The organism is Brumimicrobium oceani (genome assembly GCF_003143775.1).
Taxonomy (GTDB): domain Bacteria; phylum Bacteroidota; class Bacteroidia; order Flavobacteriales_D; family Crocinitomicaceae; genus Brumimicrobium; species Brumimicrobium oceani.
This window is the reverse complement of record NZ_QFRJ01000019.1, coordinates 1-46,012: the sequence shown is the minus strand read 5'-3', so window position 1 is coordinate 46,012 and position 46,012 is coordinate 1. Positions and strand designations below refer to the sequence as shown.

The following is a 46,012-nucleotide window of genomic DNA, read 5'->3' as shown; positions in this document are numbered from 1 at the left end:
TAAAAAAGCATGGTCATAGAGCTAAATCGGTTTTCAAATATGGATTAGAATATATATCAAGCTTCCTTTTGAACCCTGAAAAGAAAGGATTTAGCAAGGTTTTATTGAAAATTGTCATGTAGTGTAAAAAAAAATGGAAAGCTCAAAATATTGTTGATCAGTGTGCATGCGAAAAGTGTAATGGAGCTTAATGTAAGAGCGATGAGCATATGGGTGACCAACATAAGTATGTTCAGCTCACGGCCGATTATTGCAAGGGCGATTAGTATATCGCCCCCACACTAACTCCTGACTCAGCTGTATTGTCAACTAGATGAGCTTCTCAGGCCTTATTTGAACAAGGTATATGCAATTGAGAAATTAGTTTTTCCAATCGGTTGATTCGTTTAAAATAAGACGCGTATTAACATCTCTTACAGGTTTGTTTTTGTTTGAGTTCCTTAATTTTCCTTCGTCTTTGTATGAATTGGTCTATTATTTGTTTCAGGACTTTTGCTTTGCCTGGTGAAATAGAAAAAATAAAATATAAACATCATCGGAATAGAAGCATTTTATTATATTTGAAATCCCGAGAAAAAACTTTGCTAAACTTTAGAGAATGAAAAAAACAATATTGCTTGCGTTATCAACTATTTTACTTTTCGGTGCAGGAAATGCACTTGCCCAAGATAAGGAGGAGAAAGAGTTGAACTGCTTCGAAAAATATGAAGAGGCTTTTAAAGAACGTGGTTCTTACACAATTTCAGATAATATTTATCGTAACGTAATGATTTCTTTCTTCGAAGGAGAGGAAGTATTTTGTGTGCGTGGTAAGGTGCGTGTAGAAAATGGATATGTTAGTGCTATCTTCTATTACTATGACGACAATACAGAAGAATTGTATGACAAGAAGTTTAGTAACCTGAGCAACGAGCCACCTTCTGTAGTGAATGGAATTTCAGAAATGATTATGAACGCCGATCGAGAAACACTAAGAGTCGTATTCATAGATAAACTAAAACCAAAGAGAAAGAAATTGCAAAAAATGTCAATTCCAGATGATATTTAAAATAGTCTAAAAGACTATTCAAGAAGTATAAATGTAAAAAAAAGACTGCCACTCGGTAGTCTTTTTTTTTCATCTAAATTTTAGATAGTACTGTGTGAAGATTTGAAAATATGCTCTTGTGATTGATTAATAAAGCTGTACGTATACGACTTTCTTTGTTTCGAAAAATTCTTCGGTAAAATATTCTGGAATATTATAATATTCGTGAAAAGTCTGTACAGTACTCATTTCCTCAGTCAAATCACCTCCCTTGAGGTAAAGGATTCCGTTAGGAAGCGCATTCTTATGTTTTTTATCGATCTTTTTTCTCACCCATGAAATGAAGGCTGGCATTTTGGTTACCGCTCTACTCACAATAAAGTCATATTTCTCTTGAAGCTCCTCTGCGCGCTTATGGCTAAACCGAACATTTTCTAACGCTAATGCTTCAACAACAGCCTCAACAACTTTAATCTTTTTTCCGATAGAGTCGACCAAGTGAAACTGGCACTCAGGAAACATTATCGCTAATGGAATCCCAGGAAATCCACCTCCTGTGCCTACATCCAAAATTTTTGTTCCAGGGTTAAATCGAATTACTTTTGCAATGGCCAAAGAGTGTAAAACATGGCGCTCATAAAATTGATCCATATCTTTTCGGCTAATCACATTGATTTGTTGATTCCATTCCTCGTAAAGTGGTCCTAATTTCTCAAATTTAGCGATTTGATCCTCGGTTAATTTTGGGAAGTATTTTTTAATCGTTTCCATAGTGCAAAAATAGCATAATCACGCATTCTTGTTAAATCAAATATCAATTAAATATTCGTGATTCTTCGCGCTGAGAAAATATACTCCGGAAAGTTGTTTTTTTACATTCCATTTGCAATTTAGGGACGAACGATATGCAAATCATTCCCTCATTGCAACTTCGATTAATATTTTCCCGAAACACGAAATCCTCGAATTTTTCAATCTTTAAATCATATTAAATCCTTTAATCCAATTTCTGAATTAGAAAGTTCTCTATCAAGGCACGCACAGTTTATAAATCCAAGGCGTTGACTCTTGTCAATGCGCTGCTCTGAGCCTGTCGAGATGAGACTTCTTTATAAACTTTGTGTAACGCAGATAGTGGACTTTATAAACAGAAATTAGATTGTATCTTTGGTCTTCTTCATGACATTCGCTAAAAACTCCCTAGCTCTAAATAATTGAGCTTTTACGGTTCCCAAGGGCAGGTCTAGTTCCTCAGCGATTTCATCATAACTTAACTCCTCAAAATATCTCTTGATGATAAGTTCTTTGTATCTCGGCTTTAACTTGTCTACAACATCCCGCATGGCTTTTACCTTTTGTTGCTTAATGAATGTTTCTTCAGGGTCTAAAAAACCACCATCTATCTGCATGCCTACAGATTCTCCGTTTTCATTTGTAAAAGCATGATCCATTGAGGTGAGTGAGATTCTTTTTTTACGAATATGGTCAATACAGTTATTTGAAGCTATTTTAAACAGCCATGTGCTAAACGCATAGTTCGGAGTGTATTGTTCAATCCGGTTAAATGCTTTTCCAAATGCCTCTATGGTTAAATCTTCGGCGTCGTCCGTGTTTTTAATCATTTTTAGAAGCATGTAGTAAACAGGTTCACGATAGCGATTCATTAATTCTGCAAAAGCAGCTTGGTCACCGTCTTTTGCACGATTAACTATGAGTAAATCCTTTTTTCCCTTTTCTGATAAGTTATTTCCTACTTCCATCTTGACCCTGTTGATTTTGCCGAGGTATAATACAATACCGGAGAGGAAACTGCATAAATTAGATCCCACAAAAGTATGCTCCAGATAAATCCTGATTGTTCTAGTTTTTTCATTGCTAAACCGAAAATAATCCATTTAGAAATTAAAACAAAAGCAACTATTCCTATTGAAATCCATGTAATTCCTCCAATAGCCAACAAAGTAAATAAAGATATTGTTAGTAAGATGAGTGACAAGGGATATATTCCTAACAATAGTTTTTTGAAAAGTGAATAGCGCCCAGTTGTACCATAGTGTCTAGATTTTTGAAGGTATAAATCAGACCATTTTTCTTTTCCATCCGAGTAGCAGAAGCCGAGTGGAGACAAGGAAATACCATAATTTTTGTTTTTTGCGACTTCTTGAACGAATAAATCATCATCCCCAGAGGAAATAGAATAGTGAGATTTAAATCCACTATTGCTTAAGAAAAGATCTTTTGTGTATGCTAAATTTCTGCCTACACCCATATATGGAATGCCAGCTTTCGCGAAGGATAGATAATTTAAAGCAATGATCGCAGTATCTAGTCGAATAAATCGATTTAACAGTCCTGAAGTTTTGTTGTGTGGACCGTATCCCAAAACCATCTCTTTTTTTTGCGAGAATTGGTTTGCCATAGTCCTTAACCATAATTTTGAGGATGGTTTGCAATCTGCATCTGTTAACAATAAGTGATTGTATTTAGCACCTTTTATTCCAAGGGTTAAAGGAAGCTTTTTTCCCATCGCTAAATGGTGATTACGTTCTAAGTGGATGACCTTCAGGTGAGAATATTTTTCTTGGAATGCTTTTAAGATGTAAAATGTATTATCTGTAGATTGGTGATTCACGACAATTACCTCAAATTCGCCGTAGTCCTGCTCTAAGATGAAAGGAAGGAGTTCGAAGAGATTGTCTTCCTCGTTTCGCGCACAAATAATGATGCTCACAGGAGGAAGATTGTTTTCATCAGTACTTTTTTCTTGGTGAAAAGCAATTCTACTGTAAAAGAAAAATATCCAAAAAAGCTGAATAAAAGCCATTGCCCATAATATAATGGATAAAGTGCTTTGTAGCGGATCAGAAAAATCAGGAATAGAATCCATTTCTTATAGTTTTTTGCAAATATGGCACACTTGTTTAAATACCGTTATCTTTGTGCTTTTATTTTTCAACATTTTTATGCACTTCGAATTATTACATCAAGATAAAAGCTCTCAAGCTAGGGCTGGGAAATTAGTTACAGATCACGGAGAAATTGAAACTCCGATTTTTATGCCTGTGGGTACAGTCGGCTCTGTAAAAGGGGTACATCAGCAAGAAATCGAAAATGAGATTAAAGCTCAAATAATTTTGGGAAATACCTATCATTTGTTTTTGCGTCCTGGTACCGAAGTACTTGAAGCGGCTGGAGGTCTTCATAAATTTATGAACTACAATCGACCGATTCTTACAGATAGTGGAGGATACCAAGTGTACTCCATGTCAGGTTCTCGTAAAATTACCGAAGAGGGTGTAAAGTTCCAATCACATGTTGATGGTTCATATCACTTTTTTACGCCGGAAAGAGCTATCGATATTCAACGTTCTATAGGAGCTGATATTATTATGGCTTTCGATGAATGTACTCCTTATCCATGCGATTACCAATATGCGAAGCGTTCAATGAAAATGACACACCGCTGGCTGGATAGATGTTTTACTCAAATGAACAATACGGAACCTAAATACGGTTATGAACAAGCTTTGTTTCCTATCGTACAAGGAAGCGTTTATACCGACTTAAGACAGGAGTCGGCCAAATATATCGCAGATACAGATTCTTTGGGGAATGCAATTGGCGGACTTTCCGTGGGAGAGCCAGCTGAAGAGTTGTATGCAATGACGGAAGTCGTTACCGAAATTCTTCCCAAAGAAAAGCCACGTTATTTAATGGGAGTAGGAACACCAGTGAACTTATTGGAATGTGTTGCGCTCGGAATTGATATGTTTGATTGTGTTATGCCAACGCGTAATGCTCGTCACGGAATGTTATTTACGAGTGAGGGTGTGATTAATATCAAGAATAAAAAATGGGAGAAAGACTTTACGCCATTAGATCCAAATGGAACTTCTTCTGTTGATCATTTTTATACAAAAGCTTACTTGAGACATTTGCTAAAAACGAAAGAAAGTTTGGGAATGCAAATTGCTTCAATTCACAATTTAGCGTTTTATTTAGCGTTGATGAAAGAAGCGAGAGCGAGAATTGTTGATGGAACTTTTACAGAATGGAAAAATAAAATGGTTGTTAAGTTAGACCAAAGATTGTAAGTACTTATGCTCAAAATACTAGACCGATATATCATAAAAAAATATTTGATTACTTTCTTCTTTATGTTGGGAGTAATTATGATTTTGGCAATGGTTTTCGATGTGGCTGAGCGTGTAAGTGAGTTTATTGAAAAGGATGCGCCCTTAAGGGCAATTATATTCGATTATTACCTCAATTTTATTGTCTATTTCGGTAATTTGTTCTCTCCGCTTATCGTGTTTGTGGCTGTAATTTGGTTTACCGCAAAAATGGCCCAAAACAGCGAAATTATTCCTATGTTAAATAGTGGGAGACCGTTCAGGAGAATCCTTCGGCCTTACATGATCGGCGCAACAATTCTAATGCTTATTTCCTTGGCGCTAAATCACATTGTCCTTCCAGAATCAAATAAAGTGCGTCTTCAATTTGAGGAAGACTATTATCGAAATGTAAGAACCGTTCTAGATTATTTTGCTGAATTTCCGGGTAAAAAAGTGGTGTATTTCGATTCTTATCGCTCAGATAAAGATCGTGCGCTTGGATTTGTAATGGAGAACCGAAACGAAAAAAACGAATTGGTCTCTATATTAAAAGCCAATCAAGTTTTTAACCCGGACAGTACGGACGTTTGGAGATTGCAAGACTATCATATCAGATATATCGGTAACCCACATGATGAAATAATTTATCCTGCGAATAGCGGAGAGCACTTAGATACTATTTTGCCTTTTAAGTTGAGTGAAATGGCACAACGAAGCACTGTAGTTCAAACTATGGGCTATAATGAGTTGAAGGATTTTATTGCCCTCGAAAAAGAAAAAGGTTCTGCTGATATAGCCTATTATGAAATTGAGTTTTATCAACGCACATCTTTTCCTTTTGCAACCTATGTTTTAACTTTGATTGGATTGTCTGTTTCCTCAAGAAAATCTAGAGGAGGAATAGGTGTGAATATTGCAGTAGGATTACTTCTGGCTTTTATTTATATTTTCGCGATGAAAGTGACCTCCGTAGCCGCAGAAAATGTAGGTTTCCCAAGCATCGTAGCGGTATGGATTCCAAATATAATCTTTGCAATTTTAGGGATTGTCCTTTACCGACTCGCACCGAAATAATTACGAATTTAAATATGCTACCGCAAGTCTTCGACTTGTGGTCATATTCTTCAATTCGTAATTCGTAATTTTCTCCAATCTCTAACGCGTTAAACATTAATAATTAAACAATAATCATTAATTACTCCGCTACAACCTCAGTAACTTCAGGTATGTGTTGTTTCAAAATTTGTTCAATCCCACCTTTCAAGGTGTTAGTAGAAGAAGGACAACCAGAGCAAGCTCCTTTTAATACCACAGTAACAACACCTTCGTTGAAGTTCCTAAACTCAATAGCTCCTCCATCACCTTCTACAGCGGGTCTAACGTATTGGTCTAGCAAATCTTTTATGGCGTCATCAAATTGAGATGGTGTATAATTCGTTGTATCTATCGTCTTGTCTTCTGCTGCTGGTGCGGGCCTTTCTTCAGGTATTTTCGTAACTACGATTTTCCCGTCAGCAATATAATTCCTAATGTAATCACGTAATTCTGTTAAAACATAATCCCAGGCAAGGGTGTCGTCCTTGGTAATAGATACAAAATTGTTGGCAAAATAAACACCCTTCACAAAAGGAAAGGTGAAAAGTTCATCTGCCAATGGAGAAAAACCTTTTGTTTCTTGCTGACTTTTAAATTCTGCCGTTCTTGAAGGATCAATAAGGTAGTTGTTGGCAACGAATTTCATTGTATTTGGATTCGGTGTCATTTCAGCATATATGGTAACCGGTATTTTTGACATAATTCTTATTTTATAGTGCAAAGTTAACAAGGAATAAGTGAATAATGTTTGTTTAACTCAAATTTTCCTAATCCGCGATAAAGCCAAATGCTTCAATTGTGCTTTGCTTTTTTTGTAGGTTTAATATTCCACTGTTTTCTACTTTTGCTTTGTTCCCCGCAGAAAGTGTTGAATGCCTATAGCTTAAAACTAAAATAATCAAAGCTAGGATGTTTTGTGTATTTGTTATTTCCTGGTTATTTATTTTCTAATGAATCTCAATTTCATTATTTTTGTCCTGTGAAACAGAAAAAACACATATTCCTTTTACTCTTAATGGCTATATTTTTTATTAGCACAACTGGAGTAACTGTCTACAAGCATTACTGTAGTCACGGTGGAATGTTTTATGGTGTTTATGCCGATGTAGCGCATGCTTGTGATCACAAAGAGGATAAGCAGTCTGCGAAAAACCATGATTGTTGTGCCACTTCAAGCGAGACCGGCTTAACGATTCAAGAAGATTGTTGTACTAGTGATGTTAAGATGTATCAAATTGATATCGATTTAGCAACCAACGACGTTAAGTTCAATTTTCTAACTGATTTTTCTTTCAATCTCTCCAATTCAGCTTTATTTTCGATTCCTGAATTCATAGAGATTTCAACCTCAAACAAAGCTCCCCCTGTCCTTTCTACTCTAGAAAGACTCTCCCTTTTTCAGATATATTTGATTTAGAATTAATCCTTTGTGTGTTCAGGCTTTTTAGGAAGCACTGTCATAAAGTATTCGATTAGAAATAAATCAAATTATATTAGAAATGAAAAACAATTTAATTTTATTAGTAATTCTATTGAGTGGATTCGCTTACGGTCAAAAAGTGAGTATCCAGGGAACAATTAGTAGTTACATAGATTCTAAAAGTACCGAGCCCTTATTTGGCGCAGAAGTATTTTTGAAAAATGCAAAAGAAGGCGATATTTCCGATGAAAAAGGAAGGTTTTCTATAAAAGCAAATGCGAATATAGCAGATACTCTGATCATTAGAGCATCTGGATATTATTCAGATACTGCTTATATTAATAGCAATGAAACCGTAAATTTAAGAATTACACTTTACCCAGAATTCGTAACGGAAGAAGTGGTAATTAAAGCAAAAAGAGACAACTCTAGTATCCTTCGTTTGGACCCACGTAATGTGGAGAACCTTACACAAGGAGAATTGCGTAAAGCCGCATGTTGTAATCTCTCCGAATCTTTTGAAACCAATGCAACAGTGGATGTGAGTTTGGCAGACGGTGTTTCAGGCTCTAAAAGGATTCAAATGATGGGGTTGAACGGAAGGTATACTCAACTTCAGTTTGAAAATATTCCTTTCATGCACAACCTAGACCAAGCCTTTGGTTTGGCTTCAGTGCCAGGGACATGGATTTCATCCATTCAAATTACTAAAGGTGCTGGAACAGTAACCAATGGGTATGAATCCATGGCAGGTTTGATCAATTTAGAATATCACAAGCCAGACAATGTAGAGCGACTTTTTATTAATGGTTACGGAAGTATTCAAGGTCGTGCAGAATTAAATTTACACGGTGGAAAAGAAATCAATGATAAATGGAGTAGTGCATGGTTTGTTCATGGAGCTTCATTAAAAGCAGAGAATGATCGTAATAAAGACGGTTTCAGGGATATGCCACTTGGGGATAACTTGATCCTCATGAATCGCTGGAAATACAATACTGAATTATTTAGAGGTCAAATCGGTGCCAAAGTGAGCCACACCGATCAGCAAGGTGGTCAAATTGGCTACAATAGATACGAAAACCAAGCCAATCAAAGTCTGTATGGGGTGGGAATAAGAAATACGAACGTTGAGGTTTTTGGTAAAACAGGCTTCTTGTTTAAGGAAGATTTGTTTAGTTCCATTGGTGTAGTTTACTACATGAAATACAATGAGTTGAATACTGTTTTTGGAAATAGGTCTTTGGATGCTACCGAAAAAAGAGGATATGTGAATGCGATGCATGAAACAATTCTAGGGAACACAAACCATAAATTGAAGTCTGGTTTAAGCTTTGTTTACGATGATTTAGAACAAACAATGGAGGATAAACTTCCTAATGATACAACAATCAGAGATTTTAATAGAACTGAAATAGTTCCAGGAGTGTTCACAGAATACACTTTCACAGGTTCAAGATCCATTGTAGTTTTGGGCGCAAGAGCCGATTATCACAATTTATACGACTGGCAATTTACGCCACGTGCAAATTATAAGTTTGATTTAACAGAGCACATGGACATTCGTTTAACCGCAGGTAGAGGTTTCCGTGTTTCAAACTATGTTACCGATAACTTGTCCTTAATGGCGACGAACCTACCTTGGTACGTGGATAATGATATAGCGCCAGAAGTTTCATGGAATTTCGGAGCAAGTTGGTTGTGGGATTTCAAATTGTTTAACAGAAAAGCGACATGGACAGCCGATGTGTATCACACAACATTTGAAAACCAATTGGTAGTGGATAGAGATGAGTCCGCTGATTACATAAGGATGGGAAATCTAAATGGTACTTCTTATTCCAACGTATTTCAGACTGACTTCAAATTTGAGCCCGTGAAGCGTTTCGAGATTAAAGCGGCGTATAAATTCTTGGATGTGAAGGCTACAACAGGTGGGGAACTGGCCTCTGTTTTAATGGTCCCTACTCATAGAGGGTTTATCAACTTCGCTTATGAATCTAGAAATAATAGGTGGTCGTATGATTTAACGCTTTCAGTTTTCGGATCTCAACGTCTACCTGAAGTGATGCGTCCAGATGGAACTTTTACTACAGACAATACAAGTGAGGTTGTGCCAATGATGTCGGGACAGATTACCCACCGATTCAAAAAGTTTGAAGTGTACTTGGGAGGAGAAAATCTTTTAGATTATAGACTAGAGAATCCAATTATAGATTCAGAAAATCCTTTCAGCGAAAGATTCGACGCAACAAGAGCTTACTCCTCAATTTTCGGAGTAAATGTCTACGCAGGTTTTAGATTCGACATAGGGAAATAATTAAAAATAAATAAAAGCTCGAGAGGGGTGATTTAAAAATTTTAAAAAAGAAATATGAAAAATACATTAATGATAATCGTTGCAGCAATAAGTTTGTTAACGAGTTGTGCCACATCGAAAAGTAGTGAAACGACAAAGCCAACAGCATACATTCAAACCAACGCACAGTGTGGAGATTGTAAAGAGAGGATAGAAGGAGTTTTGAATTTCGAAAAAGGAATCATCTATTCAAATATGGATTTGGATACAAAAATTGTTGAGGTGAAATATAATGCGAATAAAACATCTTTAGAGAAGATAAGGAATACAATTGCAGCAATCGGTTATAATGCCGATGATGTAAAAGCGGTGAAGTCAGCACAGTCAGCTTTACCGGGTTGTTGTCAGCCTGGCGGACATGACTAAATGCCATATGAAGCTTTTGAAAAGGCGATGACAGCTTGTGTCGAAATTAATAGAATTAAAGCTTTATATAAGGTATGGTAATAAAAAGCATATTGTGGTTATATTTAAACAGAGGAATTTGTTCCTCGGTTTAGATAAAAGTAATTAACAATCAAATTTTAAATTGTGGAAAAAAATAGTCTATTAAGCGTCGAGTACGAAATAAATAAACTATCTTTGCGCCCAAATTGAATAACTTAAAGGTTAGAATAATGTCAGAAATCAAAGGACAAGTTTTACAGGTAATCGGTCCTGTAGTTGACGTAAGCTTCGAGAAAGGTGTAGAATTACCAAATATTTTCGATGCATTGTATGTGCCGAGAGCGGATGGTACAAGAGTCGTTTTAGAAGTGCAGTCTCACGTAGGAGAAAATGCTGTAAGAACTGTATCTATGGATACAACTGACGGATTTACACGTGGTATGGAGGTGCTCTCTACAGGAGACTCAATTCAGATGCCAATTGGAGATCAAGTAAAAGGACGTTTGTTTAACGTTGTTGGGAATGCTATTGATGGTTTGCCAGAAACAGACCGTGAGGCTGGAATGTCAATTCACAGAGAAGCGCCAAAATTTGAGAATTTATCAACTTCTTCAGAAGTTTTGTTTACAGGTATTAAAGTGATCGACTTAGTTGAGCCTTACTCTAAGGGAGGTAAGATTGGTCTTTTCGGTGGTGCTGGTGTAGGTAAAACGGTATTGATTCAAGAGTTGATTAATAATATAGCCAAAGCTTACGAAGGACTTTCAGTATTCGCAGGAGTTGGTGAACGTACGCGTGAAGGAAATGACTTGCTTCGTGAGATGTTGGAGTCAGGAATTATTTGCTACGGTGAAGAGTTCATGAAGTCAATGGAAGAAGGGAAGTGGGACTTGTCAAAAGTTGATCACAACGAATTGAAAGAGTCCAAAGCAGCCTTCGTTTATGGTCAGATGAATGAGCCTCCAGGTGCACGTGCTCGTGTAGCTTTGTCAGGTCTTACTTTAGCTGAGTACTTCAGAGATGGAGAAGGAGATGGCGCAGGAAAAGATATTCTTTTCTTCGTTGATAATATATTTAGATTTACACAAGCAGGTTCTGAGGTGTCTGCACTACTTGGACGTATGCCATCAGCAGTAGGTTACCAACCAACGTTGGCTACAGAGATGGGGGCGATGCAAGAGCGTATTACTTCTACTAAGAACGGTTCTATTACTTCGGTTCAGGCTGTTTACGTTCCTGCAGATGATTTAACTGACCCCGCTCCGGCAAATACATTTGCTCACTTGGATGCAACAACAGTATTGTCAAGAAAGATTGCTGAACAAGGTATTTATCCAGCGGTAGATCCGTTAGATTCTACTTCTCGTATTCTTTCTGCTGCTATTTTAGGAAATGATCACTATAACTGTGCACGTAGAGTTCAATCTACTTTGCAACGTTATAAAGAACTTCAAGATATTATCGCAATTCTTGGTATGGATGAGCTTTCTGAGGAAGATAAGTTGGTTGTACACAGAGCGCGTCGTACTCAGCGTTTCTTATCTCAACCATTCCACGTAGCTGAGCAGTTTACTGGTTTAAAAGGAGTATTGGTTGATATTCAAGATACAATTAAAGGATTCAATATGATTCTTGATGGTGATCTTGATAAGTATCCAGAGGCTGCTTTTAACTTAAAAGGAGATATTAATGATGTAATTGAAGCAGGTGAAAAAATGCTTGCTGAAGTTTAAAACGATATAACTATGTGGTTAGAAGTTATTACTCCAGAGAAAAAAATGTTTGAAGGCGAGGTAGATGCCGTTCGTTTCCCAGGAATCGATGGTTCATTCCAAGTTTTGAAAGGACACGCGCCAATTATATCTTCACTTACGGAGGGTAAAATCAAAGTAGATTTGTCAAACCATGAAACAGATTTTGATGAGTTTTCAGGTTCTTTTGAACCAGATTCATCTAACTCTCGAGTGATCAGAATGACAATTAATGGAGGGGTAATGGAGATGCAAAATGATAAAATTATTGTTCTTGCAGACTAAACTTATAATAAATTAAGAAAAAGGGAGTTGTATAAAGCAATTCCCTTTTCTTGTTATAATACACTTAGAAGCTTTGCTAGAATAGGGTAGTAACAGGAGGTTAAATTTTTGGTCTCTGTTAAACAACGTTAAGGTTGTCTTGATTTTTGTTTAAAAATCGTTTTTGTTATTGTAAATTCGTCGTCTATAAAAAATATGAGTCTATTAACTAAAATAAACCTCGAGAAATGTCCAGAGCACATTGCCATTATTATGGATGGTAATGGACGTTGGGCGAAACAACAAGGTGAAGTAAGATTATTTGGGCATTCTATTGGTGTGGAAGCTGTAAGGGAAGTTTTAAAAGCTTGCGTTGATCTTGGTGTGAGACACCTTACACTATATGCTTTTTCTACCGAGAATTGGAACCGACCAAAAGAAGAGGTGGATGGACTCATGAATTTAATGGTGGAAACTATTTCTAATGAAGTGGCGGAGCTTGATGCAAATAATATTAGATTAAGAAGTATTGGTGATAAGTCAAGGCTTCCTGATGCTTGCAGAAATGAGCTGAATAGTGCTATGGACGCAACAATAACAAATAATTCTTTGGACTTAATTCTTGCATTGAACTATAGTGCACGTTGGGAAATGGTGGATGCAGCAAAAAGATTAGCGCAAAAAGTAGAAGCCGGCTTAATGAAATCCGAGGATATCGACGAAAAGGCTTTCTCCAGTGAAATGTGCATCAATGATATTCCTGATCCTGAATTATTAATAAGAACCTCAGGAGAATGTAGGATTAGCAATTTTATGTTATGGCAAATTGCCTATTCTGAATTGTATTTTACGGATACTTTATGGCCAGATTTTAAGAGAGAAGATCTCTTTAAAGCGGTTTTAGATTATCAAAATAGAGAACGACGTTTTGGTCAAGTATCTGAACAACTGAAAAAATAATATGAGACACTTCACGATCGTATTTTTATCAATTCTCTTGTCCACGTTTACGTTTGGGCAGTTTATTGATTATGAAACTCCGAAAACTTACGAAATTGGACCTATTTCTGTAAACGGTGCGGATAATTTCGATCACCAAGCCATTAAACTGATTGCGGGTCTGAAACAAGGTTCAAAAATTGTAATTCCCGGAGAAGAAATAACTAAAGCGATCCGAAACTTGTGGGATGAAGGTCTTTTCTCTGATGTGAAAATCAAGCTAGAAAAAACAGTAGGTGAAATTGCTTATATTTCTATAAATCTACAGCCAAGACCAAAACTTTCTCGTTTCAAATTTGAGGGCGCTAAAAAGAAAGATGCCGACAATATTAGAGAAGAAATTAATTTGTTTTCGGGTAAAAGTATAACCGAAAACCTAATTTTTAACACAAGGGCTAAAGTCGCTGGCTATTATAGAGAGAAAGGATTTTACAATGTGGAAGTAGATATTCAACGAGTGAACGACTCTTTGATGAATAATTCCGAAATCTTTATTATTCAAATCGATAGAGGTGAACCTGTTCGTATTGCTGAAATTAATTTCTACGGCGCTGAGTCAGTTAGTGAAACAAAGTTGCGTCGTAAAATGAAGGACACGAAACAAAAAGCATTTTGGCGTTTTTTCAAAAGATCTAAATTTACAGTTTCAGCTTTCGAAAGAGATAAAGAATTAATGCTGCAGGAATTTAAGGAAATAGGTCTTCGTGACGCAAAAATTGTGAAAGATTCCGTTTACAGAAAAGATGAAAGAAATTTAATTGTAGATATTGAAATAGAGGAGGGGGAAGAATATTATTTCGGAAATATTACCTGGGTTGGAAATGCCAAATATACTTCAGGGTATCTGGATACAATTTTAGGAATTAAGTATGGCGACCTGTATAATAAGACTTTGTTAGATACGCGCCTTTTCCAAAGTATGGATGGGAGAGATATCACTTCTTTATATATGGATAAAGGACATTTATTTTTCCAGGCAACACCAGTTGAAGTAAATGTAGAAAATCATCATATCGATTACGAAATTCGATTGATTGAAGGGAAAGAAGCCAGAATTAAGGATATTATTATAAAAGGTAATTTTAAAACTAACGATTATGTTATTCGTCGTGAGATAAGAACCAAACCAGGAGACTTATTTAATAGGAATGACATCATCCGTACTCAGAGAGAATTGGCACAGTTGGGATATTTCGATGAACAGGCCTTTGAAATTAACCCGCTACCAAACCCTGCAGATGGAACTGTTGATATTGAATATATTGTAACTGAAAAATCATCAGATCAAATTGAATTATCTGGAGGTTATGGGGCCGGTAGAATTATTGGAACCTTGGGATTAACTTTTAATAATTTCTCTATTCAAAACTTATTTAAAAAAGAAGCTTGGCAACCACTGCCTACGGGAGATGGTCAAACACTCTCACTCAGGGCGCAAACAAATGGTAGACAATACCAATCTTATAACTTTGCATTTACAGAGCCTTGGTTAGGTGGTAGAAAACCAAACGCTTTCTCTACTTGGGTGAATCATTCTAAATATGGTTCGTACCTAGAAGAAACTAATTCAAGCTATTATAATGTTTCTATCACAGGATTAGGTGTTGGACTGCAGAGAAGAAAGAAAATTCCAGATGATTATTTTAGTGCATATTATGAATTGTCTTATAGTTACTATGATGTAACGAATTACGATGCTTTTTCTTTTGGTGATGGATATTCAAATGATATTGCTTTAAAATATATTCTATCAAGAAATTCTGTTGATGCACCAATTTATCCGAGAAGCGGTTCGCGTTTAACTTTTACCGCAAAAGGAACTTTGCCTTATTCACAATTTGATGGTGTTTCGGACTACAGCACAATTTCTACACAAGAGAGAATAAAGTTTGCGGAATATTATAAGTTGAAGTTTACAGGTGAATGGTATCTACCTTTAAGCCCAGATAGAAAACTAATCTTAATGCCTAAAATTGGCTTTGGTTTCTTAGGAAGTTATTCAGATGCAAAGGGACTATCGCCTTTTGAAAGATTTTATCTTGGAGGAAACGCATTAACTGGAGTTGGAAGAATGGATGGTCGTGAAATTATATCTCTTCGTGGTTATGAGGATTCAGATCTCTCATCAAGAGTGGGGGATCCTTTAATTTCTCGTTTTACTTTGGAATTAAGATATCCAATTTCATTAAATCCCTCTGCTACATTCTTTGTGCTTGCATTTGCGGAAGCTGGAAATACATATCAAGGATTTGATAGCTTTAACCCTTTCAACGTCAAAAGGAGTTTGGGTGGTGGTGTAAGAATTTTCCTACCAATGTTTGGAATGTTAGGTTTCGATTATGGTTGGGGCTTCGATGCGCTTGATCCACATAGTAAAGGAGCTGCATCGGCAAACGATATTCTGCGTTCAAACGGAAACCCAATTGGAGCGTTCCAATTTATTATTGGAGCTAATTTAGGAGATTTATAATATTTATTAAAAAAAATAGTTATACGTCTTTAATTATGAATTGGATACAAAGAATTTAAAAATCAGAACTACAATGAAAAATTTAATTTTAATTCTCGCCCTTATTTTTGGTACGTCATTTGCTTCGTACAGCCAGAAATATGCATACATAGATTCAGACTTCATTCTAGAAAGTATGCCTGAATACAATGAGGCAAAAGATCAGTTAGATAATTATGCTACGAAATGGCAAAAAGAAATTGATGAAAGATATAAACAAATTAAAAAGAGAAAGGAAGAATTTTTAAGAGTAGAAGCGATATTGCCCGAGGAAGAACGAGAGAAAAGGTTGGAGGAAATTGAAACGATGGAATCTGAGGCTTTAGAAATGCAACAATTAAGGTTTGGAGTAAGTGGAGATTTATTCGCTAAACGAAAAGAATTAATCGAACCAATTCAGGATAGAGTATTTGAAGCCTTGGGAAAAGTTGCGAGTAACAGAAATTTCTCCTTCGTTTTTGATAAAGCAAACCAATCAAATCTTATCTTTGCCGATCCTAAATTCGATATCAGTAAAATGGTACTGAGAGAAATGGGAATTAATGCACGATAATTATAAATCAGAATATAAACTACAAATAGAATCATGAAAAAATTAATGCTAATACTAGTAATGGCGGTTACAACTTTAGGTGCTGCTTACGGTCAATCTTCAATGGCGCATGTAAATACTCAAAAAGTACTTGACACAATGCCATCGCGTAAAAATGCAATGACAGAGTTAGAAAACTTTGAAAGAAGAGCGGTTAAAGAATTGCAAGAAACACAGCAGAAATTGCAAGGTGATTACACTAAACTTCAACAAGAAAAAGCTTCAATGAGCCCAACGGCATACAAATTCGAAGAAGAACGTTTGATGAAAAAGTCACAAGAGTTTCAAACACGTCAACAAGAATTGGATGAGCAAATTCAAATTTTAAGTCAAGAATTAAATGCGCCAATCCTAAAAACAGTTCAAGATGCGGTAGCCAAAGTAAGCAAAACTGAAAAAGTGGATTACGTAATTGACGAATCTTCTTTATTATACAGTGGAGGGAGAGACATAACTATGCTTGTAATTAAGGAAGTTCTTCGCGTAGAAAGAGAAGCAGCTGCAAAAGCAACAGATCCAAAATAAAATTTCAAAATAATTTTTCAAAAAGCCGTTATGAATTCATAACGGCTTTTTGCGTACATTTGATTATGAATAAATCAAGTCCTATTGGTTTCTTTGATTCTGGTTATGGCGGCTTAACCGTTCTGAAAGAAGTACAAAAACAATTACCAAACTATGATTTCCTTTATTTAGGAGATAACGCCAGGGCTCCCTACGGTACGCGCACAGCTAATGTTGTTTATCAATATACCTGGGAGGCTGTAAAAACTTTGTTTGCACAGGGTTGCGATCTTGTGGTGTTGGCATGTAATACGGCTTCTGCCAAGGCCTTGAGAAGGATTCAACAAGAAAAATTACCGGATTATCCAGGGAAAAGAGTACTGGGAGTTATTAGACCAAGTGCTGAAGTGGTGGGTAGCTATAGCAAATCGAACAATATTGTGGTAATTGGTACAGAGGGAACTATTTCATCTAATACTTATGTTGATGAATTTAGTACTTTTAGCCCTCAAACCTTTGTGAATCAGTATGCCTGTCCATTGTGGGTCCCGCTCATAGAGAATAAACAATTTAACACCATTGAAGGAGAGGCTTTTATTAAGAATGATTTACAAAAAATAATTACAAACTTCCCTAAGGCTGATGTCCTTCTTTTAGGCTGCACTCACTATCCAATTTTACAGTCATTCATCGAGAATCACATTCCTAAAAGCATCCTTGTGATTAGCCAGGGAGAGATTGTCGCCGATTCATTACTCTTGTATTTGTCTCGCCATGAATGGTTGGATAAGAAGCTTTCAAAAAATAAATTCACACGGTATTTAACCACTGAAGATCCTGAGGTTTTTGAAGTGTTGGCTTCTTCTATCCTTGGAATCGAAGTAAATGTAGAACACATTAATATAGAATAATGGCTTTAATAAAAGAATGTCGAGGTTTTACGCCTCAATTTGAAGAAAATTGTTGGTTTGCAGAAAATGCAACAATTGTTGGAGATGTTAAAATGGGTAAGGGTTGCTCAGTTTGGTTTTCGGCAGTGATTCGCGGAGATGTGAATAGCATTGAGATGGGAGAAAATTGTAATATTCAAGACGGTGCAGTGATTCATTGCACTTATGAAAAATCGAAAACCATATTGGGAAATAACGTTTCCGTTGGACACAATGCAATTGTTCATGGATGTCAAGTAGGAAACAACGTGCTCATTGGAATGGGGGCAATTGTAATGGATAATGCACTTGTGAATGATAATGTTTTAATTGCAGCGGGTTCTGTAATACTTGCGAATACAGTTTTAGAGTCTAATTCTATATACGCAGGTGTGCCAGCAAAAAAGATTAAAACTTTGTCAGAAGAAACATTTAAAGGAGAGGTGAAACGAATAGCAAGTAATTATGGAATGTATGCAAGTTGGTTTTCTGAAAAGGAAATATAGACATGTATATTAACCAAAGACTTTATAGTTTAACAAATATTTTCTTTTCAAGAAGAGTTTACCTTTGTAAATGACAAATGTGTAAATCTTGATATATTTTTTCACAGATGTTAAATTTTCTAAATGAAATTTTTCTATATTTACACTTTTTCGAATAAAATGAGTAAGAATAAATAACAATAACTTATGATACGTAGATTCTACTTTTTGTTTTTAAGCATCGTTTTGACGGTAGGAACTGTTTTTGGACAGGCCGGAAATGGAACGATAAAGGGGTCCGTTATAGATAGCGAATCCAATGAGCCAATTCCTTTTGTGAAAGTCGTACTATACCAGGGTGGTATTATCAAAGGGGGAACTGAATCAGATTTTGATGGTGATTTCCAATTTCCATCAATTTCATCAGGTACTTATGATGTTGAGTTTCGTTCGCAAGAATATCAAGCGATGAAAATCGAGAATGTTGCAGTTTCGGCTGAGAGAATTACATTCTTAGATAAAACGAAATTATCAAAGCCTGAAGATGTGCAGGAAATGGACGAGGTCCAAATTATTGCCTATAAGGTTCCATTGATTAATAAGGATGGTGGAGCGCAAGGTTCTACTGTAACGCGAGAAGATATTTCTAAGCTTCCAGTACGTTCTGCCTCTGGGGTAGCGTCTACTGTGGGTGGTGTAAATGCATCCGAGGGTTCAGGAGAAATTAGTGTTAGGGGTTCTCGTGAGGGGGCTTCTTACTATTATATAGATGGTATTAAAGTACGTGGTTCTTCAAATCTTCCAAAATCGGCACTTGAAGAAGTACAAGTTATTACGGGAGGTGTTCCTGCTAACTATGGAGATGCTACTGGTGGTATTATTTCGGTAACAACAAGGGGTCCATCGGCAGAATACTTCGGAAGTATTGAAGCAGTTACATCTGGTTTTTACTTTAAAGGTGAAGACGAGTTAGGATATGATGGAAAAGTTGTTGGTTTAGATCAATTCGGATATAACCTTGTAGAAGGTATGATTTCTGGTCCACTTTGGATGAAGAAAGATTCTATGGGTAAAAAGACTGAGCCTATTTTAGGTTTCTTGCTTTCTGCAACTTTCAATGATCAAATTGACACGCGTCCAGTTGCCGGAGGTTCATACAGAATTACTAAAGAAGCAAGACAGTCATTGTTGGATAATCCATTAAGACCTTCTGCGGATGGTACAGGTTATTTCAATAATTCAGACTTTTTAAGAGAAGGTGACTTTGAAAAGACAGACTACAGAATGAATGCACGTCGTCAGATTGTTACTGCTGCAGGTAAAATTGATGTGAATACAGGGCCAACAGTGAATTTAACTTTTGGTGGATCTATGAACTACAGTGGTGGTAAAAGGTATAACTACAAACAATCACTTTACAACTTCGAAAACTTCGGTAACCTTGATGAGTTTGACTGGAGGGTTTATGGGCGTTTAACACAAAGATTTAGAAATGATACTGAAGGTTCTAGTTCTAAGGTTAAAAGTTTCTACTATAACTTAATGGTAGATTACTCTAAGACAAATAGAGAACTGTATGATGAAAGACACGAATACAACCTGTTTAATTATGGTCACGTAGGATATTTTAATTCTACTTTTAGACCTACATACGCATTTAACGATGGAACTATCGAACCAGATAGTTTAATTCACAATGGTTTTGAGTCAGTTATTGTTGACTTTACACCTTCTGATCTTAACCCATCTTTGTCTGCAATTACAAGTCAGTACTATGCGCTTAATCCAGACCCAGAGGATAGTTACCAAAATATTGAGCAAATTAACCAAGGTGGTGGTTTAAGAAACGGAGATGATCCAAACGAAGTTTACGGAATTTGGAATAATTTAGGTACTCCTTACAATAGTTTCTTCAAAGGTGAAGAAGAGCAACTGCGTATTACAGGTTCTGCATCAATTGTTATTGGTGGACACAACATCTCTCTAGGTGTTGAGTATGAACAACGTTGGGACCGTGGTTGGGGATCAGGTAACTACTTCTATGGAACAAGAGGTGGTGATGGACCAATGGGTATTTGGAAAATCGCTCGTTTGTATATGAATGATCACATTAAAGAGCTTGACGAAAGTAAACCAAATTACGATTTCTACGGTACTTATCCTCGTGTTACTTACGAACGTTTGAATACAGGTTACGCTGCAAACCAAGGTAATGGAGCTTATGGTGGTGCGGAGTTTGGTGATGACCAGTTTTTCTTTGACTATAACTTTAGAAAAGCAATTGGTTTTGACCCAGCGGGTAACGACCTTGTAAATATCGATAGCTACGATCCATCTATTTTTAGTTTAGATATGTTCTCTCCAGATGAGTTATTTAATTCAGGAAACAACTTAGTATCTTATTATGGATACGATCACACAGGAGAGAGAGTTTCTGGTGCTACAGACATTAATAAATATTTTAATGAGACGGATGAGAATGGTAACTACAAAAGATTTATTGGTGCATTCCAACCTACTTATGTTTCAGGTTACATCATGGATAAGTTTTCTTTTGATGACATCGTATTCAACGTAGGTGTTCGTGTGGATGTTTTTGATGCAAATCAGCCAGTACTTAAAGATCCTTACTTATTTTACAATGCGCGCTCTTCTGCAGAAGCAAAATCTTTGAAAGAACAAGATCCTAATACATATGCATGGGTAAATATTCCTGAAAGTATTGGAGATGATTATGTAGTTTATGTAAACGACGTGAAAAATCCAACTCAAATAAATGGATTTAGAAATGGAGAAACTTGGTACAACCAAGATGGTACAGTTACGCAAGATCCTTCAACTTTAGTTGGTTCTTCAGGAATTGCACCTTGGTTATTGAAGCCAGAGCAAGAATCTATTTCTGCTGATGCCTTTGAAGACTATAAAGTGGCAATCAATGTTATGCCACGTATTGCATTCTCTTTCCCAATTTCGGATGAAGCGAACTTCTTTGCCAACTACGATATCTTAACAAGTAGACCTTCAACTGGATTGCGTTTTGATCCAATCGATTATCAATATGTTACAGCAAGAAGTATTGTAATTAACAATGCTAATCTTCGCCCAGACAAAACAATTGATTACTCATTCGGTTTCCAACAAGTATTGACACGTACTTCTTCTTTAAAAGTGAGTGCATTCTACCGTGAGTTGAGAGATCAAATTCAAGTAAGAAATGTTTTTGAAGCATATCCAGCAACATATAAAACTTATGGTAACCGTGACTTCGGTACCGTTAAAGGTTTGACGTTAGAATATGACCTAAGAAGAACAGGTAACTTAAGAATGACAGCAAACTATACACTTCAGTTTGCCGAAGGAACAGGATCTGATCCAGAGTCTGCACTGTCTTTTGTTAACTCAAATCAACCAGATTTACGAGTTGTTTATCCTTTCTCTTATGATCAAAGACATGCATTTGCATTTACAGTGGATTACCGTTATGGTTCTGGTAAAGATTATAATGGTCCAGTAATTAAAGATGTAAACGTGTTAGAAAATACAGGATTAAACATTATTACTTTAATCAACTCTGGTACACCTTACTCAGGTCAAAAGAACATTACACCAGCAGCTATTGGAGCAGGTACTCCTCAGTTGACAGGTGGATTAAATGGATCGCGTAAACCATGGACTTACCGTTTAGATCTTCAGTTAGATAGAACGATTGATCTTGAATTTGGAAAAGAAAATGAGAAGAAAAAACGTGCTTATTTAAATGTTTATGTTCGTGTTACCAACCTTCTTAATCAATTTAACGTACTAGGAGTATACAGAGCAACTGGTGTTGTTGATGACGATGGTTATTTAGCTGCTGCAGGATCGCAAGCTACGATTCAAAATCAGTTAGATGAGCAGTCTTACAGAGACTTATACAGTATGTACATGAATAACCCATACAACATAAGTCAACCAAGAACAATAAGATTAGGTGTTAAATTTGATTTTTAATAGATAAAAAACAGTAAGATTATGAGATTATTATTAATAGTATTGATCGGGTTTGGTTTCACTTTTGGAACAAGCGCCGCAATTAATCCAACTGCTGGTTCTGGTACTTCGAAGCCCTTGGGCGGAAACCAGGATTACAATAAGGCAAATTGTCCGCCTTCAGATGGTAAACTTTTTATGGACTTTAATGATGTTTATGCATTAGTAGAGGTTGGAGGATCTCTTTGGCAAAACCGTCAAACTGGAGCTGCTTCATACGAGGTGCCTTTAGGTGGTGATAACCATGTTTTGTTCTCTGGTTCTATTTGGATGGGAGGAGTCGATGTTAACGGTCAGTTGAAATTAGCAGCGGTTTTATTCCGTTCTGAAGGAAATGACTTTTGGGGTGGACCTCTATCAGTTATTCCATCTTCAGGAGATTATGATCCATCTCAACCAGTAGGAGATAATGCAGTAAGACCTTATGGTTTGGCTACAATTGATCCTGAAACATGTAAAGAATACGATAAGTTTTTCCCTATCGAGAAAGCAGAGGTAATTAACTTTACACTTACTTTTGAGTGTGACCAAGATCCTAACTGTAATGACGAGTTTCCATTGTCTAATACTTCTATACAACGTATTAACAATTGGCCTGCTCACGGTGATGATATAAACAAAAAGCAAGACTACTATTTAGCACCATTTTATGATTACCCTTCTCAAGGAGGTGCTGGTGATGGTACATATGATCCTACTCAGGGTGATGTTCCTTGGTTTGACGATATTCTTGGTAGAGATGACGTGAAATGTGGATTCGATAGACGAGTTACTTTGTTCGGTGATAAAACGAACTGGTGGGTTTTTAACGATAGAGGTAATATCCACACAGAAACTGGAGGTGACCCAATCGGGATGGAAATTCGTGCACAAGCTTTCTCTTTCGCAACAAATGACGAAGTGAATAGAATGACTTTTTACAACTACGAAATGATTAACCGTAGTTCTACAACACTAGAAGATACTTATTTTACTCAATATGCAGATTCAGATGTTGGATTTGCTGAAGATGATTACGTAGGTTGTGATGTTTCTAGAGGTTTAGGATACGCTTATAATGGTGACAATTTTGATGAAGGTCAAGGAGGAGCTCCAGGTTATGGTGAAAATCCTCCAGCTGTAGGTATTGATTTCTTTGAAGGTCCTTACCAAGATGCGGACGGAGTAGATAATGTTGGTCCTCGTATGGAAGAACAACCAGATGGTTCTTTCTTGTACGTTGTTCCTTCAGTTAATGAAGCAATTGCCGGTAAAGGTATTGTGTATGAAGGAATAGGTATTGGTTATTCTGATGGAATCGTGGACAATGAGCGTTTCGGAATGCGTAGATTTAATTACTTCAATAGAGGTGATTTAGGAACTCCTTCTACGGATGACCCTACTAGCCCAAGTAACTTTTATACTTACATGACAGGTTTCTGGAAAGATAACTCAGAATTCGTTTATGGTGGTACTGGTTACCAGGGTACGCAAGGGGCTACATCTGTTCCTGCAGCTTATTGTTATCCTGATGATACAGATCCTTTGCACTTCGGTACAGATGGACAGGACATGGGATGGAATTGGTCAGAAATTAACGTGGATGGTAACAATAATTCAAACCCAATGGGAGATAGACGTTTCTTGCAGTCAGCAGGTCCGTTTACTTTAACTCCTGGTGCTGTAAATAACTTAACAGTAGGTGTTGTTTATGGTCGTGCATTTGAAGGAAATGGTTTTGCTTCTGTAGAGGTGTTACGTAAAAATGATACTAAAGCACAGGCTTTATTTGATAACTGTTTCGAAATATTAGATCCACCGACTGCTCCAATTTTGGACATCGTTGAATTAGAAAACGAATTGGTATTGATGTTAGACAATCCTTTTGGAAATAACGTTGACGAATCTTATGCTGAGGAAGATAATATCAATATTGTAGATCCAGTGGATGGAACTCAAATTGATAAGGTTTACCGATTTGAAGGTTACCAAATTTTCCAAATGGTAGATGGTGAAGCAGGTGTTTCTGATATCGGTTTAACAGACAAAGCAAGATTAGTGGCTCAGTCTGATATAAAAAATGATGTTTCGCGTTTGATTAACTTTGAATTTAATGAGCAGCTAGGTTTCGCTCAACCAAATATTATGGTTGATGGTGAGAATTCTGGTATTCGTCATTCTTATCAAATTACTGAGGACAGGTTTACTGGTGAAGCTTTAGTTAACCACAAAACTTACTACTATATCGCTATTGCTTATGCACATAACGAGTATAAGCCTTACGATCCTGCAGATGCTAGTTTAATCGATGGACAAAAAATTCCATACATTAGTTCTCGTTTATCTGCTGATGGTTCTGCAATTAAGGCAGTTCCAGCAATTCCACACTCTCCAAAACCAAGATTTGACGGTACTGTTGTAAGTTTACCTTACGGTTCTTCTCCAGAAATCACAACGTTGGATGGTCAAGGAAATGGAAACAGAGTAATTGATTTAACTCAGGCTACGGAAGACTTTATCGTTAAGAACGGTTCAGTGGATACTCCAACTTACCAAAGAGGTAGAGGTCCAATTGACGTAAAAGTAATTGATCCTTTGAATTTGGTTGATGGGTACTTTACGCTTGCTTTTGATAACTATACAAGTATCGATACTGCAAGTTGGACGATTAATAGATATTCATCTAAAGGTGGTTCTTTGATTGAGTCCGTTACTTCTGACAGAACAATTCAATCTAAAAACGAACAGCTTATTCCTGAATGGGGGCTTTCAGTTTCGATATTCCAAGACTTGTACCCATGTGCAAAAGGAACACCAAACTGTAACTTTAGAGAGAGAATCGCTATGCCGATTGAGACTACATTAGAATTTGCGGATAGTTCAAAAAGATGGTTGTCCGGTATTTCTGATATTGACGGATATGATCCTAGAAACTGGATCTCATCTGGAGATTATGCAGCACCTACAACAGACTGTAATCCTGCAGCTGGTTTAAACAACCCATGTTGTTATGCAGATTTCTTAGGTATTGATCCAAATAAAGTTTTTGCAAGAATTCTTGATGGAACTGTAACTTTAGGTCAAGTGGCTAGAAGAAACGATTGCGGATTCATGACTATAGGTGTTCCGAATTCTGGTGGTATTACAACTGCAGCATTTAGTTCTATTGAGAAGATTAAAATGCCTTCTGTATATCAAACGAGTGTTGATGTTGTGTTAACAAGCGATAAATCAAAGTGGACACGTTGTCCAGTAATTGAGCTAGGTACGGATGCTAATTTGAACATCAATGGTGGTAAGGCTGGTTTATTACGTCAAAGCCCATCAATTGATAAAAATGGTAATCAACTTGGTGATGCTGGATATAATGCTGCGGAAGCAGATCCTGATGGAACAACTCCTGTAGGTATGGGATGGTTCCCTGGGTATGCTATCGACATTGAAACTGGTCGTAGATTGAATATGGCTTATGGTGAGAACTCATTCTTAGTAGGTGAAAATGGTGCAGACATGGTTTGGAATCCAACTAAGAACCTTACAAACTCTACTGGAAGTCCATTGTTTGGTGGTCAGCATGTTGTTTATGTATTTGGAAACGAGGATCAAGCTATCCCATCGTATGACAAAGGGAACTTTATTTATGAAAAACTTGAAGAAGAGACTGTATCTGCATATAGAGAAGTGTACGGAGGGTTGTCATGGGTAATGAATCCATTATTAGCTACAAACAGCGAATTGCTTTCTACTGACGCTAGATTGAGAATAAGAATCAATAAGCAGTATGCAGACTACGTACAGTCTGGAGCTTTCGGTGGTAAACCAACTTATGAGTGGTCAATGGATGAGTTTAGAACAATTAAGAATGATGAAGCTACTTTAGCGAGTGTTTTAGATATGATTAACGTTGTTCCAAACCCTTATTATGCATACTCTGAGTATGAAAGAGGAAGATTAGATACACGTGTTAAGATTACGAATTTGCCAGAGCGTTGTAAAGTTAGAATCTACAACACTTCAGGTAAATTGATTAGAGCTTATGATAAAGATTCTCCGATTACGTCAATAGATTGGGATCTTAAAAACAGCGATAATATTTCAGTTGCAGGTGGAGTTTATTTAATTCATGTTGATGTGGAAGGTGTCGGAGAAAGAGTAGTTAAGTTCTTCGGTGGTTTACGTCAAACGGATTTAGAGAATTTATAAGCAACGGACACTTAACTTTAGTAAACTATGAATATGTTAAAAAAGATAATAAATGGATCAATGATTGTGGGAGCTCTAGCTATGAGCTTCCCAACATTGGCCGGAAACGAAGATAGAATTGGTTCTGCTGGTGCTAGTGAGATGTTAGTAAACCCTTGGGCCCGTTCAACTGCCTTTGGTACTGCAGGTATTGCATCTACCGATGGTTTAGAAGCTCAATTTTCGAACATCGCTGGTTTGGCTTTTACCGATAAAACTCAAATTAAATTTAATTATACCAATTGGTTAGGTGACGCAGGTATTTCTTTGAATTCTGCTGGTATTGCTCAACGTGTTGGATCGCAAACTGTAGTCGCACTTTCTATTCAAGCTTTTGGTTATGGTGATATCGATATTACAACGGTAGATTTGCCAGAAGGTGGGATTGGACAGTTTAGTCCACGAAAGAATATCATTAATATTGGTTTTGCCAGAGAATTTTCTAATTCCATCTATGCTGGATTAAATGTGAAAGTGATGAATGAAAACATCGCTAACTTGAAGGCTTCTGGAGTTGCTTTTGACGCGGGAATCCGATATGTGACTGGGGAACAAGACCAAATTAAATTTGGTATTACATTAAAGAATGTTGGTACACCGATGAAGTTCGAAGGTGATGGTTTATCTAAGGAGATTTTCTATCAAGATGCGGGTGGTGTGGCTACAATGGTACAGCGTTCGGCGTCGTTTGAAATGCCTTCTTTATTAGCAATGGGTTTCTCCTATGATTTCATCTTTGATGAAACTAGCAAGTTAACTGCTGCTGCGGCATTTCATGCAAATTCATTCACGAATGACCAATTCAATATCGGTTTAGATTACGGTATGTCTTTCAAAAAAGCTGCATTTAATGTTAGAGCAGGTTTTGTTGGAGAAAAAGCTATTTTTGATCGTGAGGAATCTACTAGTAGTCTAACTGGCTTAACTGCTGGGGTATCTGTAGACGCCTTGTTAGGTGACAAAGGTATTCCTTTAGGATTTGAGTATGCAATGCGTACATCAAACCCATTTGGAATTATTAATACTTTTGGTTTGACGTTAAGTTTGAAATAATATAAACTTTACTTATATTTGTTGAAACGAGAGAGTCTTATGGCTCTCTTGTTTTTTGTTTACTAATATTTTATTATGACAAAAATTAATTATTATACTGAAGAAGGACTTAAGAAGTTGAAAGATCAGTTACAAGATATGGAACGCGTTCAGCGTCCAATTATATCTGCGCAAATAGGTGAAGCTATCGATAAGGGTGACCTATCTGAGAATGCAGAGTATGATGCCGCAAAAGAGGCTCAGGGTATTTTAGAAATGAAGATAGCCAAGCTGCAAGCGGTGATAATGAATGCCCGTATAATCGATGAAACAAATATCGATACAACGCGTGCTCTGATTTTATCTAACGTTAGAATTAAAAATCTTTCTAATAATGCGGAAGTTACCTACACTCTGGTGGCTGAAAATGAATCTGACTTAAAGGAAAAGAAGATTTCCGTAGATTCGCCGATTGGGAAAGGCTTATTGGGCAAGTCGGTTGGTGATATTGCAGATATTGAAACTCCTAGAGGGATTCTTCAATTTGAAATCTTAGAAATCACAAGATAATGAGTTCCATTTTTACAAAAATAATCAGTGGTGAGATTCCAAGCTATAAGGTAGCAGAAGACGAAAAGTTCTTGGCTTTTTTGGATATACAACCAATTTCAAAAGGTCATGTACTGGTTATTCCTAAACAAGAAATAGATTATATATTTAGTATTAATGATGATCTATTGGGCGAGTTGATGGCTTTTGCCAAATCTGTGGCGAATAAGATGGATAGTGTTTTTGATTGCAAGAGAATTGGTATGACTGTGATTGGGCTTGAAGTTCCACATGCACACATCCATTTAATTCCGATCAACGGAATTGCGGATATGGATTTTGGGCAAGCTAAATTAAGTTTTCCACCTGATGAAATGGAGGCAATCGCCAATATGATCCGAGAAGCATAACGTTTGTTTTTTTAGAACTAGTTGTCTAGATTATAAAAAGAATGGCTTTAACTGAAGCCAGAATGTCAAAGGTTTTGGATTCAGTTATTTTTTCTTAGCCTCAGGACTTTTATTACGTTCTGGATTTTGATTTATGAAAGCTTCCCAATTGGAAGCTTTTGTTTTGTTATGTTCACCTATACCCTTTGAGTAATAATGACAAATAGCAGCAGCCAATCCATCTGTTGCGTCCAGTTGTTTCGGAATTTCCCTAAGGCCTAGTAGACTTTGTATCATAATGGCCACCTGCTCTTTACTTGCTGATCCTTTTCCTGTAATGGCTTGCTTTATTCTCCTGGGTGCATATTCTTCAAACGGAACATTAAGGTTTAAGGATGCTGCTATACAAACTCCTTGTGCTCTTCCTAATTTTAGCATGGACTGAACGTTCTTCCCAAAAAAAGGAGCCTCAATCGCCATTTCATCAGGCTTATATTCTTTAATTAAAGCATCAACGCGTTCAAAAATTCTTTTTAGTTTATCTGGGTGTGTGGCTAATTTCGAAAGGTGAATCACACCATAGGTGACAAGTGACATTTTCTTGTTCTTGATGTGAATAATTCCATATCCCATTATCGTAGTTCCGGGATCAATTCCAAGAATTATTTTATCTTCAACCATTATAATTTTTAAGTGTGATTAAAAACATAAAGGTACAAAAGACTTTGGTCTGGTCATTAAAACTCTTGCTGTTTATCGGTGTATTGTTGTTTTTTGCATTTCAAATAAAAAGTGTTGAATTTAGTCAGTTTTATGCGCTTAACTTTGTTCATCCAATTAGCTTGGTGTTTGTGTTTGTTTTGCTTCCCGTAAATTGGGGCTTAGAGCTGCTCAAATGGAGAAGGATTTTACAAGTAAATGACATAAGGTTTAATCTTAAAAAATTGCTTATTTCTTTGTTTTCGGGAATAGCTACTGGTCTGATTACACCCAATAGAATCGGTAATTTCATCGGACGGATGGTCTTTTTTAAAGGCAAAGTACGTGGCCAAATAATTTTAGGGACACTTTTCAGTAATTACGCTCAGTTTGTTGTCACCATATTTTTCGGTTTATTGAGTTTTCTTTTTTTTGACAAATTATTTTTCGATAGATTAGGTTCATCTCCTCTTGGCTTCATGATTATCTTTTCCTCAACCGTGATTTCGTTTTATTTCCTTTTGCCCTATTTGCCATTTCAAAAAGTTAAATTCCTACGTAGAAGATTGAATGTTATAAGGCAATTTCAACTTAAGGCTAGGCAATTAAACTTCTCTTTGTTGATCTTGAGTGCAATTAGGTATTTGATCTTTTCCACGCAGTTTGCCCTTGTACTAATGGCCTTTGGTGTTACACCGTCTCTTCTTTTGTACGGTGGGATCTTTATGGTTTATTTACTGAGTACACTTACACCGAGTTTATTGTTTGGCAAAATAATTATTCGAGAAACCGTGGCTTTGTTTGTTTTAAGCTTCATAATAGAGAATGAAGCGGTAATATTAGTCTCCTCCTTGGTGCTTTGGTTTATTAATATTGGAATACCTTCGTTGTTTGGTTTGTTTTTTATTTTAAGAAGAAAATTGTATGGGAATTCTTGAAATTTATTCTATTTTTTTATTGTTTAGTTTGCTTTTATTCACGGGAGCTAAAATATTTTCTATTAGTACGAGGAGCAGGGTTACATCTACTTTAGAATTAAATCAGATTACCGTAATTATTCCTTTTCGAAATGAAGCAAGGTGTCTACCTTTTTTATTGCAGTCTATAGAGAATCAAGAAAATTTGCCTTTTGAAGTGTTGTTCATAGACGATCATTCCACAGATTTTTCTTCTTCGGTAATAAATTCATTTATTCATGATAATAATTTTGGTAGCTTGTTAAAGCTTCCCGACGGAAAAATGGGTAAGAAGGAGGCGTTAAACTTGGGTGTTACGTCTGCCCAAACCAGCTATGTTCTTACTTTAGATGCCGACGTGGTTTTAGACAAACACTATTTTAATTCTTTACTTAGCAAGCCTCAATCAGTGCTTTTAGCTTTACCAGTCGTAATGAAGGGAAAAGGATTTTTTGATCGTTTCTTTGCAACGGAGTATAGCTTTTTTAATGCCTTTAATTTCTTAATTGCAAGGATTTGGCCAATATCCATAAGTGGTGCTAATTTATTAATTAATAAAACTGCAATAAATTACGAAAATCAATTGCTTGGGCACAAACACATTGCTTCAGGCGATGATTATTTTCTTTTAAAATATTTTAGAAGGTCTAAGCAATCTATTTACTTTGGTAATAATATTGAAAGTTCTGTCGTAACGCAGGCTCCCAGCTCGTTTAAGTCATATTTTGATCAAAGGGTTCGTTGGTTAAGCAAAAGCAAGTATAAGGCAGAATGTCGGGATACAATCATTGGAGTCTTCATGTTTGTTTACTTTATAGGGGGAGTTTTTACTTTGATTGTGGCTGGAATAACAGGTGATTGGGTATTGTTATTGTCCATTTTTATGATGAGACTGTTGCTGGATGCTATTGTGTATTTAAATTATGCCCAACGATTGAGGGAAACTAGAAATGTATTAATGTTACCTTTTTTTCAAATCTTCTATCCTTTTTTGTTGATTGTTGTTGGTGCGTTATCTGTGTTTTATAGACCAAAATGGAAGGGGAGGAAGGTTTAGTGAAGCTTGTGTAGAGTGCGAGGGAACGGGCTTTCGATATTTTTGCTAAATATGGAATCAATTGTTTCCTATTCGTTTTTCTTGAATTGTATCATTAGAATAGAGCTTATTCCTATTGTAAGTAAAAGGCTTGCTATAAAAAGAAACCAGTCGTACTTTGGCAAATAGGGAAACCCTAAAACTCGTTCTGCGGGTTTATAGAAAATAATTAATTCTGTAAACACGAAGCCTAAAATATAGAATTTGATGCTCGCAGGTTTTAAACGAATTAGCTCTGCTTGCTGCAGTAAAGCCAATAGTCCCATGCTTACCGCTCCCAAGAAAACCCAATGTAGAAAACCGATAGTAAGGTAAGTGTTATTGCTAATTATATGTGCCGTGTATGGGAATGATCCCAACAACTGCATGAACATTTTGATGAGTATTAATAAAAGTGACCAGCGCATTAACTGCCAGGCAATTTTTTTAAATATTAGGCCGATAGCTTGATAGTTTGACTTGATAAATTGGTAGAATAGAAGAATAGAAACCAATTGAATTAAAGAACCAATCACGGATAAATAGTAGACTGAGATATGTGGTTTCGCAAATAAAACGGAAATAAAGAAGGTGAGAATAAGACTGATGTTAAAAGTAAAAATGAATTTTTTGAACAGCAGTGGGGCTATATTTATCTCATGGTTTTCCAGTATTTTGAGGAATATTCCTATTACGCCCAAAATCATCCAAGCATTGTATTGAAAGTGGAGGTAGAAGTAAATGGAAGCCCTATACCAAAAAGATTCAGGGCCTAAAGTGGCCATAACCCCTCCGATTGTCCAAGGGCCTATACTAGAGATGAGTAAGAAAATAACTGCAACTTTTATTGTTTTATAGCTGGGAGAAGTTTTTTCACTTTTTGGAACGAATTTGAAAAACATCCAAGCATAGAAATAACTAGCGAATAAGAATAGGGTGGAGAATATAATTGAAAATAAGGCATAACCGGTAAAAGGAAAGCTTACTAACATTCCCAATACAGTGATTATCGTAAAATTGAAAATTCTGTTGTAGACTTTTTTAGGGACATGTTCTTTTAAAAAGAAGTGCCCCATTAAAGTGATGAGTGCAAAATAAACCCATCCCAACAGGGCAACATGTGAATGTGCATGAACAACATATCTGTATTCAAATTCAAGAGAAGAAACTGCAAAATAGCGAAGTAATAGTCCTAAGGAAGCGGCTGCTAAAAAGAACATTAGAGCTATGAGTGCATGTTTCTTAAATTGTATCATAAATCATTAGAAGTCTTTCTTTTGCGCCTTGCTTTTTATATTCCATACAGGTAAGATTACCCATAGCGTTAACATTCCTAGTGCGGAAATCAACCCCAAACTTGTACCGAAAAATTGATTAAAGATTGCTCCGGTGTAACCCAACAATGCTGAAATATCTAGTTTTAGAAGAATAAGTATTCTTGACAAATCTATTGGATTAAAAACTGTAGCAATTAAGGTGAACTTGTCCAAAGGATATTCTTCAAATAAGATCAATGACAATAGAAAAAGACCATCATAGATAACGGCTAGGAAAAGCCAAAGTAATATGGCGTAACTAAATCCTTTGATTTTGTTTTCGTTGTAGAGTGCGATATTAAAGGCAAGTGCCGTAAAAATTAATGTGAGCATTGCACCTGTGACTAGCAATAGGGAAAAGTCCCAAATTGCAGCAGACTCAAATAATCCGTAGAGTATAAATGGAAGCCCTAAACCTATAACTAAACTCATCACCAACGATAATGCTACGCCGAGGTATTGTCCAATAAAAATAGATGAACGTTTTATGGGCTGGGCGAGGAGGAGTTCTGTAAACTCTTTGGAGCTGTAGTAATACATGACGCCGAAAATTGTACCAATTAAGGGAACCAGAATAATAATCACGTTCATTAGCGTAATCACAGCTTTACTTAAGTCATTATTTAAGAAAAGCAGAACAAACCCTAAAAGCAAGTAGAATGCAAGGTATACATAACTCCATCTACTTCTAATGAGATCGAAAAAACTATATTTGAGTATTTTAAGCATTGTTTTCAGTTAAAATGTGAGCAATTGCATGTTCTAAGTCTATTTCTCCGGTTTTTTCTCTTAATTCTTGGATAGAGCCTTTGAAATAGATTTTTCCTTCCAATAAAAAAACGATTTCATCCGATATTTCCTCTACGAAACTCATGATGTGGGAAGTGACCAAAATTGTTTTTCCTTTAGCTTTTTCTTTTGCGATAAGGCGTTTGAGATTCAACATCGCTACAGGATCTAACCCTGATGTGGGCTCATCAAGAATAATAATAGGGCTGTCGAACATAAATGCCAGAACTAAATTCACCTTCTGCTTTGTTCCCCCAGAAAGGTTATTTAATTTCTTGTCTAGGTAACCCTGCAGTCCAAAAAGTTCAATTAATTCATCTTCATTGGCTTTCGTTCCCCTCAAATCCTTAATCATTTTGATTAATTCTTTTACGCCCAAATTTCCTGGGAAGTTGGCGATTTGAGGTAAGTAATCGAGATTTTTACGGTACAGTCCATTGGGATGTGTTTCTTTGCCATTGATGAAAACCTTTCCTTTTTCTGGAACTACCATTCCTAAGATAGATTTTATCATGGTGGTTTTACCCGAGCCATTAGGACCAAGAATAGCAAAAATCCCTTTTTCTGGAATTTCTAAATCAACACCAGTTAAGATTTTATTCTTCCCGTATTTTTTATGTAAATTTTCTATTTTAATCATTTTACTTGCTTCATTAATGGTCTTTCATCCATCAAGTTGTCTGGAGTAAAGGCCGGAGATACACTTTCCGAGAAATCAATGATGTCTACGAATAAGCTTCGCATTAAGATAATGGTGTTGGGCGTGCGGTTTACCACATAGCTAAAAAGTTTCACAGGACGGTAGGGAATATCGCCCAATCCATCTTTATCTAAATCATATCCTGTGTAGCCACTCCAAAAATTTTCATTGAAAGAGTTGTTATTCATTTTGCTGTTGTAACTCACATCAAAGGAGTTATAAAGGAAATTGTTCTGAATAAAAACATTATTGTAACAAGCTCCATTTACTTTGATAGCCCATCCATTACTTCTGAAATCATTGTTTTTGTAATTGATTCTGTTAGAACCTTCAACGTTAATTCCTATGGTGTTTTCTTGGAATGTATTCCCAATGATTTCGGCATCATTTATTTCTTTTAATAATAATCCATAGGAAGCAGATCCCCAATTGTATTGAAAATGATTATCAATCATTGTTATTTTTTTTGAGAACATTACGGCAACTCCGGCTCCATTGTTTTCGAAGGTATTGTTTCGATATTCATCCCTGTTAGAGAACATGAAGTGTAGGCCATAGCGAATATTTTCTCTACTGATATTATTAGAGATTATGCAGTCGTCGGAAAACTCTAAATAAATACCATCTCTTGATTTGTAGAGTTCGTTTTTGTCGATTAAAATATGGTGAGAATGCCACAAATGAATGGCGTTTCCTGAATTATGCTGTTGAACGGCATCTCCATACACCTTTATATTAGTTATGGTTCCGTGTTTTGCTTTTGCAAGCATAACTCCGAAGAATATTTTTCTAAGTTCTAAATTTTGGATTAAGAAATGAGCGGCTTTATCTACCCTAATGGCAGAGTAATCCGTTGTATGACTAGATCCTACATGAATGATTTGAAAACCATCTATGGTTACACTATCTGCAAAAATCTGAATTATATCTCCTTGATTTTCGCCATCAATAGTTGCTTTTTCTGTGGTAATTAAGGTTAAGGGTTTATCGATAATAAGCATGTGTTCTTTATATACACCCGCTTTTATTATTACCTTTTGATGTGGTTTAGCTTGTTTTATTCCTTCTTTAATTGTTTTAATAGGACAAGTTTTACACACTTCTATTTGTGTAAATCCATTAGAGAAACTAAAGGAAATTAGTACAATAAATAGAAAACGAAATAGAGCTGCTTTTGTCATTTATTTGTTGCTTTGCTGCTGGACTAATTCTTTCCAGTTGTAGAGTTTTCCATCAAGTTCTTGGTGTATTTTTTCAGCGGCTTCTTTACTTGCGAATGCCGTAATGAACTCCCCCATTGGACTAGGTAGGTTTTCACTAATGAGGAAAGTAGCGTTTTCAGCGTCTATTAATTCCTTCGGAGTATGGTAATGATTGGTAAGGAACAACTGAGGCTGTTCCTTACTCATTTCATTTTTAAAGTTAATCATGCATTCTATTGCATCAAATTTGTAAACCTTTCCTTTGTCAGTAACGATTTCAGCACCGTGAATCTGATCAACAATACTCATTTTACAAAAGTCGCATGCGTCTGTACCGTAATTAATGGGTTTTGCTTCTATGCTGCAAGCAACAAACACAAGGGATAATAGAACAAATAGAATTAACTTTTTCATAGTATTATTTATTTAATTGTAATTACGATTTTGAGGCGTTAAATTTTTTCCCTACAAAGAAGGAAATAAAAGTGAGTGCCATTCCAATTCCCAAAAGGACGCCTCCTAATGAAGGGAAAGAGTCAGCCGTGAAATTCAAAATGTCTTTGGAACCTAATAATGGAGGCTTATAACTCAATGGATTTCCTGCATCGTCAGTCATTTTAAGAATTGCATTAGGATCAAGGTTAGTTCCGTAATCGGTCATCCAGGCATTGAAATCAATCATTCCCAAGATTCCCAAGACAGTCATCAGAACAAACCAACCCATGAACCATTTGTATGCGGAGTTTTTAAAGAATCCGAAAAAGCCAATGATAACTCCCAAAGCAGCCATTCCGCCAACGACTATTGGGAAAACTGTAAACTCCCACATTTCATCTTTTGTAGGAAGTGTCTTCATTCCGATATAGTGATTTAAACCATCAATATTATTGATATCGTGTTTTGTGTACCCAACGATTCCATCAATATGGATGTGCATCCCAAGACCAGTAGGGTATTGAGGAGCTTGTAATTCGACATGCCACAATGGGAAGAGGAACAACCCAAAAAGTAATGCGGAGCCTATTATCATTATTGTACTTGCTAATTTCATAACTCTTGTTTTTTTTGAAAAAGGATGAGCTTAAATAGTGCTCATCCTTTTTTTTATCTAATTGTAAACTAAAATTTACCTGTTTAATACACTAGGTGGTTATTTCAACTTTATTAGTCTTCACCTAATGACCATGATAATTCAATGTCAGAATCTGCTGGAGAAACTCGGATGTAACCTTGCATCTCTTGGTGAAGCGCTGAACAGAAGTCTGTACAGTAGAATGGCCAAACACCAACTTTCTCAGGGTACCAAACACTTGTTCTAGTTTGTCCTGGCATGATTAATAACTCAGATGTTTTCTGACCAATCATTGCAAATCCATGAGGAACATCAAAGTCTTGTTCTAAGTTAGTTACGTGGAAGTAAACCTTATCACCCACTTTAATTCCTTCAATGTTATCCGGAGAGAAGTGACTACGGATAGTTGACATATAAATGTGAACTTCGTTTCCATTTCTTTCAACTCTTGTTTCATTTTCAGACTTCACAGCGTGTTTATGCGTGTTTTCATCCAATTCATAGATTTGTCTTGAGTTATCCTTAATTACATCTGCTTTAATTGCTGCTGCGTAGTGCGGCTCACCGTGAGTTGGGAAGTCTAAAATTAATTCCATTTTCTCACCTGAAATGTCATACAATTGCGCTGAGTGCTCTAACTCTGGACCAACTGGTAAGTAACGGTCTTTTGTAATTTTGTTCATTGCAAACATATATTCTCCACTTGGTTGTCTTGAGTTACCTCCAGGGATAGTTAAGTGACCTACAGAATAGTAAGTTGGCTTTCTGTCAACTACCTCCCAAGTACCTAGTTTCCATTTTACAACCTCAGAAGAGATGAAGAAAGTAGTATACGCATTTCCTTTGTCGTCAAACTCTGTGTGAAGTGGTCCTAATCCTGCTTTTTCAACTGATCCAGCGTGAATATCGTCGAAGTTTAAGATTGGAATACCGTAAGCTTCACCATCAAATTTCTTGTTTTTAATTGCTTCCTCCATTTTAGTAAATGAGTGAACAGTTAAGTCTGTAGATAATTTACCGTTACCAACGATGTACTCACCATCTGGTGAAACGTCACATCCGTGTGGTGACTTTGGAGTAGGCAAGAAGTATACAGCGCCAGGAACCTCAGTTGGGTTAATTGTACGTACTTCTTTTTTCATTGTAGAAGTTGCAGTATGTGTGTGGTGATCATACACGTTATGTGCATATTCTGATGGCATCATTGTACCACCACCATTTTTTACATACTCTTCAATAACTTTCCAGTTTACAGCTGCGATAAAATCTTTATCGTTTTGAGAAGCGTTAACCTCAAGTAAAGAATTTGCTTCCTCAGTGTTATAAGTTGTAAAGAAGAACCATCCATGAGATTTTCCACGTCCAGGGTGAGATAAATCATAGTTGAATCCTGGCATTAACAATTGGAAGTCAATGTCCATTCCTCCTGTTTCTTGATCAACACCAATGAAAGTTAAGGCTCCTTTAAATTCACCTTTGTAATCTTTGATGCTCATGTCTCTTTGAGGAACTGGAACAGAGAAACGTGTACCTGCTACAACATATTCTGTGTTTTCAGTTACGAAAGAAGAACTGTGATTTCCTGCACTGTTAGGAACCTCAATGATTTCCGCAGTTTCGAAAGTTTCTAAATCAATTCTTGCAATACGTGGAGTATTGTTTTCGTTGATGAAAACCCATCTACCATCCAAAACACCTTCAGTTTGAGAAATGTCTGGGTGGTGTGAATCTCCCCAAGGAATGAATCCGAAAGAGGTATTCAACATCGGTGTAGTTTCCTCTGAATAACCATATCCATTTGTTGGGAACTGGCTAAATACAGGGATCTCTTTGAACATACGTCCAGAAGGTAAACCATATACTAAAAGGTTACCACTATATCCACCTGAAATAAATGCGTAATAATCATCATGCTCACCAGGGGCAACATAAACTTTCTCAGCATTATTCTTGTTTAAAGCGCCGTCAGCGCCACTTTTGTCTTTTCCGGCATTACCGCAACTCGTCATTAACGAGGCTGCTGCGACAAGACCGATTCCATATTTTAGAATTTTCATACGTCTATTTTTATTAGTTATTATTGGTTTTTGTTTTTATAAAGTTCTGATATACTCTAAGATAGCTCGAGCTTCATCTTCAGTGATACCTTGGTTCGACATAGGTGAACCGTTATACTCGATTAATAAGTCTTTAGCCAAAGGATCTTCTTGAACCATAACATCAGGGTTGATAATCATATTCATTACCCATTCTGGAGTTCTTCTTTCAAGAATGTCTTTTGGTGCAGGACCGATGTGTTTCTTGTCTGGCTTGTGACATGCTGTACAGTTAGCTTCATATACTTCCTGTCCTTTTGCTGCTAAAGCTTCGTCTATTGTTTCTGGAATTGTAACACTTTTCACAGGTCCAACTCCCTTGTTTTCTAAATCAACACGCTTTGATGCTGGTACTTCTTCTGCTGCCGCTTCTGTGTTAGAAGATGAAGCAGAATTATTTGGGTTATTTGGATTGTTCGGGTTAGTCAGTACCTTTTCTTCTTTAGGACTTTCTGCTTCTCCGCCTCCTCCACAACTGTATAATGATACAGCTAGGAAAAGCAATCCGATTTTAAAATAATTCTTCATAATTTGTTCTTTTGGTTTATTAATTGCTACAAAAATAGACGTATGAAATCTATTGATATGCAAAATAACAAAAAAGTATTGGATAAGTGACATTAATCATATAAAGACTTTAAAGTCTTTTGTTGAAACTGATTCTATACCATGTTTTAATTGTTTTGATTGTGGGGTTATGAGGAATAACAGGGCTTTAGATGAATTTGTCAATTTGAAAACAAAAGCTTGAATTCTCAAGTTTTATTTTGAAAAAAATAATTTACCAGCTGTTTTGTGCTGTTATTTCGATGGAATAGTTGGAGGCAGATAAAATTAAATATTTAAACTTTCGGCTCCATTTAAAATACTTCGGGTAGCCAATTTAAATCCCTTGAAAAATTAATTGTTTCACCGCGAATTTAATTGTAATCATCACGGTGATGTCCTAAAGTATTTGTCAGTATTATCATTTTGTTGTTAAAATAGAACCCTTTGAATTATAGTGGTTTATGATATGGAATGAATTAGTTTTAAACAGAAATTTCTATTTAGATAAAGTTGGAACCAATTTGACAATCATTCAGTCGCTATTAAAATCCTAGACATGAAAACTACCCACACAAAATCATATTGAGCCAACTTTTTATTGTATTTTTTTATGCACATCGCTAAAAAACACTTAGTTTTGTCCACTCTAATAATGTAATTACCAATTAATAATAACTGTAATGTTTTCTAAAGCATGTGAATATGGAATTAAGGCAACCTTATATATTGCCGAACAGTCACTGCATAGTGAGAAGAAAATTGGCGTAAAAGATATTTCAAAAGCTATTGATTCACCAGAAGCATTCACAGCTAAAATAATGCAGATTCTATCAAGAAATAAAATTGTAAATTCTGCAAAGGGACCATCAGGCGGTTTTTTTATTCCCAAAAAGAATTTAGAAAAGATAAAGTTGAGCGTAATTGTAAAGGCAATTGACGGTGACGATATTTATGTAGGCTGCGGACTTGGTTTAAGTCAATGTAATGAAGAAAAGCCTTGTCCTGTGCATGATCAGTTTAAACTTGTGCGTGATGAATTGGCGCATATGTTAACCACAACAACTTTGCTTGAATTAGCAAATGGCCTAGATTCGGGTTTGACCTTTCTCAAAAGATAAGCATAAATTTTTTTCATTCTTTCAAAATTTATTTAGATTTGCTTAATAGAGATAAAAAGGTCTTTTATTCCTTATTTGAAAATTTAAATTTTAGAGAGATGAGATGGTTAGTAGAGCAAGAAAGAAATTTCGAGAAAAACAGGTTTGGAGCAATGACAATTATGATTACTTTTCAAAGTTGTCTAGGGTCGGTTGCCGCTATGTTGGCAATTCAAGATAATAATTGGTTTTTAGTCGGTGTGGTAGCCGTGTTAACAATGTCTGCAAATTCTATGTTTATCGCGCAGGCCGATGCTAAACCTTGTATAATTACCTTTTATGTGAGCATAATTGCTAACGCATTTATTATCCTACTTTCATTAATTGTTTAAAGTAAATTTATGTTCGAAGTAGCGATAATTTCCATATACGTGTGGATAGGATTTGTTTGTGCCATAAGTTTTATGGAAGCTTGGTTGAAGTTTCGTGCACCTGGCGTAAATCTTGAAATTGGCTTAAGTATTGGACAGTTAATATTCACAGCTTTAAATAAAGTGGAGTGGGCTTTGGCTTTTATCGTTTCCGTTGCTCTTTTTGTGAGAATAGGACAAATCCCTTCCGTTTTAATACTTATTTTATTTTTCCCTCTAGTACTTTTAATTGGGCAAACTTTTTATTTATTGCCCGAGTTAAAGCAACAAGCAAAACACAAAATTGAAGGGAAATTATCTCAAAAATCATCGATTCATATTTATTACATTATTTTTGAGTTAATAAAAGTTATTACATTAGCAAGTGCAGGTTACATGCTTTTTAAACTATAAATACCATGAGTCAAGAAAATACAAACCAAGATTTAATCAATAAGCTCAATAAGAAATATGAAGATTTAGGTGAAAATCCGAATACTTATCTTGAGGGCTTATTGCAAGCAAAACCTATTTCTTATTGGGATTATATTGAAGTGGATACTCTTTTTTCCTTACAAAAACCAAGAACAGATTTTAAGGATGAAAAAATCTTTATCATGTATCATCAAGTTACAGAGTTGGTTCTTGGAATGATGATTCACGAGTTAGAACAATTAACAAACGAAGATTTATCAGATGAGATTTGGATTGATAAAATTAATCGCTTGAACCGCTATACATCAATGCTAATCACTTCATTTAGTGTCATGAGTCACGGAATGGATTATGATGACTATAATGTTTTCCGCAAGACATTAGCCCCAGCAAGCGGTTTTCAAAGTGTATCTTTCCGCAAGATTGAAATTTACTGTACAGAGCTGAATAATTTGCTCAACGAAAAAGGGAAAGCACGTATTAATGAAAATCCATCAACTGCCGATTACTTTGAGCATATTTATTGGAAAGATGCTGGTATGGATAGAAAAACTGGAAAGAAGACTTTAACCTTAAGAATGTTTGAGGAAAAGTACCAAGATAAGTTGATTGCATTAGCGGATGAATTGAAAGACAAAAATCTACATCAAAAATTCGCTGAAATGAAGAGTCCTTCTGCAGAATTAGTTGAAATTCTTAAAGAGTTTGATCAATTATACAATGTGAAATGGCCAATGGTTCACCTAGAAACCGCACAGCATTATTTGGACAAAAAAGGAGAAAACCAAGCAGCAACAGGGGGAAGTGAATGGAAGAAATATTTACATCCAAGATATCAGCAACGTAAGTTTTTCCCTGAGATTTGGGTGGATAATTATGAGGATTAGATATGAGCGATGAGTGATTGGTGATGAATTTTGGGTGACAAAGTATTACTTTAACAACCTATTGAACTAAGAACCTCGAATTGATAATTTGGTTAGCGAAGCTTCACCCCTTAGGTTGGATAGTTGTTGCGAACATTTGGCTAAAGAATTTTTATACAGAATAATGAGGGTTTCCGACTTAGAGCTAAAAATCAATAAATTATAACAATTAGTTTTTTAGGCTCCTAACTTACTTTTGAGACATACAATTAAACCATATGTACATAAAAAACTCATTATCATAGGGGTTGTTTTATTCTTTTTTCTTATATTTGTCATAACAGTACACACCACGCTACCCAATAGAACAGCGTCCCAGGGTGTGTCTTTTGCTTTATGGACTTTTCCTTCACCCAAATCACTTCACTCCAATATGTTTACAAAGAGAGCATTCACAATTAAGGAGCAAATTTCACAGCTTCAAGATAGAGGTTTGAATATTTCAAATTTTGAATTGGCCGAGAAATACCTGTCCAATATCAGTTATTACCGTCTTGGTGAATATTGGTATGTGATGCAAGAGGATAAGGCTAATCATATTTTTAAACCTAATAGTCAGTTTAAAGATGTGATATCTCTTTACAATTTTGATGCTGACTTACGAGTTTTGCTATTCAGCGTTATTGAAAAAATAGAAATAAGTTTACGTACTAAATTGATTTATCATTTATCTCATGAAATAGATCCCTGGTGGTTTCAAGATTTTAATTTGTTTCAAAATAATATGGCTTTGGTTAAAACGCTGTCTAATTTGCAAGAAATATTAGAAAGAACAAAAGATGTAACAAATGTTTAGAGCGTTAAAAGATAGCTTTTAGAATTATCTTGTTTATTGTCTGCCCAGCTAAAAATTAAACATTATCGTTTAACAAATACCTCTTACATTTGTTATTTTTGTAAAAAATCATTTACGTGGAAAATCAAGTATTCGACATCGCAATTATAGGAGGGGGAATCGTTGGTGCAGCAACATTTTACAAGCTTCAAAAACGCAATCCAGAGTTAAATATCATTTTAATTGAAAAGGAGAAGCGTTTTGCAGATCACCAAACAGGGAACAATTCAGGGGTAATTCACTCAGGATTGTATTACCAACCAGGTTCTCTTAAAGCTGAAAATTGTGTGAAAGGTCGTCATGAATTGGTGGCTTTCGCGCAAGAAAACAAAGTTCCTCACGATGTTTGTGGAAAAGTGGTTGTGGCTACCAAAAAGTCTGAACTTCCTTTTATGGACAAGATTTTTGAAAATGGTTTGGCCAATAACACCGAAGGAATTGAGAAAATTACTGGAGAACAAGTTAAAGAACATGAGCCTTTCGTTGAAGGAATTGCTGGAATTTGGGTTCCATGTACAGGAATTATCGATTACCGAGATGCCACAGAGAAAATGATTGCCAATGCGGAAGGAATGAACAGCAATTCTAAAACTGTATTGGGCGAAGAGGTGATTGGAGTGGAGAAACACGACGATTATTCAACAGTTGTTGGAGCGACTCAGAAATTTAAAGCAAAACATTTAATTTTCTGCGCAGGACTTCAAGCCGATCGTTTGGCAAGAAAAGATGGAGTGAAACTAAAAGAACAAGTCGTAGGATTTAGAGGAGATTATTATGAACTCACAGATCAAGCACAGCACAAAGTAAAAAACTTAATTTATCCAGTTCCCAATCCTGCATTTCCTTTCTTGGGTGTACATTTTACAAGAATGACCAACGGACATACAGAATGTGGCCCAAATGCGGTTTTTACATTCAAAAGAGAAGGATACGGCAAAACCGACTTCGATATGAAAGATACATTTGATGCTTTGGCGTATAGCGGAACGTGGAAATTGTTTTTCAAAAACATGAAATTTGGAGTGGATGAATACCGAAGAGCATTCTCTAAAAAATTATTCTTAAAAACACTTCAAGGTTTAATTCCTTCATTAGAAATGGATGATTTGCGACCAGGAGGTTCTGGAGTAAGGGCATTGCTTTTGGGTCAAGATGGAGACACAAGAGACGATTTCAGAATTGAGTATCATGGACATTCAATTCACGTGTTAAATGCACCTTCACCAGCTGCAACTGCTTCATTGGCAATAGGTGGACAAATAGCAGAAAAAGCAGAGAAGCATTTTGCATTGAAGTAGTCCAATTGATGTGTAACATTAGTCACGGCTAAGAGGTGTGAATTTATCTATCTTCATCGGTTAACAAAATAAAATACCGTAGAGATGAAGAAAACAATTCAATTTTTAAGTTTAGCTGCAGTGATGATATTTTCCACTGCAACTTTTGCCCAAGATGCGCCAAAATTAATAGATAAATCAGTAGTTGAGACACTGAACAAGACTCCTAATTACGGTTTTGGAGCTTCAGAGGAACGACCTTTACGTTTTTCTTTCATGATGTACAATCAGATGAAAGAAAGCGGTGTTGAAATCAAGAATTATGAGGTAGTCGTTTGGGGGAAAGTACTCATGGATATTAAGGAAAACAAGGAGCTTTTCGATTATATTTCAGGATTCATGAATGAAAACCTTACTGTTTCTGTTTGTGCTGTAGCCATGAATAAATTGGGTATAAAAATAGAAGATTTACCAAAGGGCATTCAAGTTGTAGACAATGCTTTTGTTCGCATTTATGAATTACAAGCATTAGGCTATAACTTTTTGATTCCTTAGAAGTTTTTGGGGGCCTTAATCAGTCTCCAATTCCAAGTTGCTTTCTCATTGGCTTTGTCTACACGTAAACACAAGAGCTTCCAAGGTCGCTTTGTCTTTACGGTAGACAATTAGCCAATGCGTTCAGCAAGCTTTCCATTTCCACCTGGGCCTATTGTTCTCCCTCCGATTTGACATTTTACCCTGATCTAAATCCTTCTTAAATCTCCTGCATTTTTTAATGGCAAAATATTTGCTTATACTTCATCGTTATTAAAACCAATGAAGAACATGTTCAATAATAGTATTTCAAAAGGATTCTCAGCGCTGCTGCTTCTATTTATGTTTTTGGGCAATGCTCAAAGTCAAGTAGAGTATGCCGATAGTGCCTATGCAGACTCCGTAATTAGACGTTTACAAGTGTACGAAAGCTTCGATGTTCCCAGCGATTTTAAGAGCCAATACAGAAATGCTTTAAGAAGAGTAAGACGCGTTTATCCGCTAGCATTAGAAGCCGCAAGGGTTATTGATTCTTTAGATAATGAATTAGCGGGAATCAATAAAAACCGCAAGCAAAACAAAATGATGCGAAAAGCACACCGCTCTTTAAAAGACGACTTTAAGTTTTTGCTTCGCGATTTATATGTTTCGGAAGGAATTGTGCTCACCAAATTAATTTATCGAGAAACCGGAATGACGGTTACCGAAATCATTGCAAAATACAAAAGTGGAATACAAGCTTCTATCTATACTGGGTTAGCAGGTTTTTTTGAACAGGATTTAGATGCAATGTATTATCCAAACACCGAAGATTTTGTTATTGAGTGCGTGGTGAACGATATTAAAAGCGGAAAAGTGGATTTTGATCCCACATTCGATATTTTAAGTAAAGAAGAATTTAAAAAAGAAAAAAAGGAGTACAAGCAAAGAAAAAAGCAGAATAAAGAAAAGATGAGGTTAATGGAAGAAATGGTGAAACAAAAACAGCTTGAGAAGGAAAAATTGACCAATAAGGATAATTGATGATTTTTGCTTCATAGAGGATTTAGAATTCTGTTTGTTCCTTACGAGCAAAGTACTACCACGAGAAAAAATCTCGCGTTAGCACTTTGTGAAAGGGTTAGAAGTCAAAAAAGTTACCGCAAGATTCCATCTTGTGATAACTTTTTCTCCTCTCACTTGACTCCCAGCGCCTACAATTGTCATCCTGACGAGGGTTGAAAATCTTAATTTTCAACTCTGGAAGGATCATCTGGCTTAGTTAACCCGAAAAATTCATAGAAAGATAGGATAAAAGGGTGCAAAGTGTTATTTTTAAAGTGCTTAAACATAAAAAACATACACTTTTAGCACACCCAATTATGAGTATCAAAAATACAGTATTTTAT

The 46,012-nt window shown here is 36.1% G+C and carries 42 protein-coding genes; 29 read left to right on the top strand and 13 right to left on the bottom strand.

Annotated features, from left to right (window positions below):
* Positions 1-598 precede the first annotated feature (598 nt).
* Positions 599-1,048: a hypothetical protein gene (locus DIT68_RS15535; protein ID WP_109360746.1), complete on the top strand. Its 450-nt coding sequence runs from the start codon at positions 599-601 to the stop codon at positions 1,046-1,048.
* 126 nt (positions 1,049-1,174) lie between these two features.
* On the opposite strand, the gene rsmG is transcribed toward DIT68_RS15535, so the two are convergent.
* The 3 genes from rsmG to DIT68_RS15520 all read right to left on the bottom strand — a co-directional run bounded on the left by rsmG (position 1,175) and on the right by DIT68_RS15520 (position 3,914).
* Positions 1,175-1,798: a 16S rRNA (guanine(527)-N(7))-methyltransferase RsmG gene (gene rsmG / locus DIT68_RS15530; RefSeq protein ID WP_109360745.1), complete on the bottom strand. Its 624-nt coding sequence runs from the start codon at positions 1,796-1,798 to the stop codon at positions 1,175-1,177.
* Positions 1,799-2,181: 383 nt separating this feature from the next.
* Positions 2,182-2,787 (bottom strand): RNA polymerase sigma factor, encoded by a 606-nt coding sequence (locus DIT68_RS15525; protein WP_109360744.1) that lies wholly within the window; start codon positions 2,785-2,787, stop codon positions 2,182-2,184.
* On the bottom strand, positions 2,778-3,914 hold the full coding sequence (locus DIT68_RS15520) for a glycosyltransferase (RefSeq protein WP_109360743.1): 1,137 nt from the start codon (positions 3,912-3,914) through the stop codon (positions 2,778-2,780). The genes DIT68_RS15525 and DIT68_RS15520 overlap by 10 nt, the downstream gene beginning before the upstream one ends.
* Positions 3,915-3,990: 76 nt before the next feature.
* On the opposite strand from DIT68_RS15520, the gene tgt reads away from it, so the two are divergent.
* Entirely contained in the window at positions 3,991-5,121 is a 1,131-nt protein-coding gene (tgt, locus tag DIT68_RS15515) for a tRNA guanosine(34) transglycosylase Tgt (RefSeq protein ID WP_109360742.1), read from the top strand.
* A 6-nt stretch (positions 5,122-5,127) separates the two neighbouring features.
* Positions 5,128-6,216, top strand: coding sequence for an LptF/LptG family permease (locus tag DIT68_RS15510; RefSeq protein ID WP_109360741.1), 1,089 nt, complete (start codon positions 5,128-5,130; stop codon positions 6,214-6,216).
* A gap of 121 nt (positions 6,217-6,337) precedes the next feature.
* On the opposite strand, the gene DIT68_RS15505 is transcribed toward DIT68_RS15510, so the two are convergent.
* Entirely contained in the window at positions 6,338-6,937 is a 600-nt protein-coding gene (locus DIT68_RS15505) for a NifU family protein (protein WP_109360740.1), read from the bottom strand.
* A 216-nt stretch (positions 6,938-7,153) separates the two neighbouring features.
* On the opposite strand from DIT68_RS15505, the gene DIT68_RS15500 reads away from it, so the two are divergent.
* From DIT68_RS15500 to DIT68_RS15425, 16 genes are all read left to right on the top strand, one after another.
* Positions 7,154-7,654 (top strand): HYC_CC_PP family protein, encoded by a 501-nt coding sequence (locus tag DIT68_RS15500; RefSeq protein WP_449374853.1) that lies wholly within the window; start codon positions 7,154-7,156, stop codon positions 7,652-7,654.
* An 82-nt stretch (positions 7,655-7,736) separates the two neighbouring features.
* Positions 7,737-9,977 carry a TonB-dependent receptor gene (locus tag DIT68_RS15495; protein WP_109360738.1) on the top strand — a complete coding sequence of 747 codons (2,241 nt, stop codon included), beginning with the start codon at positions 7,737-7,739 and terminating at the stop codon, positions 9,975-9,977.
* A 54-nt stretch (positions 9,978-10,031) separates the two neighbouring features.
* Positions 10,032-10,382 (top strand): heavy-metal-associated domain-containing protein, encoded by a 351-nt coding sequence (locus DIT68_RS15490; protein WP_109360737.1) that lies wholly within the window; start codon positions 10,032-10,034, stop codon positions 10,380-10,382.
* A gap of 251 nt (positions 10,383-10,633) precedes the next feature.
* A complete protein-coding gene (gene atpD / locus DIT68_RS15485; RefSeq protein WP_109360736.1) occupies positions 10,634-12,136 on the top strand; it encodes a F0F1 ATP synthase subunit beta in 1,503 nt (500 codons plus the stop codon).
* A 12-nt stretch (positions 12,137-12,148) separates the two neighbouring features.
* Entirely contained in the window at positions 12,149-12,439 is a 291-nt protein-coding gene (locus DIT68_RS15480; protein WP_109360735.1) for a F0F1 ATP synthase subunit epsilon, read from the top strand.
* A gap of 195 nt (positions 12,440-12,634) precedes the next feature.
* Positions 12,635-13,378 carry an isoprenyl transferase gene (locus DIT68_RS15475; protein WP_109360734.1) on the top strand — a complete coding sequence of 248 codons (744 nt, stop codon included), beginning with the start codon at positions 12,635-12,637 and terminating at the stop codon, positions 13,376-13,378.
* A gap of 1 nt (position 13,379) precedes the next feature.
* Positions 13,380-15,887, top strand: coding sequence for an outer membrane protein assembly factor BamA (bamA, locus tag DIT68_RS15470; RefSeq protein ID WP_109360733.1), 2,508 nt, complete (start codon positions 13,380-13,382; stop codon positions 15,885-15,887).
* A 73-nt stretch (positions 15,888-15,960) separates the two neighbouring features.
* On the top strand, positions 15,961-16,479 hold the full coding sequence (locus DIT68_RS15465) for an OmpH family outer membrane protein (protein ID WP_109360732.1): 519 nt from the start codon (positions 15,961-15,963) through the stop codon (positions 16,477-16,479).
* Between the two features lie 33 nt (positions 16,480-16,512).
* Entirely contained in the window at positions 16,513-17,043 is a 531-nt protein-coding gene (locus tag DIT68_RS15460; RefSeq protein WP_109360731.1) for an OmpH family outer membrane protein, read from the top strand.
* 65 nt (positions 17,044-17,108) lie between these two features.
* Complete coding sequence (murI, locus tag DIT68_RS15455) at positions 17,109-17,933, top strand: glutamate racemase (RefSeq protein ID WP_109360730.1); 825 nt, start codon at positions 17,109-17,111, stop codon at positions 17,931-17,933.
* Complete coding sequence (locus DIT68_RS15450) at positions 17,933-18,457, top strand: gamma carbonic anhydrase family protein (protein ID WP_109360729.1); 525 nt, start codon at positions 17,933-17,935, stop codon at positions 18,455-18,457. Before murI ends, DIT68_RS15450 begins: the two co-directional genes overlap by 1 nt.
* Positions 18,458-18,643: 186 nt before the next feature.
* Positions 18,644-22,426, top strand: coding sequence for a carboxypeptidase regulatory-like domain-containing protein (locus DIT68_RS15445; RefSeq protein WP_109360728.1), 3,783 nt, complete (start codon positions 18,644-18,646; stop codon positions 22,424-22,426).
* 21 nt (positions 22,427-22,447) lie between these two features.
* Positions 22,448-26,647, top strand: a complete 4,200-nt coding sequence (locus DIT68_RS15440) for a T9SS type A sorting domain-containing protein (RefSeq protein ID WP_109360727.1) — start codon at positions 22,448-22,450, stop codon at positions 26,645-26,647.
* 33 nt (positions 26,648-26,680) lie between these two features.
* Positions 26,681-27,739, top strand: coding sequence for a PorV/PorQ family protein (locus tag DIT68_RS15435; RefSeq protein ID WP_109360726.1), 1,059 nt, complete (start codon positions 26,681-26,683; stop codon positions 27,737-27,739).
* Positions 27,740-27,814: 75 nt separating this feature from the next.
* Entirely contained in the window at positions 27,815-28,288 is a 474-nt protein-coding gene (greA, locus tag DIT68_RS15430) for a transcription elongation factor GreA (protein WP_109360725.1), read from the top strand.
* Positions 28,288-28,677 carry an HIT family protein gene (locus tag DIT68_RS15425; protein ID WP_109360724.1) on the top strand — a complete coding sequence of 130 codons (390 nt, stop codon included), beginning with the start codon at positions 28,288-28,290 and terminating at the stop codon, positions 28,675-28,677. Before greA ends, DIT68_RS15425 begins: the two co-directional genes overlap by 1 nt.
* A gap of 84 nt (positions 28,678-28,761) precedes the next feature.
* Here the strand turns inward: DIT68_RS15425 and ruvC are convergent, their stop codons facing one another.
* Positions 28,762-29,337 carry a crossover junction endodeoxyribonuclease RuvC gene (gene ruvC / locus DIT68_RS15420; RefSeq protein WP_109360723.1) on the bottom strand — a complete coding sequence of 192 codons (576 nt, stop codon included), beginning with the start codon at positions 29,335-29,337 and terminating at the stop codon, positions 28,762-28,764.
* Between the two features lie 14 nt (positions 29,338-29,351).
* Between ruvC and DIT68_RS15415 the strand changes: the two genes are divergently transcribed.
* Together DIT68_RS15415 and DIT68_RS15410 are read left to right on the top strand one after the other, a co-directional pair.
* Positions 29,352-30,293 (top strand): lysylphosphatidylglycerol synthase domain-containing protein, encoded by a 942-nt coding sequence (locus DIT68_RS15415; RefSeq protein ID WP_109360722.1) that lies wholly within the window; start codon positions 29,352-29,354, stop codon positions 30,291-30,293.
* Positions 30,280-31,368 (top strand): glycosyltransferase, encoded by a 1,089-nt coding sequence (locus DIT68_RS15410; protein ID WP_109360721.1) that lies wholly within the window; start codon positions 30,280-30,282, stop codon positions 31,366-31,368. The genes DIT68_RS15415 and DIT68_RS15410 overlap by 14 nt, the downstream gene beginning before the upstream one ends.
* Positions 31,369-31,436: 68 nt before the next feature.
* On the opposite strand, the gene DIT68_RS15405 is transcribed toward DIT68_RS15410, so the two are convergent.
* The 8 genes from DIT68_RS15405 to DIT68_RS15370 form a co-directional block, all read right to left on the bottom strand.
* Positions 31,437-32,642: a hypothetical protein gene (locus DIT68_RS15405; protein WP_146194249.1), complete on the bottom strand. Its 1,206-nt coding sequence runs from the start codon at positions 32,640-32,642 to the stop codon at positions 31,437-31,439.
* Positions 32,643-32,648: 6 nt separating this feature from the next.
* Positions 32,649-33,431 carry an ABC transporter permease gene (locus DIT68_RS15400; RefSeq protein ID WP_109360719.1) on the bottom strand — a complete coding sequence of 261 codons (783 nt, stop codon included), beginning with the start codon at positions 33,429-33,431 and terminating at the stop codon, positions 32,649-32,651.
* On the bottom strand, positions 33,424-34,131 hold the full coding sequence (locus DIT68_RS15395; protein ID WP_109360718.1) for an ABC transporter ATP-binding protein: 708 nt from the start codon (positions 34,129-34,131) through the stop codon (positions 33,424-33,426). Before DIT68_RS15395 ends, DIT68_RS15400 begins: the two co-directional genes overlap by 8 nt.
* Entirely contained in the window at positions 34,128-35,372 is a 1,245-nt protein-coding gene (locus DIT68_RS15390) for a nitrous oxide reductase family maturation protein NosD (RefSeq protein WP_109360717.1), read from the bottom strand. Before DIT68_RS15390 ends, DIT68_RS15395 begins: the two co-directional genes overlap by 4 nt.
* Entirely contained in the window at positions 35,373-35,807 is a 435-nt protein-coding gene (locus DIT68_RS15385; RefSeq protein ID WP_109360716.1) for a nitrous oxide reductase accessory protein NosL, read from the bottom strand.
* 22 nt (positions 35,808-35,829) lie between these two features.
* Positions 35,830-36,444 (bottom strand): hypothetical protein, encoded by a 615-nt coding sequence (locus DIT68_RS15380; RefSeq protein WP_109360715.1) that lies wholly within the window; start codon positions 36,442-36,444, stop codon positions 35,830-35,832.
* A 113-nt stretch (positions 36,445-36,557) separates the two neighbouring features.
* A complete protein-coding gene (nosZ, locus tag DIT68_RS15375) occupies positions 36,558-38,522 on the bottom strand; it encodes a Sec-dependent nitrous-oxide reductase (protein WP_109360714.1) in 1,965 nt (654 codons plus the stop codon).
* A 36-nt stretch (positions 38,523-38,558) separates the two neighbouring features.
* The gene (locus tag DIT68_RS15370) at positions 38,559-39,089 is read right to left on the bottom strand and encodes a c-type cytochrome (RefSeq protein WP_109360747.1); all 531 of its coding nucleotides are present in this window, start codon (positions 39,087-39,089) and stop codon (positions 38,559-38,561) included.
* A gap of 701 nt (positions 39,090-39,790) precedes the next feature.
* Here DIT68_RS15370 and DIT68_RS15365 point away from each other — a divergent pair.
* The 8 genes from DIT68_RS15365 to DIT68_RS15325 all read left to right on the top strand — a co-directional run bounded on the left by DIT68_RS15365 (position 39,791) and on the right by DIT68_RS15325 (position 45,647).
* The gene (locus tag DIT68_RS15365; protein ID WP_109360713.1) at positions 39,791-40,228 is read left to right on the top strand and encodes an RrF2 family transcriptional regulator; all 438 of its coding nucleotides are present in this window, start codon (positions 39,791-39,793) and stop codon (positions 40,226-40,228) included.
* Between the two features lie 98 nt (positions 40,229-40,326).
* On the top strand, positions 40,327-40,599 hold the full coding sequence (locus DIT68_RS15360) for a hypothetical protein (protein WP_109360712.1): 273 nt from the start codon (positions 40,327-40,329) through the stop codon (positions 40,597-40,599).
* A 72-nt stretch (positions 40,600-40,671) separates the two neighbouring features.
* Complete coding sequence (locus DIT68_RS15355; RefSeq protein ID WP_199223437.1) at positions 40,672-41,031, top strand: hypothetical protein; 360 nt, start codon at positions 40,672-40,674, stop codon at positions 41,029-41,031.
* Between the two features lie 5 nt (positions 41,032-41,036).
* Complete coding sequence (locus DIT68_RS15350) at positions 41,037-41,939, top strand: tryptophan 2,3-dioxygenase family protein (RefSeq protein WP_109360710.1); 903 nt, start codon at positions 41,037-41,039, stop codon at positions 41,937-41,939.
* A 235-nt stretch (positions 41,940-42,174) separates the two neighbouring features.
* A complete protein-coding gene (locus tag DIT68_RS15340) occupies positions 42,175-42,774 on the top strand; it encodes an Abi family protein (protein WP_233244215.1) in 600 nt (199 codons plus the stop codon).
* A 116-nt stretch (positions 42,775-42,890) separates the two neighbouring features.
* Complete coding sequence (gene lhgO / locus DIT68_RS15335; protein ID WP_109360707.1) at positions 42,891-44,111, top strand: L-2-hydroxyglutarate oxidase; 1,221 nt, start codon at positions 42,891-42,893, stop codon at positions 44,109-44,111.
* A gap of 84 nt (positions 44,112-44,195) precedes the next feature.
* Positions 44,196-44,645 (top strand): DsrE family protein, encoded by a 450-nt coding sequence (locus tag DIT68_RS15330; RefSeq protein ID WP_109360706.1) that lies wholly within the window; start codon positions 44,196-44,198, stop codon positions 44,643-44,645.
* Between the two features lie 261 nt (positions 44,646-44,906).
* A complete protein-coding gene (locus DIT68_RS15325; RefSeq protein ID WP_109360705.1) occupies positions 44,907-45,647 on the top strand; it encodes a DUF4294 domain-containing protein in 741 nt (246 codons plus the stop codon).
* The last annotated feature ends 365 nt before the right edge of the window (positions 45,648-46,012 follow it).

What these genes read in the sequence shown, in the direction of transcription:
- DIT68_RS15460 (WP_109360731.1), top strand. Translation starts at nt 16,513, where the DNA reads ATGAAAAAATTAATGCTAATACTAGTAATGGCGGTTACAACTTTAGGT.
- DIT68_RS15395 (WP_109360718.1), bottom strand. Translation starts at nt 34,131, where the DNA reads ATGATTAAAATAGAAAATTTACATAAAAAATACGGGAAGAATAAAATC.
- DIT68_RS15535 (WP_109360746.1), top strand. Translation starts at nt 599, where the DNA reads ATGAAAAAAACAATATTGCTTGCGTTATCAACTATTTTACTTTTCGGT.
- DIT68_RS15390 (WP_109360717.1), bottom strand. Translation starts at nt 35,372, where the DNA reads ATGACAAAAGCAGCTCTATTTCGTTTTCTATTTATTGTACTAATTTCC.
- DIT68_RS15450 (WP_109360729.1), top strand. Translation starts at nt 17,933, where the DNA reads ATGGCTTTAATAAAAGAATGTCGAGGTTTTACGCCTCAATTTGAAGAA.
- DIT68_RS15510 (WP_109360741.1), top strand. Translation starts at nt 5,128, where the DNA reads ATGCTCAAAATACTAGACCGATATATCATAAAAAAATATTTGATTACT.
- DIT68_RS15495 (WP_109360738.1), top strand. Translation starts at nt 7,737, where the DNA reads ATGAAAAACAATTTAATTTTATTAGTAATTCTATTGAGTGGATTCGCT.
- DIT68_RS15355 (WP_199223437.1), top strand. Translation starts at nt 40,672, where the DNA reads ATGGAAGCTTGGTTGAAGTTTCGTGCACCTGGCGTAAATCTTGAAATT.
- tgt (WP_109360742.1), top strand. Translation starts at nt 3,991, where the DNA reads ATGCACTTCGAATTATTACATCAAGATAAAAGCTCTCAAGCTAGGGCT.
- rsmG (WP_109360745.1), bottom strand. Translation starts at nt 1,798, where the DNA reads ATGGAAACGATTAAAAAATACTTCCCAAAATTAACCGAGGATCAAATC.
- murI (WP_109360730.1), top strand. Translation starts at nt 17,109, where the DNA reads ATGAATAAATCAAGTCCTATTGGTTTCTTTGATTCTGGTTATGGCGGC.
- ruvC (WP_109360723.1), bottom strand. Translation starts at nt 29,337, where the DNA reads ATGGTTGAAGATAAAATAATTCTTGGAATTGATCCCGGAACTACGATA.
- DIT68_RS15325 (WP_109360705.1), top strand. Translation starts at nt 44,907, where the DNA reads ATGAAGAACATGTTCAATAATAGTATTTCAAAAGGATTCTCAGCGCTG.
- DIT68_RS15410 (WP_109360721.1), top strand. Translation starts at nt 30,280, where the DNA reads ATGGGAATTCTTGAAATTTATTCTATTTTTTTATTGTTTAGTTTGCTT.
- DIT68_RS15330 (WP_109360706.1), top strand. Translation starts at nt 44,196, where the DNA reads ATGAAGAAAACAATTCAATTTTTAAGTTTAGCTGCAGTGATGATATTT.
- DIT68_RS15465 (WP_109360732.1), top strand. Translation starts at nt 15,961, where the DNA reads ATGAAAAATTTAATTTTAATTCTCGCCCTTATTTTTGGTACGTCATTT.
- DIT68_RS15525 (WP_109360744.1), bottom strand. Translation starts at nt 2,787, where the DNA reads ATGGAAGTAGGAAATAACTTATCAGAAAAGGGAAAAAAGGATTTACTC.
- DIT68_RS15405 (WP_146194249.1), bottom strand. Translation starts at nt 32,642, where the DNA reads ATGATACAATTTAAGAAACATGCACTCATAGCTCTAATGTTCTTTTTA.
- DIT68_RS15400 (WP_109360719.1), bottom strand. Translation starts at nt 33,431, where the DNA reads ATGCTTAAAATACTCAAATATAGTTTTTTCGATCTCATTAGAAGTAGA.
- DIT68_RS15490 (WP_109360737.1), top strand. Translation starts at nt 10,032, where the DNA reads ATGAAAAATACATTAATGATAATCGTTGCAGCAATAAGTTTGTTAACG.
- DIT68_RS15445 (WP_109360728.1), top strand. Translation starts at nt 18,644, where the DNA reads ATGATACGTAGATTCTACTTTTTGTTTTTAAGCATCGTTTTGACGGTA.
- DIT68_RS15435 (WP_109360726.1), top strand. Translation starts at nt 26,681, where the DNA reads ATGTTAAAAAAGATAATAAATGGATCAATGATTGTGGGAGCTCTAGCT.
- DIT68_RS15360 (WP_109360712.1), top strand. Translation starts at nt 40,327, where the DNA reads ATGAGATGGTTAGTAGAGCAAGAAAGAAATTTCGAGAAAAACAGGTTT.
- nosZ (WP_109360714.1), bottom strand. Translation starts at nt 38,522, where the DNA reads ATGAAAATTCTAAAATATGGAATCGGTCTTGTCGCAGCAGCCTCGTTA.
- DIT68_RS15520 (WP_109360743.1), bottom strand. Translation starts at nt 3,914, where the DNA reads ATGGATTCTATTCCTGATTTTTCTGATCCGCTACAAAGCACTTTATCC.
- DIT68_RS15440 (WP_109360727.1), top strand. Translation starts at nt 22,448, where the DNA reads ATGAGATTATTATTAATAGTATTGATCGGGTTTGGTTTCACTTTTGGA.
- DIT68_RS15370 (WP_109360747.1), bottom strand. Translation starts at nt 39,089, where the DNA reads ATGAAGAATTATTTTAAAATCGGATTGCTTTTCCTAGCTGTATCATTA.
- DIT68_RS15380 (WP_109360715.1), bottom strand. Translation starts at nt 36,444, where the DNA reads ATGAAATTAGCAAGTACAATAATGATAATAGGCTCCGCATTACTTTTT.
- DIT68_RS15365 (WP_109360713.1), top strand. Translation starts at nt 39,791, where the DNA reads ATGTTTTCTAAAGCATGTGAATATGGAATTAAGGCAACCTTATATATT.
- DIT68_RS15385 (WP_109360716.1), bottom strand. Translation starts at nt 35,807, where the DNA reads ATGAAAAAGTTAATTCTATTTGTTCTATTATCCCTTGTGTTTGTTGCT.
- DIT68_RS15480 (WP_109360735.1), top strand. Translation starts at nt 12,149, where the DNA reads ATGTGGTTAGAAGTTATTACTCCAGAGAAAAAAATGTTTGAAGGCGAG.
- DIT68_RS15425 (WP_109360724.1), top strand. Translation starts at nt 28,288, where the DNA reads ATGAGTTCCATTTTTACAAAAATAATCAGTGGTGAGATTCCAAGCTAT.
- greA (WP_109360725.1), top strand. Translation starts at nt 27,815, where the DNA reads ATGACAAAAATTAATTATTATACTGAAGAAGGACTTAAGAAGTTGAAA.
- DIT68_RS15475 (WP_109360734.1), top strand. Translation starts at nt 12,635, where the DNA reads ATGAGTCTATTAACTAAAATAAACCTCGAGAAATGTCCAGAGCACATT.
- bamA (WP_109360733.1), top strand. Translation starts at nt 13,380, where the DNA reads ATGAGACACTTCACGATCGTATTTTTATCAATTCTCTTGTCCACGTTT.
- DIT68_RS15350 (WP_109360710.1), top strand. Translation starts at nt 41,037, where the DNA reads ATGAGTCAAGAAAATACAAACCAAGATTTAATCAATAAGCTCAATAAG.
- atpD (WP_109360736.1), top strand. Translation starts at nt 10,634, where the DNA reads ATGTCAGAAATCAAAGGACAAGTTTTACAGGTAATCGGTCCTGTAGTT.
- DIT68_RS15505 (WP_109360740.1), bottom strand. Translation starts at nt 6,937, where the DNA reads ATGTCAAAAATACCGGTTACCATATATGCTGAAATGACACCGAATCCA.